The sequence below is a fragment of the Aliirhizobium wenxiniae genome (assembly GCF_019511445.1).
In the GTDB taxonomy this organism is placed as follows: Bacteria; Pseudomonadota; Alphaproteobacteria; order Rhizobiales; family Rhizobiaceae; genus Neorhizobium; species Neorhizobium wenxiniae_A.
Window position 1 is genome coordinate 1 of the sequence record NZ_JAEUAN010000020.1, and the last position, 53,749, is coordinate 53,749.

Annotated in this window: 64 protein-coding genes (1 of these 64 cut by a window edge); 27 read left to right on the plus strand and 37 right to left on the minus strand. The window is 59.4% G+C overall.

The window, feature by feature from the left end:
• The 3 genes from JNB91_RS21875 to JNB91_RS21885 all read right to left on the minus strand — a co-directional run.
• On the minus strand, positions 1-455 hold a 455-nt coding region (locus JNB91_RS21875; RefSeq protein WP_220327603.1), incomplete at its 3' end, for a heavy-metal-associated domain-containing protein.
• A 155-nt stretch (positions 456-610) separates the two neighbouring features.
• Complete coding sequence (locus JNB91_RS21880; RefSeq protein ID WP_220327604.1) at positions 611-1,720, minus strand: helix-turn-helix transcriptional regulator; 1,110 nt, start codon at positions 1,718-1,720, stop codon at positions 611-613.
• A 157-nt stretch (positions 1,721-1,877) separates the two neighbouring features.
• Positions 1,878-2,339 carry a YcgN family cysteine cluster protein gene (locus JNB91_RS21885; protein ID WP_220327605.1) on the minus strand — a complete coding sequence of 154 codons (462 nt, stop codon included), beginning with the start codon at positions 2,337-2,339 and terminating at the stop codon, positions 1,878-1,880.
• Between the two features lie 192 nt (positions 2,340-2,531).
• Here JNB91_RS21885 and JNB91_RS21890 point away from each other — a divergent pair, with 192 nt between their 5' ends.
• Positions 2,532-4,787 (plus strand): transglycosylase domain-containing protein, encoded by a 2,256-nt coding sequence (locus tag JNB91_RS21890; RefSeq protein WP_220327606.1) that lies wholly within the window; start codon positions 2,532-2,534, stop codon positions 4,785-4,787.
• Between the two features lie 201 nt (positions 4,788-4,988).
• Here the strand turns inward: JNB91_RS21890 and JNB91_RS21895 are convergent, their stop codons facing one another.
• Positions 4,989-5,345, minus strand: a complete 357-nt coding sequence (locus JNB91_RS21895; protein WP_220327607.1) for an endonuclease domain-containing protein — start codon at positions 5,343-5,345, stop codon at positions 4,989-4,991.
• Positions 5,346-5,654: 309 nt separating this feature from the next.
• On the opposite strand from JNB91_RS21895, the gene JNB91_RS21900 reads away from it, so the two are divergent.
• Together JNB91_RS21900 and JNB91_RS21905 are read left to right on the plus strand one after the other, a co-directional pair.
• Entirely contained in the window at positions 5,655-6,242 is a 588-nt protein-coding gene (locus tag JNB91_RS21900; protein ID WP_220327608.1) for a DUF1214 domain-containing protein, read from the plus strand.
• Positions 6,235-6,840, plus strand: a complete 606-nt coding sequence (locus JNB91_RS21905; RefSeq protein ID WP_220327609.1) for a DUF1254 domain-containing protein — start codon at positions 6,235-6,237, stop codon at positions 6,838-6,840. The genes JNB91_RS21900 and JNB91_RS21905 overlap by 8 nt, the downstream gene beginning before the upstream one ends.
• 66 nt (positions 6,841-6,906) lie before the next feature.
• On the opposite strand, the gene JNB91_RS21910 is transcribed toward JNB91_RS21905, so the two are convergent.
• Positions 6,907-7,095, minus strand: coding sequence for a hypothetical protein (locus JNB91_RS21910; protein ID WP_220327610.1), 189 nt, complete (start codon positions 7,093-7,095; stop codon positions 6,907-6,909).
• Between the two features lie 634 nt (positions 7,096-7,729).
• On the opposite strand from JNB91_RS21910, the gene JNB91_RS21915 reads away from it, so the two are divergent.
• A complete protein-coding gene (locus JNB91_RS21915; RefSeq protein WP_220327611.1) occupies positions 7,730-8,788 on the plus strand; it encodes a DUF2336 domain-containing protein in 1,059 nt (352 codons plus the stop codon).
• Between the two features lie 3 nt (positions 8,789-8,791).
• Here JNB91_RS21915 and JNB91_RS21920 read toward each other — a convergent pair whose 3' ends face one another.
• Positions 8,792-9,139: a DUF1491 family protein gene (locus tag JNB91_RS21920; RefSeq protein ID WP_220327612.1), complete on the minus strand. Its 348-nt coding sequence runs from the start codon at positions 9,137-9,139 to the stop codon at positions 8,792-8,794.
• Between the two features lie 625 nt (positions 9,140-9,764).
• Here JNB91_RS21920 and JNB91_RS21925 point away from each other — a divergent pair.
• On the plus strand, positions 9,765-10,301 hold the full coding sequence (locus tag JNB91_RS21925) for a hypothetical protein (protein ID WP_220327613.1): 537 nt from the start codon (positions 9,765-9,767) through the stop codon (positions 10,299-10,301).
• Positions 10,302-10,372: 71 nt separating this feature from the next.
• Here the strand turns inward: JNB91_RS21925 and JNB91_RS21930 are convergent, their stop codons facing one another.
• Together JNB91_RS21930 and JNB91_RS21935 are read right to left on the minus strand one after the other, a co-directional pair.
• The gene (locus JNB91_RS21930; RefSeq protein ID WP_220327614.1) at positions 10,373-11,605 is read right to left on the minus strand and encodes a peptidoglycan-binding domain-containing protein; all 1,233 of its coding nucleotides are present in this window, start codon (positions 11,603-11,605) and stop codon (positions 10,373-10,375) included.
• On the minus strand, positions 11,577-13,157 hold the full coding sequence (locus JNB91_RS21935; protein WP_346269380.1) for a sensor histidine kinase: 1,581 nt from the start codon (positions 13,155-13,157) through the stop codon (positions 11,577-11,579). The genes JNB91_RS21930 and JNB91_RS21935 overlap by 29 nt, the downstream gene beginning before the upstream one ends.
• A 469-nt stretch (positions 13,158-13,626) precedes the next feature.
• On the opposite strand from JNB91_RS21935, the gene JNB91_RS21940 reads away from it, so the two are divergent.
• Positions 13,627-14,076, plus strand: coding sequence for a DUF5330 domain-containing protein (locus JNB91_RS21940; RefSeq protein WP_220327615.1), 450 nt, complete (start codon positions 13,627-13,629; stop codon positions 14,074-14,076).
• A 446-nt stretch (positions 14,077-14,522) separates the two neighbouring features.
• Complete coding sequence (locus JNB91_RS21945) at positions 14,523-15,395, plus strand: LysR family transcriptional regulator (RefSeq protein ID WP_220327616.1); 873 nt, start codon at positions 14,523-14,525, stop codon at positions 15,393-15,395.
• Positions 15,396-15,521: 126 nt separating this feature from the next.
• Here JNB91_RS21945 and nhaA read toward each other — a convergent pair whose 3' ends face one another.
• A complete protein-coding gene (gene nhaA, locus JNB91_RS21950) occupies positions 15,522-16,727 on the minus strand; it encodes a Na+/H+ antiporter NhaA (protein WP_220327730.1) in 1,206 nt (401 codons plus the stop codon).
• A gap of 280 nt (positions 16,728-17,007) precedes the next feature.
• Here nhaA and JNB91_RS21955 point away from each other — a divergent pair, with 280 nt between their 5' ends.
• Complete coding sequence (locus JNB91_RS21955) at positions 17,008-17,430, plus strand: SufE family protein (RefSeq protein WP_220327617.1); 423 nt, start codon at positions 17,008-17,010, stop codon at positions 17,428-17,430.
• Here JNB91_RS21955 and JNB91_RS21960 read toward each other — a convergent pair.
• The 4 genes from JNB91_RS21960 to JNB91_RS21975 all read right to left on the minus strand — a co-directional run bounded on the left by JNB91_RS21960 (position 17,427) and on the right by JNB91_RS21975 (position 20,416).
• On the minus strand, positions 17,427-18,320 hold the full coding sequence (locus JNB91_RS21960) for a DUF6456 domain-containing protein (RefSeq protein WP_220327618.1): 894 nt from the start codon (positions 18,318-18,320) through the stop codon (positions 17,427-17,429). The genes JNB91_RS21955 and JNB91_RS21960 overlap by 4 nt on opposite strands.
• Positions 18,317-18,775, minus strand: coding sequence for a helix-turn-helix domain-containing protein (locus JNB91_RS21965; protein WP_346269381.1), 459 nt, complete (start codon positions 18,773-18,775; stop codon positions 18,317-18,319). Before JNB91_RS21965 ends, JNB91_RS21960 begins: the two co-directional genes overlap by 4 nt.
• A 477-nt stretch (positions 18,776-19,252) precedes the next feature.
• Entirely contained in the window at positions 19,253-19,684 is a 432-nt protein-coding gene (locus JNB91_RS21970) for a Ros/MucR family transcriptional regulator (protein WP_220327619.1), read from the minus strand.
• 402 nt (positions 19,685-20,086) lie between these two features.
• A complete protein-coding gene (locus JNB91_RS21975) occupies positions 20,087-20,416 on the minus strand; it encodes a hypothetical protein (RefSeq protein ID WP_220327620.1) in 330 nt (109 codons plus the stop codon).
• Between the two features lie 110 nt (positions 20,417-20,526).
• On the opposite strand from JNB91_RS21975, the gene msrB reads away from it, so the two are divergent.
• Positions 20,527-20,937, plus strand: a complete 411-nt coding sequence (gene msrB / locus JNB91_RS21980; protein ID WP_220327621.1) for a peptide-methionine (R)-S-oxide reductase MsrB — start codon at positions 20,527-20,529, stop codon at positions 20,935-20,937.
• An 81-nt stretch (positions 20,938-21,018) separates the two neighbouring features.
• Here msrB and JNB91_RS21985 read toward each other — a convergent pair whose 3' ends face one another.
• The 4 genes from JNB91_RS21985 to JNB91_RS22000 all read right to left on the minus strand — a co-directional run bounded on the left by JNB91_RS21985 (position 21,019) and on the right by JNB91_RS22000 (position 24,972).
• Entirely contained in the window at positions 21,019-21,918 is a 900-nt protein-coding gene (locus JNB91_RS21985) for a bestrophin family protein (protein ID WP_220327622.1), read from the minus strand.
• Between the two features lie 170 nt (positions 21,919-22,088).
• Positions 22,089-22,808: a carbonic anhydrase gene (locus tag JNB91_RS21990; RefSeq protein WP_220327623.1), complete on the minus strand. Its 720-nt coding sequence runs from the start codon at positions 22,806-22,808 to the stop codon at positions 22,089-22,091.
• Positions 22,809-23,079: 271 nt separating this feature from the next.
• Complete coding sequence (locus tag JNB91_RS21995; protein ID WP_220327624.1) at positions 23,080-23,952, minus strand: aldose 1-epimerase family protein; 873 nt, start codon at positions 23,950-23,952, stop codon at positions 23,080-23,082.
• Positions 23,953-24,141: 189 nt separating this feature from the next.
• The gene (locus JNB91_RS22000) at positions 24,142-24,972 is read right to left on the minus strand and encodes an SDR family oxidoreductase (protein ID WP_220327625.1); all 831 of its coding nucleotides are present in this window, start codon (positions 24,970-24,972) and stop codon (positions 24,142-24,144) included.
• Between the two features lie 124 nt (positions 24,973-25,096).
• Between JNB91_RS22000 and JNB91_RS22005 the strand changes: the two genes are divergently transcribed.
• Positions 25,097-26,035: a LysR family transcriptional regulator gene (locus JNB91_RS22005; RefSeq protein WP_220327626.1), complete on the plus strand. Its 939-nt coding sequence runs from the start codon at positions 25,097-25,099 to the stop codon at positions 26,033-26,035.
• Here JNB91_RS22005 and JNB91_RS22010 read toward each other — a convergent pair.
• From JNB91_RS22010 to JNB91_RS22040, 7 genes are all read right to left on the minus strand, one after another.
• Complete coding sequence (locus tag JNB91_RS22010; protein ID WP_220327627.1) at positions 25,995-26,405, minus strand: (R)-mandelonitrile lyase; 411 nt, start codon at positions 26,403-26,405, stop codon at positions 25,995-25,997. The genes JNB91_RS22005 and JNB91_RS22010 overlap by 41 nt on opposite strands.
• A gap of 73 nt (positions 26,406-26,478) precedes the next feature.
• On the minus strand, positions 26,479-26,784 hold the full coding sequence (locus JNB91_RS22015; protein WP_220327628.1) for a type II toxin-antitoxin system RelE/ParE family toxin: 306 nt from the start codon (positions 26,782-26,784) through the stop codon (positions 26,479-26,481).
• On the minus strand, positions 26,781-27,056 hold the full coding sequence (locus JNB91_RS22020) for a type II toxin-antitoxin system ParD family antitoxin (RefSeq protein ID WP_220327629.1): 276 nt from the start codon (positions 27,054-27,056) through the stop codon (positions 26,781-26,783). The genes JNB91_RS22015 and JNB91_RS22020 overlap by 4 nt, the downstream gene beginning before the upstream one ends.
• Before the next feature lie 61 nt (positions 27,057-27,117).
• Positions 27,118-27,627, minus strand: a complete 510-nt coding sequence (locus JNB91_RS22025; RefSeq protein WP_220327630.1) for a GNAT family N-acetyltransferase — start codon at positions 27,625-27,627, stop codon at positions 27,118-27,120.
• An 84-nt stretch (positions 27,628-27,711) separates the two neighbouring features.
• On the minus strand, positions 27,712-28,383 hold the full coding sequence (gene trhA / locus JNB91_RS22030; protein ID WP_220327631.1) for a PAQR family membrane homeostasis protein TrhA: 672 nt from the start codon (positions 28,381-28,383) through the stop codon (positions 27,712-27,714).
• Positions 28,384-28,477: 94 nt separating this feature from the next.
• Positions 28,478-29,041, minus strand: a complete 564-nt coding sequence (locus tag JNB91_RS22035; protein WP_220327632.1) for a hypothetical protein — start codon at positions 29,039-29,041, stop codon at positions 28,478-28,480.
• Between the two features lie 84 nt (positions 29,042-29,125).
• On the minus strand, positions 29,126-29,536 hold the full coding sequence (locus tag JNB91_RS22040) for a universal stress protein (RefSeq protein WP_220327633.1): 411 nt from the start codon (positions 29,534-29,536) through the stop codon (positions 29,126-29,128).
• Positions 29,537-29,740: 204 nt separating this feature from the next.
• Here JNB91_RS22040 and JNB91_RS22045 point away from each other — a divergent pair, with 204 nt between their 5' ends.
• On the plus strand, positions 29,741-30,607 hold the full coding sequence (locus JNB91_RS22045; protein WP_220327634.1) for a VOC family protein: 867 nt from the start codon (positions 29,741-29,743) through the stop codon (positions 30,605-30,607).
• Between the two features lie 104 nt (positions 30,608-30,711).
• A complete protein-coding gene (locus JNB91_RS22050; protein WP_220327635.1) occupies positions 30,712-31,878 on the plus strand; it encodes an AI-2E family transporter in 1,167 nt (388 codons plus the stop codon).
• Positions 31,879-31,902: 24 nt separating this feature from the next.
• Here JNB91_RS22050 and JNB91_RS22055 read toward each other — a convergent pair whose 3' ends face one another.
• Positions 31,903-32,289, minus strand: a complete 387-nt coding sequence (locus JNB91_RS22055) for a DUF930 domain-containing protein (RefSeq protein ID WP_220327636.1) — start codon at positions 32,287-32,289, stop codon at positions 31,903-31,905.
• Between the two features lie 121 nt (positions 32,290-32,410).
• Here JNB91_RS22055 and JNB91_RS22060 point away from each other — a divergent pair, with 121 nt between their 5' ends.
• The 4 genes from JNB91_RS22060 (at position 32,411) to JNB91_RS22070 (ending at position 35,579) form a co-directional block, all read left to right on the plus strand.
• Positions 32,411-32,656, plus strand: a complete 246-nt coding sequence (locus tag JNB91_RS22060; RefSeq protein ID WP_220327637.1) for a hypothetical protein — start codon at positions 32,411-32,413, stop codon at positions 32,654-32,656.
• The gene (locus JNB91_RS31220) at positions 32,653-32,781 is read left to right on the plus strand and encodes a hypothetical protein (RefSeq protein ID WP_262928022.1); all 129 of its coding nucleotides are present in this window, start codon (positions 32,653-32,655) and stop codon (positions 32,779-32,781) included. Before JNB91_RS22060 ends, JNB91_RS31220 begins: the two co-directional genes overlap by 4 nt.
• A 96-nt stretch (positions 32,782-32,877) precedes the next feature.
• Entirely contained in the window at positions 32,878-34,986 is a 2,109-nt protein-coding gene (locus JNB91_RS22065) for a S9 family peptidase (protein ID WP_220327638.1), read from the plus strand.
• Positions 34,987-35,315: 329 nt separating this feature from the next.
• Positions 35,316-35,579, plus strand: a complete 264-nt coding sequence (locus JNB91_RS22070; RefSeq protein WP_220327639.1) for a hypothetical protein — start codon at positions 35,316-35,318, stop codon at positions 35,577-35,579.
• 103 nt (positions 35,580-35,682) lie between these two features.
• On the opposite strand, the gene dmeF is transcribed toward JNB91_RS22070, so the two are convergent.
• Both dmeF and dmeR read right to left on the minus strand, forming a co-directional pair.
• Complete coding sequence (dmeF, locus tag JNB91_RS22075) at positions 35,683-36,669, minus strand: CDF family Co(II)/Ni(II) efflux transporter DmeF (RefSeq protein WP_220327640.1); 987 nt, start codon at positions 36,667-36,669, stop codon at positions 35,683-35,685.
• 63 nt (positions 36,670-36,732) lie between these two features.
• Complete coding sequence (dmeR, locus tag JNB91_RS22080; protein WP_220327641.1) at positions 36,733-37,005, minus strand: Ni(II)/Co(II)-sensing transcriptional repressor DmeR; 273 nt, start codon at positions 37,003-37,005, stop codon at positions 36,733-36,735.
• 151 nt (positions 37,006-37,156) lie between these two features.
• On the opposite strand from dmeR, the gene JNB91_RS22085 reads away from it, so the two are divergent.
• The 5 genes from JNB91_RS22085 (at position 37,157) to JNB91_RS22105 (ending at position 40,534) form a co-directional block, all read left to right on the plus strand.
• On the plus strand, positions 37,157-37,684 hold the full coding sequence (locus JNB91_RS22085; RefSeq protein ID WP_220327642.1) for a hypothetical protein: 528 nt from the start codon (positions 37,157-37,159) through the stop codon (positions 37,682-37,684).
• 105 nt (positions 37,685-37,789) lie between these two features.
• Positions 37,790-38,206, plus strand: coding sequence for a MerR family transcriptional regulator (locus JNB91_RS22090; RefSeq protein WP_220327643.1), 417 nt, complete (start codon positions 37,790-37,792; stop codon positions 38,204-38,206).
• 54 nt (positions 38,207-38,260) lie between these two features.
• Positions 38,261-39,235: a prolyl aminopeptidase gene (gene pip / locus JNB91_RS22095; protein ID WP_220327644.1), complete on the plus strand. Its 975-nt coding sequence runs from the start codon at positions 38,261-38,263 to the stop codon at positions 39,233-39,235.
• Positions 39,236-39,342: 107 nt separating this feature from the next.
• A complete protein-coding gene (locus JNB91_RS22100; protein WP_220327645.1) occupies positions 39,343-39,921 on the plus strand; it encodes a GNAT family N-acetyltransferase in 579 nt (192 codons plus the stop codon).
• A 43-nt stretch (positions 39,922-39,964) separates the two neighbouring features.
• Entirely contained in the window at positions 39,965-40,534 is a 570-nt protein-coding gene (locus tag JNB91_RS22105) for a DJ-1/PfpI family protein (protein ID WP_220327646.1), read from the plus strand.
• Between the two features lie 10 nt (positions 40,535-40,544).
• Here the strand turns inward: JNB91_RS22105 and JNB91_RS22110 are convergent, their stop codons facing one another.
• From JNB91_RS22110 to JNB91_RS22120, 3 genes are all read right to left on the minus strand, one after another.
• Positions 40,545-41,456, minus strand: coding sequence for a cytochrome c (locus JNB91_RS22110; RefSeq protein WP_220327647.1), 912 nt, complete (start codon positions 41,454-41,456; stop codon positions 40,545-40,547).
• Positions 41,457-41,539: 83 nt separating this feature from the next.
• Entirely contained in the window at positions 41,540-41,980 is a 441-nt protein-coding gene (locus JNB91_RS22115; RefSeq protein WP_220327648.1) for a c-type cytochrome, read from the minus strand.
• Positions 41,981-42,149: 169 nt separating this feature from the next.
• Positions 42,150-42,782 (minus strand): LysE family translocator, encoded by a 633-nt coding sequence (locus tag JNB91_RS22120; protein ID WP_220327649.1) that lies wholly within the window; start codon positions 42,780-42,782, stop codon positions 42,150-42,152.
• A gap of 131 nt (positions 42,783-42,913) precedes the next feature.
• Here JNB91_RS22120 and JNB91_RS22125 point away from each other — a divergent pair, with 131 nt between their 5' ends.
• Positions 42,914-43,603 carry a helix-turn-helix transcriptional regulator gene (locus tag JNB91_RS22125; protein ID WP_220327650.1) on the plus strand — a complete coding sequence of 230 codons (690 nt, stop codon included), beginning with the start codon at positions 42,914-42,916 and terminating at the stop codon, positions 43,601-43,603.
• 58 nt (positions 43,604-43,661) lie between these two features.
• Here the strand turns inward: JNB91_RS22125 and JNB91_RS22130 are convergent, their stop codons facing one another.
• From JNB91_RS22130 to JNB91_RS22145, 4 genes are all read right to left on the minus strand, one after another.
• Positions 43,662-44,252 carry a cytochrome b gene (locus tag JNB91_RS22130; protein WP_220327651.1) on the minus strand — a complete coding sequence of 197 codons (591 nt, stop codon included), beginning with the start codon at positions 44,250-44,252 and terminating at the stop codon, positions 43,662-43,664.
• A gap of 260 nt (positions 44,253-44,512) precedes the next feature.
• Complete coding sequence (locus JNB91_RS22135; protein ID WP_220327652.1) at positions 44,513-45,355, minus strand: metallophosphoesterase; 843 nt, start codon at positions 45,353-45,355, stop codon at positions 44,513-44,515.
• A gap of 50 nt (positions 45,356-45,405) precedes the next feature.
• Positions 45,406-45,852: a type II toxin-antitoxin system VapC family toxin gene (locus JNB91_RS22140; protein WP_220327653.1), complete on the minus strand. Its 447-nt coding sequence runs from the start codon at positions 45,850-45,852 to the stop codon at positions 45,406-45,408.
• Positions 45,849-46,112 (minus strand): type II toxin-antitoxin system Phd/YefM family antitoxin, encoded by a 264-nt coding sequence (locus tag JNB91_RS22145; RefSeq protein ID WP_220327654.1) that lies wholly within the window; start codon positions 46,110-46,112, stop codon positions 45,849-45,851. Before JNB91_RS22145 ends, JNB91_RS22140 begins: the two co-directional genes overlap by 4 nt.
• Before the next feature lie 317 nt (positions 46,113-46,429).
• On the opposite strand from JNB91_RS22145, the gene JNB91_RS22150 reads away from it, so the two are divergent.
• The gene (locus JNB91_RS22150) at positions 46,430-47,017 is read left to right on the plus strand and encodes a L,D-transpeptidase (protein WP_220327732.1); all 588 of its coding nucleotides are present in this window, start codon (positions 46,430-46,432) and stop codon (positions 47,015-47,017) included.
• Between the two features lie 129 nt (positions 47,018-47,146).
• Here the strand turns inward: JNB91_RS22150 and JNB91_RS22155 are convergent, their stop codons facing one another.
• On the minus strand, positions 47,147-47,749 hold the full coding sequence (locus tag JNB91_RS22155) for a superoxide dismutase (RefSeq protein ID WP_220327655.1): 603 nt from the start codon (positions 47,747-47,749) through the stop codon (positions 47,147-47,149).
• A gap of 252 nt (positions 47,750-48,001) precedes the next feature.
• Here JNB91_RS22155 and JNB91_RS22160 point away from each other — a divergent pair, with 252 nt between their 5' ends.
• From JNB91_RS22160 to JNB91_RS22175, 4 genes are all read left to right on the plus strand, one after another.
• The gene (locus JNB91_RS22160) at positions 48,002-48,325 is read left to right on the plus strand and encodes a hypothetical protein (protein ID WP_220327656.1); all 324 of its coding nucleotides are present in this window, start codon (positions 48,002-48,004) and stop codon (positions 48,323-48,325) included.
• Between the two features lie 97 nt (positions 48,326-48,422).
• Positions 48,423-48,980 (plus strand): hypothetical protein, encoded by a 558-nt coding sequence (locus JNB91_RS22165; RefSeq protein WP_220327657.1) that lies wholly within the window; start codon positions 48,423-48,425, stop codon positions 48,978-48,980.
• A gap of 142 nt (positions 48,981-49,122) precedes the next feature.
• Positions 49,123-50,871 (plus strand): putative bifunctional diguanylate cyclase/phosphodiesterase, encoded by a 1,749-nt coding sequence (locus JNB91_RS22170; RefSeq protein ID WP_220327658.1) that lies wholly within the window; start codon positions 49,123-49,125, stop codon positions 50,869-50,871.
• A 179-nt stretch (positions 50,872-51,050) separates the two neighbouring features.
• Positions 51,051-51,668, plus strand: coding sequence for an alpha/beta hydrolase (locus JNB91_RS22175; protein ID WP_220327659.1), 618 nt, complete (start codon positions 51,051-51,053; stop codon positions 51,666-51,668).
• A 12-nt stretch (positions 51,669-51,680) separates the two neighbouring features.
• On the opposite strand, the gene JNB91_RS22180 is transcribed toward JNB91_RS22175, so the two are convergent.
• Complete coding sequence (locus JNB91_RS22180; protein ID WP_220327660.1) at positions 51,681-52,664, minus strand: phytanoyl-CoA dioxygenase family protein; 984 nt, start codon at positions 52,662-52,664, stop codon at positions 51,681-51,683.
• A gap of 351 nt (positions 52,665-53,015) precedes the next feature.
• A protein-coding gene (locus JNB91_RS22185; protein WP_220327661.1) for a branched-chain amino acid aminotransferase crosses the window boundary here: on the minus strand, positions 53,016-53,749 show its 3' portion. Its footprint extends 154 nt past the window's final position; 734 of the gene's 888 nt are visible here — the last part of the coding sequence; its start codon lies beyond the right edge, outside the window — the gene reads right to left on this strand; its stop codon occupies positions 53,016-53,018.

The following is a 53,749-nucleotide window of genomic DNA, read 5'->3' on the forward strand; positions in this document are numbered from 1 at the left end:
TCCCCACCCTCCCCACGAGGGGGAGGGCTTAACCCAGCCGATCCGCTTTGCCCCAAGTGAGGCAGGCGATCGCCGCGACTGTTCTCCCCCCTTGTGGGGGAGATGGCCGGCAGGCCAGAGGGGGCGTTTCTGCTCGGAGCGCTTTCCGCTCCAAGTCCATCCACCACCATCCCCGCCTCACGCAGTGCATGGTCCATCGCACCCGCCGGCACTTCAAATCCGAGCTTGTGGATCGCCTTTTCCAGCGCCTGCGGATCGAACCCCTCGCCCGTCTCGACGGTGAGTTTCTTCGTCGCGAAATTGACGGCGCTCGTCTTGACGCCCGGCAGCCTGGCGGCGCCGGTTTCGACCCGCCGCACGCAGGAGGCACAGGTCATGCCCTCGACAGGAATGGTCAATGGACCGGCTGCGCCGGAAATGGTGTGTAAAGGGTGCTGGTTCGTAGATGCTGGCATGGAGATGCGATCCTTTCGCATCCGCATGTAAGGCTTCCCATCATGGGAAGGTCAAGGACAGGATGAAATTATTCCCAGCGACGAAAACGCACGGCCTCCGGAGCACTTGCCGACGCAACGTCGGTTCGCGTCTTTGATGGACTTGATCAGAAAGTCTACCGACCGCCCGGACCGAAGCCCGGCGGGCTGAGGCCCGAGAGCAGCAAAACAAGTTCGGGCTGCCGGGTCGTACCGGTTTTCTGCATGATCCGCTTCAGGTGTGAGCGTGCCGTCTCAAGCGAGATATTCAGCGAGGCCGCAACCATTTCCGGCGTATGAGCCATGGCGATGCCGCGCGCCACCTTGGCTTCGGCGGGGGTCAGGTCGAAGAGGCCGCAAAGAACCCGCATATCCGGCGGCCCCACCTGCCCGACCTGGGTGACGCACAGGACGGCCATGGAACGGGAGAAGATGTCGCGTGCAGCGCGGCGAACCGGCATGAGATGCAGGATCAGCGGCGGCGTTCCATCCCGCAGGGACACCATGGGCACCGACTGGACGGTCGGCACGGCTTGCGACTTGTAGCGTTCGATCGCTTCGTCAAACAGGGCACGAGCGCCAGCGCTTTCGAGAACGATCCTGTCATTGGCGCCGGTGCGAATGCGCGGCGACAGTGCTTCAAGCTCGGGATTGGCCGCAAGCATCTGGCCGGCATCGCCGATGACGGCAGCAGGCAGGCCGAGCATGGAGAGCGTCTCGGTCATCGAACGCGCCTCGTTGAAGGCGAGCCTTGAGGCCATATAGGCGGCGCGGGCGAGATCCGGTTTCAGGTCGTTCAGCTTATTGATCTGCGCATGGGAGAAATTATCGAGCCCGGTTTTGCGCATCAGGGTGATGACGATCACATGGCCGGTCGGCTCCTGAAAGGCCCAGCCGGCCTCCCAGTCGATGCCATGCGGCTTTAAGAATTCGCGGGCAATGACATCGCCCTGCATCTCTTCCGGCGTCAGGATGTCGGAGGTGCGAACGAAGGAAAAAGGCGAGACCTGCATGGCGCGCGCCGGGCGCGGGTTCTGCAGTCTCAGATCGCTTGCAACGAATTTGGCGAAGAGGTCGGCGATGTTGGGCGTGGTGACGTAACGATGATTGCCGCTCGCATCGACAGTGAAGATCGAGGCTGTCGATGACCCCGCCTCCGCCGCCAGCCGTTCGCAAGTCTCCGTCCAGAGTTCGGGGACAAGGGCTGCCTCATAAAGGCGATCTGCGAGAGTGCTTTGAGCATTCATCGAGTGAAATCACGATTTTCGACAGTTGCAACGATACATATCAGTGCCTCAATAGACAATATATGCGTCAAACAACATAGAAGAATGCGATTTATTCGCAGAAAATGCTTTGTACGGTTTCGTACACCCGCGCTCGAAACCTGTGCTTTAACTTCGTTTAACGTTCACCACCGACCTTCAGCGGCCAGTCGACAACATAGTCTTCAAAGTCATCTACATCGACGTCAGCCTCGCTGACAGTGCGTCCGCGCGCCGAGATTCCGGCCTGATGCACCGTCTCCGGATCGCCGGACACGAGCGGATGCCACCAATACAAATCCTCGCCATCGCGCACGAGGCGATAACCGCAGGTCGGCGGCAGCCAGTGGATGTCACGCACTTCCTGCGGTGTCAGCTGGATGCAGTCGGGCACGGTTTTCTGACGGTTGGGATAGTCGCTGCAGCGACAGGTCGTGCCGTCGAGCAGCCGACAGGCAACCGAGGTGAAGACCACGTCGCCCGTGTCCCAGTCCTCCAGCTTGTTGAGACAACAGAGACCACAGCCATCACACAGGCTTTCCCATTCGCCCTGGGTCAGTTCGTCGAGGGACTTCAGTTTCCAGAAAGGTACGTCGTTCATCATCACATTTGCGGCAATCGGATACAAATCGTGTCGGCCGCCCTTTTCACCTTGCGATTTTGCAATCGCGCATCAACCAATTGTCAGCTAATGCTGATTAACCGTGGCCAGCTTATGCTCTTGATCGCTGTCAGGGGCCACGTCAAGCCAAACGCGAAAGCTGATTAAGCCTTTGCGGACGGGGAGGATAGAGTGCAGGACGAACGCCAGCCAGACGAGGAACGGCCACGCAAGAAGCGCCATATCCTGCTGCGTATCGATTCCTGGATCGATTCGACCGTCTGGAATCTCGGCTTCAAGCTGGCTGAGGCCTGGGAAGAGATCACCATATTCTTCCGCCGTTTTCGCGTTCGCGGCTGGAAAAAGCTGGCCTTCGAGGCTGCCGGTGAGGCGATGACGCTCGGTACCGCCGGTTCGGTCGTGCTGCTTGCGCTGGCGCTTCCCGCATTCGAAGAAACCAAGGAAGACTGGAAAAACCGCGGCGATTTCGCCGTCACATTCCTCGACCGCTACGGCAATGTGGTCGGCCATCGCGGCATCATCCATGAGGATTCCGTGCCGATCGACGAGTTGCCGGATCATCTGATCAAGGCGGTTCTGGCAACCGAAGACCGTCGCTTCTTCGATCATTACGGCATCGATTTCATCGGGCTTGGCCGTGCGCTTTCCGAAAACGCCAAGGCGGGCGGCGTCGTGCAGGGCGGCTCGACGCTGACCCAGCAGCTGGCGAAGAACCTGTTTCTTACCAACGAGCGATCGCTGGAGCGCAAGATCAAGGAAGCGTTTCTCGCCGTATGGCTGGAAGTGAACCTTTCAAAGAAAGAGATCCTGTCGCTCTATCTCGACCGCGCCTATATGGGCGGCGGCACGTTCGGGGCGGCAGCCGCTTCGCAGTTCTATTTCGGCAAGAAGATCACCGATGTCAGTCTGGCGGAAAGCGCCATGCTGGCCGGCCTGTTCAAGGCGCCGGCGAAATACGCCCCGCATGTCAACCTACCGGCGGCGCGCGCCCGCGCCAACGACGTTCTGTCCAATCTGGTGCAAAGCGGGATGATGTCCGAAGGTCAGGTGATCGGCGCACGCCGCAATCCGGCGACCGCAATCGACCGCGCCGATGTGAAATCGCCCGACTATTTCCTCGACTGGGCCTTCGACGAAGTGCAGCGACTGGCCAAGGAAGGCAAGATCAAGGATCACTCGCTGGTGGTTCGCACCACCGTCGATATGGGTCTGCAGCAAGCTGCGGATGCTGCAATGGAATCCAGCCTGCGCGAGTTCGGCGAAGGCTACAAGGTCAAACAGGGTGCGATGGCGATGATCGAGAACGGCGGTGCCGTTCGCGCCATGGTCGGCGGCCGGGATTATGGCGAAAGCCAGTTCAACCGCGCAGCCAAGGCGCTGCGCCAGCCGGGTTCATCCTTCAAGCTGTTCACCTATTCGGCCGCCATGGAACACGGCATGACGCCGGAAACGATGATTTCCGACGCGCCGATCACCTGGCGCGGATGGTCCCCGCAGAACTATGCACGCTCCTACAAGGGCCGCGTCTCGCTTTTGACCGCCATGTCGCAATCGCTCAATACCGTGCCGGTGCGGCTTGCCAAGGATGTGCTCGGCACCAAGGTTATCGTCGAGACCGCCAAGGCGATGGGCGTCGAGACGCCGCTGCGCATGGACAAGACGATCCCGCTCGGCACGTCGGAAGTGACCGTTCTCGACCAGGCGACGGCCTATGCCGTGATGCCGGCCGGCGGCATGCAGTCACGCCGCCACGGCATCGAGCAGGTTCTTGGTTATGGCGGCGAGGTTCTCTACGACTTCAACCGCGATGAGGCGCCCGCCACCCGCGTGCTTTCCGAAAAAGCAACGTCATCGATGAACCGCATCCTGACGCAGATCCCGGTGATCGGTACGGCGCGGCGTGCAGCGCTTGACGGCGGGATCGTGACGGGCGGCAAGACGGGGACGTCGCAGAGCTATCGCGATGCCTGGTTCATCGGCTTTACCGGCAATTACACGACCGCCGTCTGGTTCGGGAACGACGACTTTACCTCGATGAACAACATGACCGGCGGCGCACTGCCGGCCATGACGTTCAAGAAGCTGATGGATTACGCGCATCAGGGCATCGAGTTGCGCGCCATCCCCGGCATCGACAATCCGCTTCCGACCGGAAACCACAAACAAGGCAGCGATGCAGTGGCGGAGAAGAAGGCCGAAGATCCGGCGCTGATGGCGCTGACACGGCCACGCTCGCTCTCGGGCGAGACCACCCGCGTGCTGAAGCAGCTGGCGCAATCGCTGAAAAGCGCTCCGCCGCTGGTGGCCGGTGTGGAAAAGGTCGCCGAAGCGACAAGGCCGGCAGCGGGCTTGAGGCAGGGATCGGGTGACGGCTTGCGCAAGGGGACGGCGGTGGTGAGCCCGGTGGTGACGAATTCGGTGCCTTGAGGGGAACCTGCCGGAAGGCCTGTCCCCTCACTTGCGATTTCTAACACTTAGCCTTCGGCTAAGATGTTGAAATCGCTTTCTCTCCCACAGGGGGAGAGATACCGGTGCGGCACTCTCGACGCTTTACCTCTCCCCCTGTGGGAGAGGTTACAAAATCAAGATCTTAGCGAAGCTAAGTCTTAGATTTTGTTGGTGAGGGGATCACTCGCCCGGATTTCTCAACTCATCTCTTATCGTGAGAATGACACCATCGAGGCCCCTCACCACGTCATCATTCCAGAACCGCAGGATGCGAAAGCCCTGTGATCGGAAAAATGCATCACGGACAGCATCCGACCTGCTTTGCGCATGCTGTCCGCCATCGACTTCGATAATGAGTTTCGCATCGAAACAGACGAAATCGAGAATGTAGTTCTGCAACGGCATCTGGCGGCGGTATTTGAACCCTTCCAACCTGCGATCGCGGATTTCCTGCCAAAGCATGTTCTCGGCCTTTGTCGAATCTATCCGCATATCGCGAGCGCGACGGCGATTGATCGGCGGAGGCTCGTGGCGCATGATCTTTTCCCGAAAACATGAGAAGGATAGCAGCAGCGGAGCGTTTGGATAAGCTGCAAATCCCCTCACTTGCGATTTCTGAAACTTAGCCTTTGGCTAAGATTTCGAAATCGCTTTCTCTCCCACAAGGGGAGAGATACCGGTGCGGCAAACTCGGCGCCCTACCTCTCCCCTTGTGGGAGAGGTTACAAAATCAAGATCTTAGCCAAAGGCTAAGTCTTAGATTTTGTTGGTGAGGGGATACCTTCCCCCCCACCAGAATCAATGCTAATCCTGCCCGCACCGTCTTGCCGAGGACCAAGCCAGCCCGTGTTCCGTGTTCCCTTTCTCGTCGCAATCGCGCTTGCAATCGCCTTTTCGGGCGGGATCTGGTCGACCCGGGTGGCGCTCGATGCCACGATCGGTTTTGGCGCGATCAAGCTCGGCGCATGGGAAGCCTTTCCGGAGGCGCAGACGGAAAATGCCGATCCTTACGCAAAGTCGCACCGCGCCAATGCCGGAAAGCTGCTCTATGCCACGGCAGAGGGTTTGAGCTTTACCGCTGCGACCGACGACAGCGGTGCGCGGCTTTCGGGAAACTGCGCCTATCAACTGACCGGCCAGACGCCGAGCGCGCGATATTGGACGCTGTTTGCGACCGGACCGGACGGGCGGCCGCCGGCAGCCGACGCGGACCTGCCCTCCTCTCTCAACTCCCGGATGGTGGGGCGTGAGCCGGACGGTTCGCTCAACATCACGATCGCTTCGCGGGCGCATTCCGGTAACTGGCTGGCGATCCCGGCGCAGGGGCAGTTTCGCCTGACGCTGACCCTGCTCGATACGCCGGCTGCTGGAAGTTCCGGCCTGATCGACCTTGCCATGCCGGCCATTCGCAGGATCGGATGCGGCAATGTCTAGGCTCTTCGGCTTCCTTTCGCTGCGCCGCGATTTCCTGTGGCTGAAGATCCTGTTTGCGATCCTCACAGGGCTTGTGGGGGCAGCACTTCTGCACCTGATCATCGTCTTTTCGCTGCCGCAATTCTCGCAGCGCGACGCCTATACGCGCATCATCGCGGAAGGAGAGAGCCACCGCTTCTACAGGCTCGGCGAACAGCCGGACCGGGCGGGCCTTTCCAAGGAAGACCCGATGATGGAGGTTTCAGCCTGCTCCTTCGATATCAGCGAATTGCCCGTCAGGCTGACGGCGCCGAATGGCGGCGTACCCTTCTGGTCGCTCGGAGTCTTCGATGCTTCATCGAACGAGACATTCTCGATCAACGACCGCACCTCGGCGGATCATGTTCTGGATGTGGTGGTCGGCACGCCGGCGCAGCTTGCAGCGCTTCGCAAGAGCCTGCCGAGAGGGTTTGCCCAGACCGTGCTGGTCGAGACGCAGCAGACGGAAGGTTATGCCGTGCTGAGGAGTTTCGTGACGCATAAAAGCGTCATTCCGGTCGTGTCGAAATTTCTCGATCAGGCAACCTGCGCTCCGTTCCAGTGGCGGACCAGAGGCTAGAGCCTTTCCTGGCATGCGCAATTGCGGACGCAAAACCGGCTTCCACTTTTGCTGGAATTGCTTGGTTCAGTTCTGCTCGATACGAATAGCGTGATTTTCCGCCTTGCGATCCATGCGATCGTCGAAACGTTCGTAACGGACGCCGGTGAACATCACGATCTCGCCCGCAAGAGCAAGGTTTGAGGCATCGGTCGGTGTCGAGACCTTCCGGCCTTTCCGATCTCGCCAGACATTCATTGCCACTATCTCTGCCATGCTCGTCTCCATTCAAGGGATCGAGACGGATGAAGACGGTTCGATTTCACCCTGCCCTTTCGGGCCGACGCATCCGTGGATATTACCGCAAGTCACCCACGAACATTCACGCCGTTCTCGTCAAAGCGCCTTTCTTTCACCAGGCACAGCGACATCTCATCTACCGGGTCCGCCTGAACCGGCAGGTAGCAGCGACACCCGGCCGACTGCCTTTTTCCGGCTTGATGGCCGGTCATGACCTCGAGTGAAGCCACAACGCGGTTAACAAGAGGTTAACGCTAAAACAGCGACCGCTGGAAATGCGCTCTTTACACCCGCTCCATAACGCGGTGTTGCAGATTTGGTTCAGTGCGGCCGCCCGGAAACTGCGACCTGCCTTTAGAAACCGGAGATCTTGCCTGTCCCGCCTGTGGACGATGTGTGCCGAAACGCGTCGTCTTCACCGGATATTAACCCTGTTAGGCATAGCATTACCTCACCTAGGCAAGCATCGAAACCGGCTGAAAAGCCGGCCGAGACGGCAAGCCCACCGGGAGTTTCCAAGGTAAGGTAGATGACGTGTCGGCTGCCCTGCGGCGGCCAAACGCATTTGTCGGCACCTCTGTTCTTGTATTGCGTTTCAAAGAGTTTGCCCGTGACGAGTGAGTTTCGAGATCTGGAGAGACCGCAGGCGCTGCGCAGGAAGGACGTTGTGCTGATGGCAACGGTGACGAGCTTTGAAGAGCTCTCCCATCCGACACGTTCGGAACTGCGGCAATTCGCCGAACTCTTCATGCCGATCTTTTCCGCCTCATCCGACGAGGCCCGCCGACAGGCGGTTGCAGCCCTTGCGCAGTCTTCCAACGTTCCTCCCGCCGTCGCCTTCTTTCTCGGCAGCCAGCCGATCGCCGTGGCAGCCCCGTTTCTGATCGCATCGACCTGCCTTTCCGACGAGGCGCTGATCACGATCGCCCGCTGCCAGGGCGCAGATCACGCGCGCACCATCGTGCGCCGCGCAGCCCTTTCGCCGACCGTCATCGACGCGCTTGTGGGCCTGCGGCCGGAAGAGGCACGACAGTCTAAGGCTGCCATCGAGGCAACAGAGACCCGCCCCGAGCCCGCCGGGATGCCGATGAGCAACCCGGTGGCCGATACGGGTCGGCTGGCGCGCGAGGAAGATCTGCGCCGCCGGATCAAGCTGCTTGCAGGCCATGTGGAGCGGGCGGAAGACGACCGTCTGGGGTTGCGCAGCCTGTCAGACGTGCAGCAGGCGCTTCTGGCGCGCTTTGCACGCAACCGCGAAGCCATTTTTCTCGTCACCGCGCTTGCGGATATTCTGACGACCAGCCGCTGGCTTGCCGAGCGCATCCTGCTCGATCTCTCCGGCCGCCAGCTTGCCACCGTGTTGAAAAGCCTCGGCATGCGGCTCGCCGACGCGACCTATATCCTGACCCGCCTCTACGGCCATCTGGCCGAAGCGACCGATGGCGTGTCCGAGGCCGAAAGCCTGTGGCAATCGCTGAACGAGGACGAGTGCCATGCGCGGGTAGAAGCGTGGCGCAGGGCCGACCGCTATACCTATGGCGCGGATCAGGCGGCTTCCGGCATGTTTTCCGGCGCAGATACGGATGGCGCCACCGGCTTTGTCGATGACCGCCCCTTGCGCACCTCGGCCACGGTGCGCCGCAGCGCTTCCGGTTTCCGCATCCGCTAAAGCTTACCGATCCGGCTTTACGACCGGAAACAGATCGCCAAGATCGTCGATCTCCAGTTCCACCAGCCACAGATCGGGATCGAAACGGATTTCTCTGTCGAGCGCCTCGCGCATGACATCCGGCTCGGCGCGCTCAAGCCGCGTCTCGAACTTGCGGCTGCCGTCATCCTCGCTGGCAAAGAAGTTTTGGGGTGCCGGCGCATAGAGGCTTTCCAGCCCATCGCGAAACCGCTGCCGGATAAAGATCGCCCCCGCCTCCTCCGCCCCCTTATGCTCAACCGCCGCAAAGCCGCCGAGACCGAAGACGCGGCGAATGAGAGCGGAGACATAGATATCGGAACGGAGACGCATGAGGGAGTGAATAGGATGGATTTGGGGCGGAGGCAAATGGGGGAAGAAGGCGCGAAACTGTCTTTAGCCCACTCGGCTATTGTGTGATAGTCGAGAGACTACCCAATATCTAGCAAGACAGAGCGCTCCCATTTCAATGCACAATGATCCCACTTGCCATTGCCGCGTCTGTGGATTGCGACAACCGTACCCTCAGTACGGAGAAGACGGAAATTGCCCCACTTACGAAATATGCCCCTGTTGTGGGGTCGAGTTCGGTTATGAGGATGAGACGGTCCAGAGTGCTCAGGCATTTCGCAAGACATGGATCAACAGTGGTTCGAAATGGGTCTATGTTCAGGAAACACCTGAAAACTGGTCACCAGAACAGCAGATGGCCGGTATACCGGAAACATTCAAATGAATGGCCCTAACCCATATGGCGCCATGAAAGCTTTGATTAACCTACTCAATGGCAGGAGGAGAGTTCGATAGCTACTGGCCCGATGACCCAACCGATTTTTGTATCGGCATGGATGTAATCTGCTGCCCCGGTAAATCCGGCAGCGCTCTTCCGTATGCCCCTCCCCGCGCAAGAATGGGCCCGGCAAGAATTTGATAACATCTCTTCTCCAAGAACATGGAGATGACGAATACAAATCATTCACGCCCGCGTCGGCATCTCTTGCGCGTGATCGCAGGTGGCCTTTGGGCCTTATCCCTGAATATCCAGACAGCCATTGCGGCACCGGTCGATATGACGGCCGGCAAGCTGTTCGATATCTGTGCGGCAGCGAGCGTGCAGGTTGCGGGCGAAAGAGGCGACGCGCTTGGTTGGCAAAAGCTGTCCGATGCGGAAACCGAAGAGTGGCGCAATACGTTCATCGGTCATGATGCCGGTTCTGTGGACATGGTGGGCTGGCAGCGCAAGGCGGCAGGCCGGCCTGAATTCCTGTCATTCTGGACAAACGTTCGACTGCCTGGCCTCAAGACCTGTTCCTATTCGACCCCAAACGCGGCGGGGCTTCTCGACGGCATGGCGGAACGGCTGGGGCCTGCCGATAATCTCGACAGGGACGATGCGGCAAAGAGCGTCACGGCCTTGTGGCTGCGTGATGGCGTCGAATATTCCTTCGTCCAGGTCCGTTCTTCAGCGATCGTGACGATCAGCCCGCAACGCTGAAGCACCGGTCGCAAGCAATCCTGCCACGACATCAGCTCGCCTTCTGAATGATGCGGTCAGCGATATCGCGTCTAAAGCGCGCCGATCGCCTTCAGTTTTTGCAGCACGACCGCGTCGGGTTCGCCGGTTTCGGGCAGGCGGTAGTGTTTCTGGAAGCGGCGGATGGCGGCTTTGGTCTGGGTGCCGGCGACGCCGTCGATCTCGACATCGGTATAGGCGATGTTCGACAGGCCTTTCTGGATCTGCAGCACCATCTGCGAGGCGGGGACGGGATCGGTTCGCTTGACCGCTTGGGTCGGCGCCGCGGCTATACGGCGTGCGCCCGAAATCTCTGCCGGGGGCGTCATCGCCGGCTGGCGCTCGGAGGAGCGGATGGCGGCGGTGATCGGGTCTTCGTTGCGGGCAGACGCCTTGACCTGCTGGACGACGGGCTGAGCCGTCGGGCGGGTTGCGGTTCTTTGCGCTTCCGCTCTGGGGGCTGCGGTTCGGGTGGCCTCCGCTCTTGGAGCCTGGCGCGGGATCGGGAGCGGTGCTGCCGTGACCTGAGTTTGCGGCTGTGCCTGAGGCAGACCTGCAGCCTGCCCCTGGTTTCTCGACTGTGACTGCAGGACGGCCAGCAGTTCTGGCGTGGCGACACCGCGCTGCGGCAGGCCGGAGGCCTCCTCGAAGAACAGGATGGCGCTTTCCGTGCGCGGTCCCATCAGGCCGTCATCGGTGCCCTGATAGATGCCGCGGCGGGCAAGTTCGCGCTGGATGCCGGCCACGAGTGCGGGATCCGTGGTTGCGGAAGCCGGTTGGCTGCTCTGTGCCTGGCCGGCGATGATCGAGCGAATGTCGTCCGCAGGTGCTGCGGCGGGTGCCGGTGCGGGCTGGGCCGTGGGCGAAGCGACGGTCTGACCGGGCGACGGCTGGCGGGGCGCTGCTTGCACCGGTGCCGTCTGCCCTCCAGCCGGGGCACGTTCGATGCGGAACGTGGTCACATCGGCCGGATTTGCTTCACGAAACTGGCGATAGCCGGCAATCGCATTCGGGTCGCTTGCATCCCGGGTCGCCAGGAAAGGCGACGGATGGCCGCCCGGCTGATACCAGAGCGCATTGGCGGCGACGAAGGAGAAGGCGACGATGAAGGTCGTGGCGTAGAGGGTGGCCTTGGGATTGCGGACAATCGCGCCGCCGATGCCGCGCGCAGAACTTCCCGCACCATAAAGGACGGCAGACCCCGCACCCGCAAGCATGCGGGTCGGAAGGCTTTGCTCCTTCACTGCCCGTCGCCCCTTAGGCGATTTTCGCTTCCGCGTGGTCATTTGCACATCCCAGATTAGTCGAGGTGATCTCCCCGCCGGACCGCTCCATCGCGGCCCCTTGCATCATGGCCTTTTCATCCACATTCTTCAACTGCACGGCATTCAGGCGCGGTGGGAACTCCACCGTTTCCGCCATCGTCTCATCATCGCCCGCCGCTTCGGGGCCGTCGAGCGGCAGCGAGATCGTCACGACGGTGCCCTCGCCCGGACGGCTGGAAATGGCAAACGTGCCGCGGTGGAGCGCAACAAGACCCTTTGTCAGCGCGAGGCCCAGACCGGTGCCTTCGTAATTGCGGCTGTAGCCGGCTTCCACCTGGGTGAAGGGCTGGCCGAGCGTGCCCAGCTTCTCCGGCGCAATGCCGATGCCGGTATCGCTGACGGTGACGATGAGATCGCGGCCACGCACGGCTGCATCCATCGACACGACGCCGCCGCGATCGGTGAATTTTATGGCGTTGCCGGCAAGGTTGATGAGGATCTGCTGCAGGGCGCGGCGATCGGCCTGGACTTCCGGCAGGCTACGCGAGACGCGTGCGGTCAGCGTGACGCCCTTGTCGCGGGCCTGCAGGTCCAGCATGGCGCGGCAGGTCTCGACCGCTTCGAAGGCCGCAAAGGGTTCGATCAGCAGCTCGTAACGGCCAGCCTCGATCTTCGACATGTCGAGCATGGTGTTGACGACCGACAGAAGATGGCCGCCCGACTGGCGGATGAGGCCGACATATTCGCGCTGCCGATCATTTGCCAGCTTGCCGAAATATTCGCCGGCCAGCACATCGGAAAAGCCAAGGATGGCGTTGAGCGGCGTGCGCAGCTCGTGGCTGACGGCGGCAAGAAAGCGCGATTTCGTTTCGTGCGCGGTGCGCGCCTCTTCCTGACGGTGCTCGGCCTCCTGGCGCAGCACCTCGTATTCGGAGACGTCGCGTGCCTGGGCGATCACCTGGACAAGGCTTCCCTCGCCATTGCGGATGGCGGTGAAATCGAAACGGACGAGAACGAACTGGCGGCCGTCTGCAGGCGAAAAGGTCTTTTGAACCCGCACATCGGTCTCGGCCCGCGATGCGCCCTGGCGCAGCATGTCGAAGGCCTGGAGAAGTGCGATCTGGTCCGACACATGCACGCGTTCGGCAAGGGTCACGCCCTGGCATTCGCGAATGGCGGAGGGGAATGCATGGGCATCACGGCCGCCGACTTTCAGCACCTGGCCCTGCGCGTCGAGCGACAGCATCAGGCCTGGGCAGGCATCGAAGCTCAGGTCTTCGCTGACGGCCGGCTGCGGCAGCGGACGGGCCCGCGAAAATGCGGCGGCTGCAACGATGAGGAAAGCGGAGGAGACGACGGCTGCACCGACAGGCAGAGCCAGAACAGGGCGCAGAAACGCTGTGAGACCGACCGGAATGGTGACGAGGGCGGCTCCTGCTGTCAGCACCATGCGGCGTAACAGCGTGATGTCGGTTCCCCGCACCACGTCGCCGCCAAGGCGCGCCAGCCAGCGTTCCGCGGTCTTGTCGACCACGTTCACGGCCTTCTCGCCAATGTTACCCAATACGCGCACTCAATACCCTGACACGAACTCGTTTTACGCGGTCACATTAGGCTTCCGCGGCTTAAGGAAAGGATAAAGTGTGTGATTCCCGACTTCTCCAAAAGCCCGCATTTCCGGCTTTGGCACAGAATGGGCCGCACTTCTCCAATCGTGGTTAACGGTCGGTAAGCGACGGATTTATCTCGATTTTTCCGTTGATGTTAACGATTGTGGCAAAGCGGCCGCGCCAAAACGCCTTGCCTTTCAGACCAGCGCTGCCTTTATGCTTAACGCGGATCGTTAAACTTTGAGACAAATGCCGCTCAGGATGATTCAAAACTGGATCCTGTGCCGGTTTAGTTCAAATTTTAGATAAATCCGAGCGGTCGCATCAAAGGGATATTTGCTTGCCGCCGGTACGTTGGTGTTCAGAAGCGGCACAGACCGCAACCCGGCAGAGATGCTCTGCTGTGGAAAAGAATGAGCGCAGGACAGGGCAATGTGGTTTCTGATCAAGGGAAGTGTCTTCTTTGCAGCCGTGCTGGTGGTGCTTTCATACTTCAGCAACAGGCCGCTTGACGTAAACGAGGGAGCCGGCGCCGTGCAGATGGGCGACGCGATCTCGGCTGCGACGGGCGCTTACAGCTATATTGCCGGGCTCTGCGCCGAAAAGCCGGATGTCTGTGAAAAAGGCGCCGAAACGCTTTCCGTGCTCGGTATCAGAGCCGCAGAGGGCGCGCATGTCGCCTTCGAACTGCTCGACAGCCATTTCAACAGCAAGCCTGACGATGCCGAGGCTGCCGATCTGGCGATGAAGCAGGATCCCGATCCGACCCCTTACCCGGCCGATGCGGTAAAAACCCAGTCGATCGCTTCGTCTGCCCCGATCCATACGGGTTCCGTGCCGCCCGCCTCCGTGCCGCTGCCGCAGAAACGCCCGGTGCAATAACCCGGCTTCACTCCGAATTTTACGACTTGCGCCGGGTGCCTGTGCCAACGGTTCCCGACGCCTGACTGCCCTCGAATTCAGCAATTGCTGGCGCCGCAAGGAGAAATCCTTGCGGCGATTTTTTTGGCTGAGGGGTGAGAGCAAGAAGGTATCGAGAGGCATTACCTCTCTAAACATCCTTCATCCGGATCATGGCCATCCCTGGATTTCTCGGCAGGCATTCGACCGAAAATGCCAAGGAGACCGACCAAAGCGCCGCCAGTCAGTTTTTGCAAGACGTGTAAACGAGAGCATCCGAGCGCGTAGAATTCCTCCTCAGTCATGTTCACCTGAGGGAGCGGGCGAATAATCGGCATCATGATCGTTTCCCGGCGTTTTCATTTCCGATATATTACCGGGATAAGATCGGCCCATCTGCGCCGATTTTCGCAGAGGGCATTTCATTTATGAAAGATGCGAACTGGGAAGATCTTCATTTATTCTACCATGTCGCCAAGGCTGGCGGATTGAATTCGGCGGTGGAAGAGAGTGGCGTCAGCGCGCCAACCCTGGGACGGCGCATGCTCGCACTTGAGCAGCAAACCGGCCTGAGCCTGTTCATCCGATCGCATAGCGGATACGTGCTGAGCCCGGAAGGCCGCACGCTATTTCAGAAAGTCAGGGCAATGAAGGCAGCGTCTCTGCCGGTGCAAGATATGTTATCGCACCAGGCAGATACACCTCTCATCCGCATCTCCGCAGGAACGGCGACAGCATCGTTTCTGGTCGACAAATTCAATCTTCTAAGCCGCCCGACAGACGGTTTTCGCCTGAACTTCGTCACAACCGAAGCCGTTCTCGATATAGCTCATCGCGAGATCGATATCGGCATCCGCAATCGTCCGCCGGAGGCGGGCAACCTTGCTTCTCGCAAACTCGCAGTTCTGCGGTTCGCGCCCTATCGCAGCTGGAATGCAGCCAACCCGGAACTGCTGGAATGGATTGCCGTGGATGCCACAAGCGCGCGTCACCCGGCAGCTCTGTGGCTTCATCGGCAGGGCTTGCCGATACGCGCTGCGGCAGGCTCCGTGGCAACGGTACACGCACTCGTCAAAGCCGGGGCCGGTATCGGCATCATGCCCTGCATGTATGCGGATTGCGACCCGACCCTGGCGCGCGCCGGACCGATCATAGAGGAGCTGACCGAAACGCAGTATCTTGTCACTCACGCCGACGATCGATCCCGGCCGCCGATCCGCAAACTGTGCGAGCGCATCGTTGCAATTTACCGCGACAATGCGGAATTGCTGGCCGGGGCGAAGCCGCTTCGCCCTGAATAATCAGCGAGACTCGCGATGTCGTTATGCCAACCGAAATATTTGATCGCCGGAAGCAAATTTCATCGTGTCCGGGCGGAATACTGAGGAGGCGTCGAACCGTCCTCAGCAATTGCAAGTCTCCTTCGGTCAGACCGCGCTGACACTTTTCGCCCCTCCCCGACGGCCAAAGACCGTCAGGAAAAGCGAGCCAATGATGCCTGCCACAACAGATCCTATCAAGATTCCGATCTTGGCGCTGTCCTGCATGGCCGGATCGTCGAAGGCCAGAAGCGCTATGAAGAGCGACATCGTGAAGCCGATGCCGCAAAGAAAGGCCACGCCTACCATCTGGCCCCAGCTTGCATGGGCCGGAAGGTCTGCGAGCCGCAGCTTGACGAGAACGGCCGTCGTTCCAAGCACGCCGACCAGTTTGCCGAAAACCAGGCCGCTGGCGACGCCGAGGGTGAGTGGCTCGACTAGCACCGACAGCGATACGCCGGCGAAGGAGACGCCCGCATTGGCAAAGCCAAAAATCGGCACGATCATGAATGCGACGGGCTTCTGCAGAGCATGCTCGAGCTTGTGGAGCGGCGATTCTTCATGGCTCGCCTCCGGTGCGGCAGGCGTGGCTTTCAGCGGAATGGTGAGCGCCAATATGACGCCGGCGAGCGTCGCATGGATCCCGGATGCGAAGACGAGAACCCAGAGAACCGCGCCGAGAGCCAGATAGGGCCACAATTGCCTGACGCCCGAGCGGTTGAAGATGATGAGATTGCCGATGACGATGGCGGCGGCGGCAAGGGCGAGCAGGTTCAGTTCATCCGTATAGAAGAGCGCGATGACGATGACCGCGCCGAGATCGTCGATGATCGCCAATGCCGCGAGAAAGATTTTCAGCGAGGCGGGAACGCGGCTTCCGAAGAGGGAAAGCACGCCGAGGGCAAAGGCGATATCGGTTGCGGTCGGGATCGCCCAGCCGCGAATGGCGGCCGGATCTGCACCGTTGAAATAGACATAGAACAGCGCCGGAAAGATCATTCCACCGGCGGCAGCGACGCCCGGCAGGATGCGTCGGCTCCAGCTCGACAGCTGGCCATCCAGCATCTCGCGCTTGATCTCCAGCCCGACGAGCAGGAAGAAGACCGCCATCAGGGCGTCGTTGATCCAGTGCTGGATGCTGAGCGGCCCGAGATAGATGTGCAGGACGTGAAAATAGGTTTCCGCCAACGGGGAATTCGCCGTCACGATGGCGAGTGCAGCAACGACCATCAGGATGATGCCGCCGGAAGCCTCGCTATCCAGAAACTGGCGAAGGGTGGATTGAATGCGGCCCTTGGGCGTTTTCGAAGACATTCTCGAAGACATGGGTTCGCGCTCCTTGTGAGAGGTTGATCGAAGTCTCCGTGGATTTCGGGGGAACCCGCAGCACCGCAGCACGCGCTTTGACCGAGCAATAATGGAATTTTATGTCAAATTTCCAGCAAAATCGGCTCTGGACAATAGATTGTGAGCGTGCCGGCTCGATTTCGGCGATGCCGCGAAGAGCAAGCTGCGGGAAAATGCGGCGATTTATTCTGTCATCGGCAGGCAAAACTCCTATATGGAGGGGAACAGACATTTACCGGACGACACCATGGCAGAGCTTTCCCAGATCATCGACGACTTCGCATTCCTGGACGAATGGGAAGATCGCTACCGCTATGTGATCGAACTCGGCAAGGCGTTGCCGGATCTCGCCGAGGCGCAAAAAACCTCCGAGAACAAGGTGCAGGGTTGCGCCAGCCAGGTATGGCTGGTCAGCCATGTGACGGATCAGAGCGCCGATCCGGTCATGACCTTCGAGGGCGATTCCGACGCGCATATCGTGCGCGGTCTCGTCGCCATCGTGCTTGCCACCTATTCCGGAAAACATGCCTCGGAAATTGTTGCCACCGATGCGATCGACATCTTCAACCAGATCGGCCTCGTGGAACATCTCTCCTCGCAGCGCGCCAACGGATTGCGCTCGATGGTCAAGCGCATCCGCGAAGAGGCACGCCTGAAGGCTGTGGCTTAAGAGGTCGGTCGAATACCGCCGCTGCCATAAGCCTCGGTGGTCGGGCGAAAATCCTGCGTCCCCCAGTGATGCCGCTTGCCGCGCTCGGACTGGCGCGGGGGCGGCGCGTAGTGGCGGGCCAGCGCCAGAAGTGCCGTACGCAACATCAGTTTGGCGGAGCGTGCCGGCCATTGCCGCTCGCGTTCCACCAGTTCCAGTCCCTTGCCGAAACAGCAGACATCAGCGGCAACGCCTGAAAGTTCCGGCCCCATCGCCTCCATCGCAGCGGAAAAACGCCGACGGGCTTCGATGGCGCTTGCGGCGATATCGGCAAGTCCGCCCCGTTCTCCCTTTCCGCGCGAGGAAAGCCGCGGCTCCCAGGACGAGGTGATGCGCGGCTGCAGCTGGGCGCGGGTAAAATCATCAAGCAGCTTTTCGCCGGCATCGATCGCATCTGCAGGAAAGAAAAGCGCGCCGGCCTTGTCTTTCAGGCGTTTCAGGCTCGATAGCGGGGTGTCGTCGAGATTGCGGCTAACCGCCTGGCGAGAGCCATCCATCTCCATCGTGGTTTTGACGATTTCACCGTGCTGACCGGCAAATCGATCCTCACCCTCGATGCCCGCCGCCACCAGGCTGCGGCGCAGAAAACTACGGGCTTCGGCTGTCGCTTCGACGCGGTTTTCCGACCGGCGGACGAGGCCAAGCGATACGGCCTGCCGCAACACGGCCTCGGAATAGGACCGCCGCTCCGTCCCGAGAAGGATGCTACTCGAAACGCCACTTTCGATCGTAAGCCCCCTGCCTGCGTTACCGACCACCTGCCGCACCAGCCTGACGAGACTTTTCGACGTGGCTGCGTGTGGCGATGCCTGGCCCACCTTCCCTTTCGACGTCTTCGAACCCTCACTCATAAGCGCCCCTCATGACCCGAGATATCGGCCGACTGGAAGACGGCGGTTGCCATGCGCTCGATTGCCGAGACGAACTCGTCGAAGGCAGCGTCATCACGCCGGTCCTCGACCACATGGCAGGCATGTCCGACAGTGGTGCGGTCCCGGCCGAAAGCGGCACCTATATCGCCAAACGGCATCCGGAGCGCCACATGGCAGACATACATGGCGATCTGCCGGACATGACAGGACGGCCTGCGCCGCTCGTGGCGCACGATAATCCGGTCGCTCAGGAGCGAGATGGTTTCGGCGGTGATCTGGCTGACGATACGGCAGACGATACGGGCCGGAAGGCTTGCGGGATAGATGGGGCTTGCATCGGCAACCAGCGGAACCGCGCCGATATTATAGGCGAGCGTGCCGATCCGCCCCTTGCCCGTCGGCGCCCCCCGTTTGTTCGAGATCTCAAAAGGCATGACAACTCCTTTTTGAATAGGAATTAATTCATACACCTTGAGGACGATTGGGGAATGTCTATCGAGGGTGCTTTTTATGCCACCATTGAAATGGTTGTTCTTTTTCTGTTCTCAGCAACAACAAATAGGATTTTTTTCTCCTCTCTGTCCCCGCATTTTCCACGAAGGATATGGTGGACACCGTGTCGTTAGACCATTTCCGCTTTTCTTCGAAACGCGAAACCGGTTCCCACTTTCGGGAGACATGCTGCAGGAAAAAAGCGCATATGCAAAAGCCGGGCAGTGCCCGGCTTTTCGGTGCGCAGTCAGGGCGCAAATATCTTCCAAGCAACGCCGACGACAGCAGATCGCCTTGCTTGCTTCAAGCCTGGACCTTTGAGCAATTCCAGCAGTTAAGCGGCCGATCACTTTCGCGACACGCCGCCTTATCAAGGGAATTGCTTTTTGGCCGGACCAAGCCCGGCCAATATCGGCAGATCAGTTGCGTGCGCGCTTGCGACGCTGGCCGAGACCCATTTCCTTGGCAAGACGCGAGCGGGCTTCAGCATAGGCCGGAGCAACCATCGGATAATCTGCAGGAAGGCCCCACTTCTCGCGGTATTCATCCGGCGTCATGTTGTAATGGGTCATCAGGTGGCGCTTCAGCGACTTGAACTTCTGACCATCTTCGAGGCAGATCAGATAATCTTCCTCGATCGACTTCTTGATCGGCACCGGCGGCTTCGGCTTTTCAGCCGCGACAACGACCGGCGTCGGGGAGGATGTGCCGCTCAATGCGGTATGCACGTCTGCGATCAGATTGGAGAGATCGCCAACGGGAACTACGTGGTTGCTCACATAGGCAGCCACGATATCTGCGGTGAGTTCCACCAGCAACTCGGGACCCTTGCCCAGTGCCATATCTGTCATTTCCGGTCTCCTGTTCGACTTATATACGGTGCCAGCCGCGACCTCCGCGGCATCTTCCGTAGTCGAGCGATGGCGACGAGATCCCAACCTTCGCGCAGCGTCCAAGGACAGAAGCCTACCCCTAAGCTTCCTGCGGGAAAAACGGATCGTCACCAGATGCTGCATGTAGCCTCCGTAAACCGCTATTCGTCCAGTTCATCCGAAACGGCCTTATCAAGACCGATCTAATTCAGATAAATACGCGGTAAAACCGTAGTCTACAACAGCATCATTGCTCTACTTCTATTCAATTATCACTACAATCTGGAAAGTCCAATTGCGAAATCTAGTAATGCCGAGTGATTTATCGACGAATATCGCATATTTCTGACATTTATTGCTGGAAAAAAGGCGATTTTACAATCAGTGCGCGCTTACAAATACCGTGTGGAAAAAATTATTCATTATTGACGCGCGTCGTTTCGTTGCAAAGAGACTGATTCGCGATGGAATAACCAGCCTCAAACGCTCAATCGCCGGAAAACGCGCCATATAGGGGCAATACGCCGGCCTGAAGAACCGGACCGCAGCTTTCACGAAGATCACTACGCCGCCCCGACGAAGACTATCGACGAGCAAAAAAGTCAGATTACGTCCGTTTCCGCATCGAGCGCCCCATGCATCCTTGGGTAGGCACAGGGCAATCAGGTGAGACGGATTGCCGCAACACCACGCCAGGATGGCGGCAAGCATGGAAGCCTCCCGAAGTTAAGCGGTCGGGTGCCTCAAGCACAACCGGATACGATACATCTTTATTCGCAGCGTCAGCACGCTTATCTAGAGGACAAATGAAAGGAACCGTCATGTCCTCGATCAACCCCCCCAAGACATCGAAGAGCGACGCCGAATGGCGCGAAGAACTGACGCCTGAACAATATTACATACTTCGCCAGGCAGGCACGGAGCGCGCCTTTACCGGCCCATACTGGAATTCAAAGGAAAAAGGCATCTATAGCTGCGCCGGATGCGGTGAAGACCTGTTCGTCTCCGACACGAAATTCGATTCCGGCTGCGGCTGGCCGAGCTATTTCGAGGCGGTGAAGCCGGATGTGATCACCGAAATCCGCGATACGTCGCATGGCATGGTGCGCACCGAAGTGCGCTGCGCCAATTGCGGCGGCCATCTTGGCCACGTTTTTCCCGACGGCCCGCCGCCGACCGGCCTGCGCTATTGCATCAACGGCCATGCGATGAATTTCACGCCGGTGGAGTGACCCGCTCCCCAGGAAAAATCGGACACAACAACCAATGGCGGCTCTTACGGGCCGCCATTGCGTTTCAGCCGCAGGGCATCGTCACCACAGGACGTTCTCCACTGGCTGGAGCGGCTTTGCCGGTTTCGCAGCGCCGATCATCTGTTCAAGATCGATCTGGATCGTGCGGCAGATGGAGGTGACCGGGACATCATGGGCACGGTTTTCGAACGGGTCCTGCAGATCCGCGCCAATACGGTCCATGGCGAGAAGCATGAAGCCGACGACCGAGGACGCAAGCGGCGTGTAGATGGTCAGCGTATCGACCAGCCCGATCGGCAGAAGAATGCAGAAGAAATGGACGAAGAGCGTCGGAAAGTAACCGTATTCGCGCGGCAGTGGCGTGTTCTTGATCCGCTCCATTCCACCTTGAGCATTGCTCATGTCGACCAGCAGGGTTTCGATCTGCACCCGCCTGAACGTATCGACCCATCCTTCTTTCTGGGCTTCAGAAAGAAGTTCGGCGGTCCGGTTCAGGATGGCATTGGGGACGTTCGAGACATTCTCCAGCTTGCGGATCTCGTCATCGGGCAGGAAGTTTTCGATATGCTCGAATGGAGGCTGGCGGCGCAGATGGCAGCGTAGGGCATTGACATAGGCGATCTGGCGCACGACGAGATCATATCTGAGCTTGTCGCTTTCGGGAGTGCTGTCGATGAGATTATAGACTTCCCGACCGTAGGAGCGGGACGAATTGACCATCGCACCCCAGAGCGTGCGGGCTTCCCACCATCGCGCATAGGCGCTGTTGTTTCTGAAGCCGAGAAACAGGACGAGTGCGGAGCCGAGCAGGCTCATCGGCAAAACCGGGAGTTCCAGCCCCGGATGGGGTATATAGACATAGGCGACGGTGACGGCGATATCCCAGATGAAAAGCAGGGCAAGCGGCCATCCGATATAACCAAGCATGCGGTGAAGGCGGGCAGACTGCGGTAGGACCATACTGAATTCTCAACCTTATCATTTCTTGTCCCGGCAGGCAGGCGGCATCGATCGGCCGACGCGCCGGCATGAAACCGGTCGCCGGACAATTGCCTCGGGATTATGGTTGGGGACCTCACGGCCGAAGCCGTGAGAAAGTTCAGCGGGAAAAAGCGACGGCCCTGATGGCGTCAGGAATGTGCGGCCGATCTGGCCGTATCCGCATCCACACGGAACGGAAGAACCTGCGGCACTTCGCGGCCGGTAACCGCAACGGGAAGCGCCTGGCCATCCTCGACTTCGATAAAGCGGCAGGCCGTGCCGTCATAGATCAATACGTTGCCGGTCTCGATATCGAAAAACCAGCCATGCAGCGTGACCTCGCCCTTGGCCAGCTTGGCGGCAACGGAGGGGTGGGTGCGCAGGTGATCGAGCTGGACGACGACGTTTTCCATGGCGACGGCGCGGATCCTCTCCTTCTCGTCCAGCGTCTGTGGATAGGCTTCGCAGACGATCGAGTGGGCCGCATGGCTATGCTTCAGCCAGGCGGCGACATTCGGCATCTGGCTCAACAGTTCGGGATGGCAAAGGCCCTTCATCGCGCCGCAATCGGAATGGCCGCAGACGATGACATCACGCACACCGAGTGCAACGACCGCATATTCGATTGCCGAGGAGACGCCGCCATTCATGGTCTGGAACGGCGGGACGATATTGCCGGCATTGCGGCAGACGAACAATTCGCCCGGCCCGGACTGGGTAATGGTTTCCGGCATGACCCGGCTGTCGGCGCAGGAAATCATCAGCGCCTGCGGGCTCTGCCCTTCTCTTGCGAGCTTTTTGTAGAGCGCCGAATTGTCCGGGAAAACTGCACCGCGAAAACTGGAGATGCCTTTCAGAAGGTCGCCCATGGTCTGTTCCTCATGCTAGCCGGACGTCGGATGTTTTCGAGGGTTTCCTCGGTCCGGCGGGGTTAGGGGAGCGATCATTTCGCACTTGCGAGAAGACCATGGCAATAAGACGCGAATTATGACGCGATGCAGCATGATTTGCGGCAAAGCATAACGTTTTCGCGAGTTTAGCTGAGACCTTATCCGAATAAATCGGTTCAGTTTTTTAGCGCAGAAAGGCAAGGCATCGCCTTACCACACCGACGGGTGGCATCTTGCGATGCGTGCGGCATCAGCCGCCGATGATCTCCACCGAAAACGCAAACTGCGCCTTTTCGCCCACCGGCAGGATGGTCGTATAAGGACGGCTTGCGACTTCCGCCGAACCGCCCGCCTCCGCTGCCGTGCCGTGCCATGGCTCGATGCAGATGAAGGGGGCACCGGGTTTCTGCCAGAGCGCAAGATTGGGCAGGTTTTCGAAGGAGAATTTCAGGCTTGGCCCGCCTTCAGCCGCATAGGTCAGCCCCTTGCCTGCCCCTTCGGTGAAGATCATCGCATCGGCCTCGAACAGTTCATGTGCAAGCGTGAGCCGGCCCTTGATGAAGGGGGACGGCAGCATGTCCTTCGTCACAAGTCCGTCCTGTAGACGTGTCAGCAGCGGCTCGCCGCCATTGTCGAGCGTGACCGTGTGTTTGCGGCCTTCGCTCCCCGGCAGCGGCCAGAGGAAGGCCGGGTGATAACCAAGGCCGAAGGGCATAGGGCGATCGTCGCGGTTTTCGACTTCCGCCGTCACCGTCAGGCGATGGCCCTCCAGCGAGTGGGTGAGCGAGAGCAGGAATTCGAAAGGATAGACCGCTTTTGTGGCGGCTGAGCTTTCAAGCTCGAAACGGCAGGTGGATGTGCTGGCATCGGCCAATTGCCATTCCGCCCTGCGGGCAAAGCCGTGCTGGGCCATTTCGTAGGATTGGCCATCCACGGCGATATGGTTGTCCTGGGCCTTGCCGACGATGGGGAAAAGGATGGGCGAGCGGCCGCCCCAGAAGGCGGCATCGCCGTTCCACAGCCAGTCCCGGCCGTCGGTCGTCTGAAGCGACTGCATCTCGGAGCCCAGCGATGAAATCTCGGCAACGAGTTCATCACTGGTGATGCGAACGATATCGGACATGCTGCTCTTCCTCCGGCACGCTGAAACACGTCGCAATCCTTAAGATTTGCCTGCCGTGTTTCAGCTCTTTGTTTTGCGCATGTCTTCCGAAACCGATGACCAGTTTCGGGAGACATGCTGTGGAATCAGTGCGACATATTTGCCCGACATGCGTTGACGTTCAATGACGCTCAAACCAAAGGGCGCGTTTCAATTGTCGAAATCCATCGCAAGCGTCGTTGCCTTATGGGCTTCCAGTTCGGCCAAGCGACTCTCGAGCGCGGATTTGATCGACGGATAGGTGGAGCCGCCGAGCGCCAGACGCAGCGGCGGGTTTTCGCGGCCGGCATAGTCGATCATCGCGTCCGCCATCCTGTCCGGGTCTCCCTTGATGTCGAAACCACCATTGAAGATTACATGACGAACCTGGCCTGCAGGCGTATCGGCATAAATGTCCATCGGCTCTGCGATCGAGAGGCCCTTGGCGAAATCGGTGCGCGTCGGGCCGGGCTCGACGATGGTAAACCTGATGCCGAAGGGGGCGACCTCCTTTGATACGGCATCGACAAAACCTTCGATGCCCCATTTGGTGGCGTGATAGAGAGAGAAGCTGGGATAGGTGATCTGGCCGCCTTCCGACGAAACCTGCTGGATCAGCCCGCCACCCTGGGCGCGCAGATGCGGCAACGCTGCGCGGATGATCCGGATCGAGCCGATCAGGTTGGTATCGATCTGCCGGCGGATTTCCTCGTCGCTTACCTCCTCGGCTGCACCAAACAGGCCGTATCCGGCATTGTTGACGATGACATCGATCTGGCCGAGTTCGGCAAAGGCGCGGTCAACCGTCGCACGGATGGCATCCTGATCGGTGAGATCGAGGTTGGCGATCCACAGCCGGTCGCCATAGGTTGCGCGCAGATCGTCGAGCGCCTCCATGCGCCGCAGGGTGGCGGCGACGCGATCACCGCGGGCCAGAAGCTTTTCGGTGATGAGGCGGCCGAAACCGGATGAGGTGCCGGTAATGAACCAAGTCTTGGACATGATCTTTCTCCTTTGCCTTCGGCTCGAACCTGTTTTTCAAGCCGGAGTTTCTGTCGGGAGAGATAATCCTCAAACATTCATGCTATAAGCCGTTCAATCCTGCATAACCCGGTGAAAATACCCCATGAATGAGAAGCCGACGCTCAGCGACCTTGCAGCCTTCACGGCGATCATCGCGCATCGCAGTTTTCGAAAGGCGGCAGAGGAACTGGGGCTTTCACCCTCGACGCTCAGCCATATGATGCGCGGGCTGGAGGCACGGATGGGTGTACGCCTGCTCAACCGCACGACACGCAGCGTCTCGCCGACAGAAGCGGGAGAGCGGCTGGCGGCAAAGCTCCGCCCAGCTCTTCGCGAACTCGATGCGGCGCTTGAAGCCGTCGATGATTTTCGCGGCGGGCCGAGCGGAACGATCCGGATCAACACCAGCAATATCGTCATCCGCAGGCTTCTTGAAAAAACCGTTCCCACCTTTCTTTCCCGCTACCCGGATGTGGCGCTGGATCTGGTCAGCGACGGGCGGCTGATCGATATTGTGGCCGACGGCTTCGATGCGGGGATCAGGCTACGCGAGAGCGTGCCGCAGGACATGATTGCCATCGCTTTCGGCGGCCCTGCCCGCTTCATCACCGTCGCCTCGCCGGATTACATCGCCACCCATGGCGAACCTTTGGTGCCGCAGGATCTTCTGCGACATGGCTGCATCCGATTGAGGATGCCGAGCGGCAAGCTCTATCGCTGGGAATTCGAGCGACACGGAGAGGAGACGGTGGTGGATGTATCCGGCCCGCTGACGCTCGACGATACCGAACTGATGGCCGAGGCTGCGGCATCGGGCCTCGGCATCGCCTATGTGCCGCAGCATGTGGCGGAGGATTATCTGCGGCAAGAAAAGCTGGTGACGGTGCTGTCCGACTGGTGTCCGCAGATCGATGGCCTGTGCCTCTATTATCCAGGGCACCGGCATGTGCCGGCCGGATTGCGCGCCTTCATCGACATATTGAGGGAACTGGACGGAAAGCTCAGTCCTTCTGTGCCGGACGCGAATAATCCTCGTCGCTGACCGGCTCCAGCCAGTCGGCGGTGACGCCACCGTCCGCTTCCTGGATTGCGATATGGGTCATGGCCGTCTCTGGGCCAGCGCCGTGCCAGTGTCTTTCCCCCGGTGCAAACCAGACAACATCACCCGGACGCAACTCCCGCACCGGCCCACCTTCGGTCTGGGCGCGGCCGAAACCTGCGGTGACGATGAGCGTCTGGCCGAGCGGATGGGTGTGCCAGTTTGTGCGGGCGCCGGGTTCGAACGTGACGCTTGCGGCACGCACGCGTGCCGGTTCCGGCGCTTCAATCAGCGGATCGAGCCTGACCGTACCGGTGAAATAATCGGTCGGCTGTTTCTTCGAGGCCTGCGAGCCGTTGCGTCTGATGTCCATGTCGGGTGTCCTTCAGTGAGAATACGGCGGAGGATATAGGGCAGTCAGCGAGGAATGAAGCAGGCCTGAATGCTCAGGGTTCGTCCTCGGGAAACAGGATCGCCTCGTGATCCTGTGCTGCGCTGAGAATGTGCAGGATATAGACCGTCTCGTCGATGACGCGATAGAAGATCGCGTAGTTGCGGTAGGGAAGACGGCGAATTCCGGAATATTCGCGCCCTGCGAGGAGTTGGTAACGGAAGGGCATGTCCTTGAGGCGCAAACTTCGTTCAAGCAGCTCATCGACAAACGTTTCGGCTCGCGTTGGATTGTAGCTCGCGATATAATCACCGATACGCGCGAAGTCATTTCTTGCCTCGGGCGTTAGAATGATTTTCATCGCGCAGCTCTGCGCCTCTGCTCCCGGGCCATCGCCCTATATTTCGCCTTCAACTCCGCCGCGACCTCCTCGATCGGCGTGCCAAGTCCGGCTTCCGCCTCGGCAAGCCCGCGGTCGAGCGCGGCATTGAGTTCGGCTAGACGCTTCTCCTTGAATTCGAGAAGCCGGACGGCTTCCTTCATCGCGGCGTCACGATTTTCGTAACGGCCGGATTTTACCAGCGCGTCGATATACGCTTCCGGATCGTTTTTTGGGTCTGCAGTGTCGCTCATGTCGGTTGCTCCAACTGCGTCAACGATATCAGCGGGCACGCGGGTTATCAATCTTGCCGCTTCAGACCTTGGAGAGCTTCAGCTCCATGCAGGTCAGGTCCAGCCAGCGGCCGAATTTCGTGCCGACTTCGGAGAATTTGCCGGCAATACGGAAGCCGAGCGCGGTGTGGAGCGCGATGGAGGCTTCGTTTTCCGCCTCGATTGCGGCGATCATCACATGCACGCCGTTCGAGGCGGCGCGGGCGATCAGCTCTTCCATGAGCTTGCGGCCGAGACCGTGGCCGCGGAAGGCTTTGTGGACGTAAACCGAATGTTCGACCGTGAAGCGATAACCGTCAAAGGCGCGCCAATCGCCATAGGATGCGTAACCGGCCACCTGGCCATCGAGCTGCGCCACGATCACGGGAAAACCCTTTGCCTTGCGGGCGTCGAACCAGGCGCGGCGGTTTTCGATGTCGACCAGCGTCTCGTTCCAGATCGCCGTCGTGTTCAGAACCGCGTCATTGTAGATTTCCATGATGCCGTGCAGATCGGCCTGGGCTGCGTCACGGATGATCGGGGTATTGCTCATCAGATTATCCACTATAATGCATATTCGTCTACCTTAGCAGACGAGATTCGGCTGTCGAGACCTATGGTTCGTGTCGTCTGTGGTTCAGAGATTGCCACCGGCCAAGCTGAAGCAGGTCATCACCGCGCCATAATGGACTGCGGCGGCGCTGACGACAAAGGCGTGCCAGATCGCGTTCTGGAAGCGCAGCTTTTCCCAGATATGGAAGATGACGCCGAGCGAATAGATCAACCCGCCGATGACGATCAGAAGCACGGTCACAGGCGGGAGATATTGGGAAACCTGATCCATTACCATCACACCGCTCCAACCCATTGCCAGGTAAAGGAGGATGGCAAGCCTGTCGTAACGGCCGGGGAAAAGGCATTTCAGCGACACGCCGACGATGGCGGTGATCCAGATGGCGGCCAGCATGGCCGCGATCCAGGGATCGTGCGCCGCACCCCGCTCAAGGAAAGGCGTGTAGGTGGCGGCAATCAGGATGAAGATCGCCGAATGATCGAGCCGGCGCAGGATCCATTTGGTGCGCGAATGCGGCCAGATATTGTAGGTGAAGGAAACGGACAGGCAGAGGATCAGCCCCAGCCCGTAGATCCAGGCGGCGGCGAGTTCACCGTAACTCGACCAGACGGTGGCATAGAATATCAGGGCTGTGGCGCCGACAAGCGCAAAGACGATCCCCACTCCGTGGACAATGCCGTCCGCGATGATCTCATGCAGATCGTAATTCCGCCCGAAATTGAAAAGCTCGCTCATGCCAAAGTCCGTCTCCGTCCGAAGACAGAATGCGGCCTTCAGGGATGGAAGACAAGGCCGCAAATCCATGCGGATCGTTGAGCACCAAGGATGGCTACTCAGCCAGCGAGGGCGGCATTCGCCATCCCTTATCGGCAATCCATTGCGCGAACTCCTGCATGGCATCCGGCGCGATCGCGATCAGGACCGGATAGTTACGCTCCCGCTCAAGGCTGATCCTGATGTCGTTGCGACCATCGGAAAAGACGATGAAATGCCGGGAATAGCCACGCGCCTGCTTCGGATGTCGATAACGGATATCGGCACCGGCGAGGTCGATCCGCTTCGTGTAGATTTCCGACCGGTCACACCCGGTTTCCACGACGACCCGCCCGTCCGTCGCGATGGATGTCAGGCTGGGCGTGGAAATGACGACGAACAGGAAGGCCAGAGCGCAGACAGCAGCCAATGATCCAGCCGACCACCATGCGAGACGGCTGCCGATCCAGGCGGGGGGATAATCGAACTTCGGGCCTGGCGATACCCACCTGTCGAGCGCGACCTTCAATAAATCTAGAGCCAGGGCCGCAAGGCATATGGCGATAATGGCCGAGGGCATGAACACCATGCGTGGACCGCAGGCAAACCCGCTCCACAGGCGGTCCTCCAATAAAACCAACAGGCACCCTCAAGATTGAGTGGATGACGTCGCCGCCATCCACGCGATCAGAACTTCGACAGAAAACTTAGAGCCATTCCGGGACTACCGGTCGATCAGAACCGAGCATTTGGCGTGGCGAACGACACGGTCTGCGGTGGCGCCGATAATGTAGTTGCTGAGATCGGGAACATGCGAGGCGACGATGATGAGGTCAGCCTTCGCATCATCGGCGGCGGCCAGGATTTCGCGCGCCGGTGCGCCCTGGCGGATCTCGATATCGGCCTTCACGCCAGCCTTGTCGCGCAGCTCGGTCAATTCGGTTTCCGCCGTCTTGCGCGCATCGACGAGCATATCGACCGACAGATCCGACACGACATAGGCCGGCAGTTCCTCGACGACGTTGATCATGAGAATGCGGCCGCCGGTGGCGGAAAGCTGGTTTGCCTTCAGCAATATCCGCTCGGCCTTTTCCACCTGGGCAATATCGACCGCCACAAGGATCGTCTTATACATTTCCATCTCCTTTGACCCGCAATCATTTTTTCCCAGATTACACGCGTCGCCTTGATTCGCATCAAGCTTCATTGTCTACTTTTGTCGAACGAAGCTTCTCTCATTTTTCGACTTTCGTGAACGATGAGGATCGGCGATAGTCCGGCATCGCGGCTTTGCCGCCGCAGATGTCTGCGGCCTCCAAATTCGCCCCGGAGATTATCGATGAGCAATTCCTCTGAAGCAGCCTTCGCCCTCACTCGTCCGGCCCATGTGGGCCGCGCACATCTGGTGGTTACCGATCTCGATACGGTTTCGAAATTCTATCAGGAGATCATCGGTCTTTCGGTTATGGACAAAAGCGCCAGCGGCGTCCTGCTCGGTGCCCACGGCCTGCCGTTGCTGCAACTAACCAGCGGCACTGGCGTCACGCGTGCGCCGCGACAGGCGGCCGGCCTGTTCCACACCGCATTTTTAATGCCGAACCGTTCGGAACTTGCCCATTGGCTGGCGAATGCGGCCCATAAGGGCGTGAAGCTCGATGGCGCATCGGACCATCTCGTATCGGAGGCGCTTTATCTTTCCGACCCGGAAGGCAATGGTATCGAGATCTATCGCGACCGCCGGCCGGAGGAATGGACCTATTTCCCCGACGGCACGGTGCAGATGGCAACCGAACGGCTGGATCTGCAGGCGCTTTATGATTCAGCTCCGCAGACGGCCTGGAACGGCATGGCGCCGGGCAGCTCGGTTGGCCATATCCACCTTCAGGTCGGCAATATTCCGGAAGCGGACGCATTCTATCGCGACGTTTTGGGGCTGAAGGTCATGGCGCGTTATCCGGGGGCGAGCTTCTTTGCAACCGGCGGCTATCACCACCATATCGCGGCCAATATCTGGAACAGCCGTGGCGCTGAGGCACGTCAGGACAAGATGACCGGACTTTCCGATTACACGGTTCGTTTCAACGACGGGGAAGCCCTGACCAAGGCGCTTGCGGCGCTGGAAACACAGGAAATCGCGACCACCAGGACGAGCGAGGGTTACGCGTTGAAGGACCCATGGGGCATCGGCCTGACGCTCGCCGCCTGAGCTGATCCGAAAACCTTACCAGAAAGCTAATAAACACTCGGCGTTCCGGAACCGGAGCGCCGTTTTTGCGTTCTGTGGCAGGTTCGGGGCATTCAGGGGAAAATATGACGACGATCAGCGCGCGCGGCAGCAGCAAGACAAAGAAACATCTGGTGGATTTCTCATCGCATCGACGCGAAGCATCGACGCTTGCCGAAGAGGAAGATCTGGACGCGCTTGATAATGCAAGACTGGGCCGCGATGCGCTCAACGTGGCTATGGCCTGGGCCGTGATCGGCATTTTTGCGATCATCTTCTTCGCCATCCTGCATTATATGGCGCTGATCCTTATCCCCGTCACGCTTGCGGTCGTCGTCGGCCTCATCCTCGGGCTTGTGGCCGACAAGCTGGGCCGGGCCGGCGTACCGCGTTTCGGCATCGCCGTCATTCTTTCGACGCTTGTCTTTCTCGTCCTGTTTCTGATCGCCAATGCGCTGGCGGAACCGGTTTCCACGCTTCTTCGGGAGGGGCCGACATTCGTCGAGCGTTCCTATGACCGGCTGATGCCTTTCCTCGAGCGCCAGCACTGGCTGAACATCTCGCCGGCCACATTCCAGACCGGCACGATGTCGATGGACAAGCTGCTTGAGAATTCAACCAATATTCTGGGTGTTGTGACCGCCAGCCTGACGCCTGCGATCATCCAGGGGATGATCTTCTTCGCTGCGCTGCTGCTGTTTCTCTACGGGCGACTGCGGCTTCGCAAGACGGTGATCATGGCGTTTCCGCGCCGCCGCCAGCGACTGATCACGATCCGCGTGCTGAACTCGATCGATCAGGTTCTGGGCTATTATTTCGCCACGGCCAGTGTCGTCTATTTCTGCCTCGGCATCGTGATGACGGTGATCGCCTGGCTTTGCGGGCTGAGCATGCCGGTGCTTTGGGGCATGTTCGCATTCCTGTCGAGCTTCATCCCGTTTCTCGGGATCACGCTGATGACGATCTCGGTGGCGATCGCCGGCATCCTCACCCATGATGCCATCCTGCTCGCGCTTTTGCCGGCCTTCCTGTTCTTCACCGTGCATCTTGTGATGGAGAACCTGATCTTTCCGGCAGTGATGGGCCGTCAGTGGGAGATCAATCCGTTCGTCGTCTTCCTCGCCATCCTGTTCTGGACATGGATGTGGGGGGCGGTCGGCGCCATGCTGGCCCTGCCCCTTTCGCTGATCCTGATGACGGTGCTTGCCGAATTGTTTCCCGAGCGCAAGGCAACGCCGAACCTGCCGGGCTGAGACGATCCAGCCCGACCCGCGAGATCAATCGTAGAGGTAATATTTGTCCCAGAGGTCACGGGCGACCTTTGAGCCGATCGTATAGTCGAAAGACAGAACTTTCAGGCCCGTGTCGGCGGTCTCGCACTTGAATTTCAGACGGTACCAGTCGCCGGCGCTGCGAAAGACAGCGCCTGGCGCCTTCAGCCTGTTTCCGTCCTCGACCGTGTCGGAAAACGTGTAGGCGATGACCTTGTCGGGGCGGAATTCGCCGGTCTTGCGAATCTGGTCCATCGCCTCCATGTCGCAACGCTGCTCGCGGCGTTCATCCGGGTCGAGCGCGTTCAACTGCCTGGTAACGCGCGCATCCAGCGCATGGGCCGCAGACGCGGACAACAGGACAAGAGCCATCACCGACAGCTGTTTCTTCATGTGATCCCTACTCATATCGACTTGGATGGCGCGGAAACTAGGAGAGGTGCATCCGATTGACCACCAACCAAGGCGCGAAATACCATGATGTGAACAGACGAGGTGGTGAGCGGGACGACAGATGGCGGAACAGGTGCTTTCCGATGCGAAGAAGGAGCAGATAAAGCTTCGCGCGACGTTTTTGAACAATATCGGGATAGGGGTTATGTTGATCGGCGTATTCACGCCGATCATCCGCGTCGTCTACGGTGATATAAACCCGCAAATCGGCACGCTATGGCTTGCCGCAGCGCCCACCGGTTGTTTTCTACTGGGTACTGCATTACATTTGTCTGGAGGCTGGATCCTCAGAGGACTGAGCAAATGACGACCGAGCAGATCATAGCACTTGTAATGCCCGTTGTCGGGGTCAGCATGGCGATCGGCGTTGTTTTCTGGCAGAGTTGGCGCGACGGCGTCCTGCCGAACCAGAAGCCTAACGACAAGAAATAACCCGCGCTCCATCGCTTCACGGCGTCATAGCGGCTTGCCTCTTGTGCGCCCGCAACCTATCTCTGGCACTCCTTTCTTTGATACCGGAGTGCTTCCTTGGCCACCTCCCCGAAATCCATTTTCGATAATCTTCCCGCCGCCCCGATCGCGCCCAAGAAGCCGGTTTCCGATACCCGCCACGGCACGACCCGTACCGACGATTATGCCTGGCTGCGCGCAGATAACTGGCAGGCGATGTTCAAGGATCCGTCGATCCTCGATGCGGAAATCCGCAAGCATCTGGAAGCGGAAAACGCCTATATGGAGGCGGCGCTTGGCGACACGGCCGAGCTGCAGAAAACCCTGTTTGCCGAAATGCGCGGTCGCATCAAGGAAGATGATTCATCGGTTCCGATGAAGGACGGGCCTTACGCCTATGGCTCGCTGTTCGTCACCGGCGGCGAGCAGCCGCATTATTTCCGCACTCCGCGCGACGGCGGTGAAAAGCAGACGCTTTTCGACGGTGACAAGGAAGCGGCTGGCAAGGACTATTTCCGGCTTGCCGGCATGGACCACTCCACCGATCACAGCCACGGTATCTGGGGTTACGACGACAAGGGGTCGGAATATTTCACCCTGCGCATCCGTAACCTGGAAACCGGTGAGGATCTCGACGACGTGATCGAGAACACGGCCGGCGATGGGGTGTGGGCGCCCGACGGCAAGAGCTTTTTCTACACGCTGCAGGACGAGAACCATCGTCCATCGAAGGTATTTCACCATGTCATTGGACAGAAACAGTCCGAAGATCGCCTTGTCTTCGAGGAGACGGATCCCGGCTTCTTCATGGGCGTCGGCGGCTCGCTGCTCGACGACTTCATCTATATCGATATCCACGACCACGAGACATCCGAATACCGGCTGATCCCGACCTCCGACCTGATGGCCGAGCCGAAGCTGGTGGCGGAACGCGAGGAAGGCATCGAATATTCGATGACCGAGGGCGGCGACGTCTTCTACATTCTGACCAATGATGGCGAAGCCAAGGATTTCAAAATCGTCGAAGCGCCGGTTTCTGCTCCGGGCAAGGAGAACTGGAAGGACGTCGTGCCGCATGAGCCGGGTCGACTGATCATCTCCCACATGGCCTATACGCATCATCTGATCTGGCTGCAGCGAAAGGACGGCCTGCCGCAGATCGTCATCCGCGACCGCCGGACCGGTGAAGAACATTCGATCGCCTTTGACGAGGAGGCCTATTCGCTCGGTCTGTCGGGCGCGGCCGAATACGATTCAGATACGATCCGCTTCTCCTATTCTTCGATGACGACACCGACGCAGTTGTTCGATTATGACATGGTGACGCGCGAGCGCGTGCTGCTGAAGACACAGGAAGTGCCGTCGGGGCATAATCCGGACGACTACGTCACCCGCCGGGTGATGGCGCCGGCCTATGACGGGGAACTGGTGCCCGTGTCGCTGCTCTATCGCAAGGATGTGGCCCTTGATGGTTCGGCGCCCTGCCTGCTTTACGGTTACGGCGCCTATGGCATCACCATTCCCGCCTCTTTCTCCACCAATGCGCTGTCGCTGGCCGATCGCGGCATGGTCTATGCCATCGCGCATATCCGCGGCGGCAAGGACAAGGGTTTTGCCTGGTACGAAAACGGCAAGATGGAGAACAAGCAGAACACCTTTAAAGACTTCATCGCCGCCGCCGACCATCTGGTCGCCAACGGCTTCACGTCCTACGACCGGATCATTGCCGAAGGCGGTTCTGCCGGCGGCATGCTGATGGGTGCCGTCGCCAATATGGCTCCGGAAAAATTCGGCGGTATCATCGCTGCCGTCCCCTTCGTCGACGTGCTCAACACCATGCTCGACGACACGTTGCCGCTCACCCCGCCGGAATGGCCGGAATGGGGCAATCCGATCTCTTCGGAAGAGGAATATCGCTGGATCGAAGCCTATTCGCCTTACGACAATGTCAGGCCTCAGGCCTATCCGCCGATCCTTGCAATTTCCGGCCTCACCGACCCGCGCGTCACCTATTGGGAACCGACAAAGTGGGTGGCGAAGCTGCGCGAACATACGGTGGGAACAGCACCGATCCTGCTCAAGACCAACATGGCCGCCGGCCATGGCGGCAAGTCGGGACGCTTCCAGCGACTGGAGGAGATCGCCTTCGAATATGCGTTCGCGATCAAGGTTGCGGGGAAGATGTAGGGCACGCGCCAGCGCAGTCCTTTTTCATCGCAATGACAATCGGGCCAGCGCTCAGGCTGGCCCGAATTGGTCGCCGCACGATCACCGGCGATCGCAGCGACATCCACGGCTTCATAAGTTAAAACAGATACAAATTCAGATTTTTCTTAACCCGGCAAAGCTCGCCGACGGGCGTATAAGCTCGCGCTTTTGCAGACTTTTTTCACGGCAACGAATAAGCACATCACCAGCTGTCAAGTCCTGCAAGGTCCTGCAGCAAGACCGACGCAAGCTTCGCACAAGGTTCCCGAATTAACCATTCGTTAACGAACTGGACGTGGACCAAAGCGATGAAGATCGATAGTGGCTCGAATGGCTATCAATATCGTAACCGTACCGTTGGCGTGGAGCGCACCTCCGAGGACGCTCAGCAGACCAATGCCGTTTCGTCATCGGCTCGCTTTGCAGACGCGCTGACCGGCAGCAGCACGCAGCTTTCAAGTTCGCTTGCGAGCGCGCTGTGGAGCATGGGAGCGGAAGAGGCCGGACCGAACCTTGCCGCAGCGGCAGCGCCGCAGGCCTGGGTTCAGAACCTCTACCAGGAATTCGCCTGATCGAATTTTTCAAAACCATCAAGACAAAGACCCGAAAACCGCACAGGCTTTCGGGTCTTTTTTGCGTTGAACCTAGATTTCAGACCCGCAGAACTGCGGCACATCAACCGAGTTCCGTCACCTCCACCGTCACATGCGACAGGCCCGGAATGGCATTGAGCTTTTCCTTATAGGACGCAGGCGCTTTGGGAACCGTCGTCGCAACCGAAACGATAGCTGCATTGTGCCCTGGGCCAAGCTGCCAGACATGCAGATCCATCACCGTGTCATCGGACGTCTCCATGACCTTGCGGATCCGGCCGGCCAGATCGCCGTCATCCGGCTGCGCATCGAGCAGAACGCGCGAGGTCGAGCGGACAAGCCCCCACGACCAGCGGGCAATAACGATACCGCCGACAATGCCCATGATCGGGTCAAGCGCATTCCAGCCGTAAAGACGACCGAGAATAAGCGCTACGATCGCCAGAACCGAGGTCAAGGCATCGGCCAGAACATGCAGATAGGCGGCACGGAGATTGTTGTCGCCAGCGCCCGAATGCGCGTGATCTCCATGATGACCGGCATGGGCATGACCGGTATGGGCGTGGCCGCCATGATGACCATGATGGCCGTGATGACCGCCGTGGTGGTGATCGTGATCATCGCGCAGCAGCCAGGCGCTGATGAGGTTTACCGCAAGACCGATTACGGCGACGAGGATCGCCTGGTCGAAATCGATCGCCACCGGGTTCGCCAGACGGACAAAGCTTTCCCAGGCGATGAAGAGCGCCACCAGCGCCAGCACGACGGCACTGGCGAAACCGGCAAGATCGCCCAGCTTGCCGGTGCCAAACGTGTAAAGCGGGTTCTTCGCGTTGCGCCGCGCATACATATAGGCCAGCGCCGAAATCAGCATGGCGCCGGCATGGGTGGACATGTGCCAGCCATCCGCCGTCAGCGCCATGGAGCCGAAGATCGACCCCGCCACGATTTCCGCCACCATCATCGTTGTGGTGAGCGCGATGACCAGCCAGACCTTGCGCTCATTGCGCTCATGATCCGCTCCGAGAAACATGTGGTCATGTTTCAGGCTATCGATACTGTTTGCCATGACAGGCTCCATTTCAAACCATCAACCGGCCGAAGCCGCTTTTAAAACATCGCGCAATGACCTTCATCGGATATAGGTCCGCAGGACACCCGCGAGCTCGGCGGCCGCCTTTTCCCGCTCGGCATCGTTTTCCGCATGGACGACATGCTCGTGCAGATGCCCCTCGATCACCTCGCCGGTGAGGCCCGCCAGCGCGCCGCGGATAGAGGCAAGCTGCTGCAGCACGTCGCCGCAGGGCGCTTCCGCCTCCAATGCACGCTCGACCGCTTCCATCTGCCCTTTCATGCGGCGCACACGCGCCAGAAGTTTTGCCTTGTCCCGAACGGTGTGAGACACGTCTCGCTCCTCCTTATAGTATAGGGGGGTATACTATAGTTATTTCGCAGCTATGCAACCCTTCCGCTGAGCCCGTCGGCCACAGGCACACTCTAGCTCCGAGCAAGCCTGATTTTCTAACCATGTATCGGAAAAAGATGAGGAGACCGCCATGTTCGTTACTTCGAGTTCGACTTCAAATTCCTACGCCGGCCTGACGGAGAAAACTGCAAACCGCAATACGGAGATGTTCGCACTGGATGAAGACCGCCAGCAGGAAAACAGCAGCGACAGCCGGGGCAATGCCTTGACCAGTGGCGACACGTCATTCAGCGCCAAGCTGGCAGCCATGTTCCTGGTTCCGGAACGCCCGGAGACCGAGACCGGGCAGGACGCGTTGGAAGCCAGCGCCGGCGAGAGCCCCTACAGCCAATACGAACAGGAATTCATGGATCTTGCCGACAAGACACTCGCCGAACGGATCCGCGATCAGTATCTGAAGGATCACGACCTGACTGAGGATGACGTCAACGCGATGTCGCCTGAGGACCGCAAGGCGATAGAAGAAGATATCCGCAATGCAATTCTCGAGGCGATGGGCGTGAACGAGGAGAAGCAGGCGATTGCGGTAACCATCAATGTCCCGAATGCAAACGACTTCGCTGCGAAAAATACCGAAGACGAGACGTCACTGCTGTAACCATCCAAGCCGCGGCTTAACGGCTTCATCTGCATCAGGTGCCGGCTTGAACGACAAGGGATCGCTGATTAGATATCTCCAGAGACTATAGGTTTGGAGCGCATCATGTTGTCGATCGGCGATCTTTCTAAACGAACGGGCGTCAAGGTTCCGACGATCCGCTATTACGAACAGATGGGCCTGCTCACTGCGGCGGAACGTTCGGAAGGCAACCAGCGGCGATACGAGCGGCATGATCTGGAGCGGCTTGCCTTTATCCGTCACGCGCGGGATCTGGGACTGGACATTTCCGCCATCCGCGAATTGATCGCGCTCAGCCAGCATCCGCACCAGCCCTGCGGCAATGTCGATCGGATCGCTAGCGACCACCTGAAAAGCGTGCGCGACAAGATCGAGAAACTGAAGAAACTGGAGCAGGAACTGGAGCGCATCGTCTCCCACTGCGACGGCGACCACGCGATCGAGGACTGCTACGTGATCCGCTCGCTCTCCGACCACGGGCTGTGCGACGGAGAACATTGAACCGAAACAATCCGGCGCTATAGACGGCATGGATTGCCGCACAACGGATTGCCCATGCCCTGCCTTTTTCCCAATCTTGCCCCCTATCACACCGGTTTTCTCGATCGAGGCGACGACAATCGCATCTTCTTTGCGCTATCCGGCAACCCGCTCGGAAAGCCGGCGCTGCTGCTGCATGGCGGGCCGGGTTCGGGAATTTTGGAAAGCGCTCGGCGCCACTTCGATCCTGACCTGTGGCACATCATCCAATTCGACCAGCGCGGATGCGGCAAGAGCACACCGAGCGCTGCGGATTTTGCCAATACGCTGAGCGACAATACGACGGATCATCTGATCGGCGATATCGACGCCTTGCGTTACATGCTCGGCCTCGACCGATGGCTGGTTTTCGGAACATCCTGGGGCGCAACACTGGCACTCGTCTATGCTCAAGCCTTTTCCCATAGCGTTGAGGGTATCGTTCTTGCCGGCATCACCACCACCCGCTGGGAGGAGATCGACTGGCTTTACAACGGCATGCGCCTCTTCCTGCCGGAAGCACATCAGCGCTTCATTGCTGCCATCCCAGCTCATCTGCGCGAACACCATCCGGTTACGGCCTATCATGCCTTGCTCAACGACGGCGATCCGGCCGTACGCCAGAAGGCGGCTTTCGACTGGCACTTCTGGGAGGCTGGGTCGATCTCGGCCAAAAAGCAGGATGGCGGCATGGCAGACTTGCCGGAGCGCTGGCGCGATCCGGTCTTCGTACTGGCCCGCGCCAGGCTTTGTGCCCACTACTTCCACCATCGGGCATGGCTTGCCGATCGGCAGATCATCGACAATGCCTCAAAGCTTTCCGGGATAACCGGTATATTGATCCAAGGGCGGCTGGACCTGCAGGGGCCACCGAAAACAGCCTATGAGCTATTCCGAGAATGGCCGACAAGCGAGTTGGTGATGCTTGACGAAGCCGGACACTCGACCGGCGATCGGGGAATGGCCGCCGCAATCATGGCGGCGATCGATCGCTTCGCGAAGACGGCTTGACAAGTTTTTCGGACAGGCGCATGAGAGTTTCCATGATCGATATGCGCACAACCACCGCCGCAGTATATTTTTGGGCCTACCTGTAAAGGGCGGCTCGACAGATCATCATGTCAACAAGCCGCCGTCAGGCGGCTTTGTTGTTTCAGACGGCACCTGACGGCACCACAAAATCAAAGGATGCCGAAATGCCCAATGCCCTTCTCGAAGACAGCGAAATATCCCTTCCCCGCCCTGCCGTGCTGACCATCCGTCATGCCAAGCGACATGACCTGCCGGAACTCAACGCGATGATCGCAGCGCTTGCAGCACATCATCATGATGCTTCCGCGATGACGCCCGACATTCTTGAACGCGACCTCTTCGGTGACAGGCCGTGGATCACCGTTCTGGTGGCCGATACCGGTTCGGAACTGATCGGCTACGCCATTCTCGTGCCGCTCTACCGCGCCCAGGAAGGTGCACGCGGCATGGACCTGCACCATCTCTTCGTGCGCGACGGACAGCGCGGCCACGGCATCGGCCAGCATCTGGTTTCCCGCGCCCGCGACATCGCCAAGGGCGCCGGTTGCGGTTACCTTTCCGTCAGCGCCACGACCGGCAATTCGGCCGCGCACCGGTTCTACGAACATATGGAATTCAAGCCGCGGCCGGTGACCGGCATGCGCTATACACAGGCGCTCACCTGAGCGCACAATCCGGCCAGTGCCGACCTTTGAGGAGAGCGAAGAAATGACAGCGATCGTGGTAGTGCTCACACCGGAATTCGCCGATTGGGAATGCGCGCTGCTGATGGCGGTGGCGCGCAGCTATCTCGGCGTGACGGTGAAGACTGCGACGGAGGATGGCCGTCCCGTGACCTCGATGGGCGGGCTGAACGTGACGCCCAACCTCTCCTTTGCGCAAGTCAGGCCAGAGGATTTCGACGCGATCGTGGTGCCCGGCGGACTTGCCTGGGAAAAACAGGTGGTGCCCGAAGGATTGCATGCTCTTGTCCGGTCGTTCCGGGAAGAGAAGAAGATGGCGGCCGGGATCTGTGCCGCCGCCAGCATGCTGGCCGGCGCAGGCGTGCTGAATACGGTGAAGCACACGGGCAACCGGCTGGGCTCACACCAGCAGTACCCCGACTATAGCGGTGAAGATTTCTTTATCGATGGACCGAAGGCGGTGCTTTCGGATGGAGTGGTGACAGCCGCGGGCACGGCCCCCTTCACGTTCACGGTCGAAGTGCTGAAAGGTCTTGGACTATGGGATGCGACGGCCGAAGAGGAGCTGCTGCCGTTCTCCGCCGAGCATCGGTAACCGTCTCCCATCACTGCGCCGGCACGGCCTTCAGGTAGGCGGCGATGGCTTCGAGGTCGGCTTTCGGCAGGTGAGCCATGTTCTTCTGGACTTCGACCATGGAGCCACCGGCGGAATCATAGTCCGGGGTGAAGCCGGTTTCGAGATAATTGACGATGTCGCCCTCGCTCCAGGAGCCGATCGGGCCTGACGATGTAATGCCGGGAATGGTGCCCTCGCCTTCCGGATTGGGGCCGCCGGCGAGCCATTTGCCGGCCTGAAAGCCGCCGAGCGCGTTGCGCGGCGTGTGGCATTCGCCGCAATGGCCCGGTCCTTCGACGAGATACTGGCCACGCTTCACCTTTTCATCGGCTGATGCGAGCTCGACGCGTGGCTCTTCGCTGAAATAGAGGAATTTCCAGCCGCCGACCGCCATGCGGATGTTGAACGGGAAGCCCAGTTCATGAGGCGGCGCGACATTGGAGCTTGAAGGTAATGTCTTCAGATAGGCGAAGAGGTCGCCTATGTCCTTTGGTGACATGCGGGCATAGGAACCATAGGGGAAGGACGGATAGAGATGTTCGCCATTCGGGCCGACGCCGCGGGTCATGGCATTACCGAAATCAGCCAGCGTCCAGTTGCCGATGCCGGCATTCGGATCAGGCGAGATGTTGGGGATATGGAAGGTGCCGAAGGGGCTAGGCAGCGCCTTGCCGCCGGACATGAGCTTCAGCGCATCGCCTTCAGCACCGGCTGCTGCGTGACAGCTGGCGCATCCGCCAGCCCAGAAGAGCTGCTCGCCATGGGCCAGATCAGGCGTACCGAGATTGGCCCAGTAGCTTTCCGGATGCGGGTCGGGTTTGGTCAGCGCCCATGCGGTCGCCGCGCCTAAGGCAACTACCGCGACGCCAGCCGTCGCTACTTTCGACCAGATCGAGGCCATGGCTTGTCTCCGGAATTTTATCCTGCAGGGTCATGAGAGGAAGCCGCGCAGATGGCCTGCGCGGCTTCCCCAAACCGTTTTTGTCAGCGCTTCAGGCGGTAGGTCTGGTGGCAGGTGCCGCAATTGGCGCCGAGCGTCTTCATCGCTTCGGCAACGCCGGCCTGATCCGCCGGCATCGCTGCGAGGATCGTGTCGGCATCGCTGCCGAGCTTTAGCGACTTCGCCTTGAAGTCATCCATATTGTCCCAGATCGCCGGGGCGGCTGCGGAATTGACCTCGGAACCTTCGGGGAACTGATCCGGGAAAGCCTTCATGTCGGTGCTGATCGCCGTCAGCGCTGCCTTGACCGCTTCCGCATCATAGGGTTTCTCACCCTTGGCAATCGCGCCGAGGGCGCCCATCGAGGCGCCAACCTGCTTCATCATCTGCTCGCGCTTGGCGACAGGATTGTCCTGAGCGACGGCTGCAGCCGCCAAGCCAAGACAGAGTGCGGCAGTGGCGATGGCGGTCATCCTGATCTTCATAGAGAATTCTCCTCGTTATGCGGCCAGCCCAGCCGGTGATTTACGAGGCGGATATTGGACCGGCGCGCCGATTTGCAAGAAATCACGTTCCCGTCAGGATTGCGGAATACCATAGGCTTCTGCTGAACACAGCGTTCACAAATAAAGCACAGTGACAGACAGATTACGCTTATCGGTGTAACGCCTCCCAGAGTGTGAGTGCTGCAATGGCCAATAACAGCAATCCGCAACAACGGCCGATCCAGATCGTGGCCGAGTGATTGCCGACCAGCATGCCCCTCGCCCGGCTTGCCGCCACGGCGATCACGCCATAGACGGCGAACTGTGTTGCCGCGGTCATTGCCGCCATGATGAGCGCCTGTGGCGCGAGCGGGCCGAATTCGGGCCTTAGAAACTGCGGATAGACTGCCAGCATGAACATATAGGCCTTGGGATTGATAAGGCAGGTAATAGTGCCTCTGCGAAAGGCCTGCCAATTGGTTTTCGTATCGGCACGCCCGACATCATCGACGACGATGGCGCTTCTCATCAGGGTGAACCCGATCCAGGCCATATAGAGCGCGCCGGCCACCATCAGCGGCGTAAACAATACGGGCAGGAGTTTTGCCAGCAGCCCGACACCCAGCGCGCCATAGGCCGAATGGACGAGACCGCCCAGCATCATGCCTGCCGTGGCCGCCAGCCCCGCTGCCCGGCCGCGGGTGAGTGAATTGGCCAGAACGAACATCATGTCCATGCCCGGCAGAATGATAATGCCGAAGAGAAGGGTGAAGAAAAGCCATAGGTTTTCGCCATAAGTCATGTCAGTAGTGCGCCATCCAGTTATTGCTCGGATCGCCGGATTCTCCTGTTTTTCGGGCCGGCAGGTGGCGCTATAAAACAAGCCAGCTGACACCGTTCTGTCAGTTGCGTGTCCGGTGGCGGAGAAATGTCATGCGCAAGGCGTCTCGCCTGTTCGAGATCATCCAGATCCTGAGACTGGCGAGAAAGCCGGTGACGGCAGCGCAGATCGCGGCGCAGCTGGAAGTCACCATGCGCTCGATCTATCGGGATATTGCAGCACTTCAGGCGATGCGGGTACCGATCGAAGGCGAACGCGGCATCGGCTATATCCTGAGGCCGGGCTTTACGCTTCCGCCGCTGATGCTGTCGATCGAGGAGACCGAGGCGATCGTACTGGCACTGGCGCTTCTTGACCGCACCGGCGACCCGGAACTGCGACGCGCAGCCCGGCAGGTTAACCGCAAGATCGCGGCGGCAGTGCCCGAGCCGCTCAGCCAGACATTTTCCACCAATGCGCTGCATGCCTGGGGAACCATCTCGCCCTCCCCGGATGGGGTGGATCTCGCTCTCGTGCGGCGCGCGATCCGTGACGAGCAAAAGCTGCATATCGACTATCGGGATGAATTGGGTAACGCGACCGAACGGTTGATCCGGCCGATTGCACTTATCTATTATTCGCAGACAGCCAACATCGTCGCATGGTGCGAATTGCGCAACGCGATCCGCAATTTTCGTGCGGACCGCGTCGTGCATTGTGAAGCCTGGGAGGACTTCTTTCCGGGGCAAGGCGACCGGTTGCGCCAGGTCTGGATCGACGGATGGCAGCGACCGATCGCCTGATATCCGGATGCGCGGGGCGATTTAACGCCTCTTGCGCATCCGGTGCCGCATTAAAGGCTCAGTCTTTCTTCGGCAGCATGGCCGTCAGTGTTTCGTCCTTGTCGATGAAGTGATGCTTCAGCGCGAAGGCTGCGTGACCGGCAACGACGATGGCCAGCGCCCATGACAGGTAGAAGTGGGCCGAGACGAGATAGGGCGTCAGCTCAGGGTTCTTGCCGCCGAGGCCCGGAATGGTGAAGAGACCCGCGACCGGGATCGGATAACCGGCCGACGAACTGTTCCACCAGCCCGAAAGCGGTACGGCAACCATAAGGAAATAGAGGGCGAAGTGACCGAGATGGGTTGCCAGCTTCATGATGGCGGGCATTTCGGTCAGCTCCGGCGGGCGGTTATAGGCGCGCCAGATGAGACGTCCGACGATCAGGAAAAGCGTCGTTGTAGCAATCGACTTGTGGAGCGTGATGGCCCAGATCTTTTGCGCCGTTTCGCCGTCGCTGACACCGTAATGCAGCATGGCGCCGCCGTAATATCCCACGCCCCAGGCGACCAGGATGATGGCTGCCATAAGCCAGTGGAGCAGCTTGGAGACAGAATTGAAGTTACGCGTCGTGGGCCGCGTGAGAAGTCCCGTGTCTGTCGTGCTGGCCATTGTATGGTCCATCCTTTTTGCCAAATGTCTATGACATTCAAGGAACAGACAGGGAGCTGAAATGCCAAGGGTGCAGAAGGTCGCAGCCACCTAGCAAAAGTTGCGAAACGTCATATTCGCATCCCCTCAAAAAGACTGCGGCATTCCGCCATCATCTATTTGAGAATGCTCAATTTTAACCGATTTAAACGGCAATTATTCGACTTGGACACCAGACAGCGCCGCGGCGCTTTGCCTCACCATAGGTTGCATCCATACATTCAGAGCGCCAAGCGTCTGCTTTCCTCACGCCCATGGCCGATAATCTCGATACGGTCCTTGTAGACCTCGACAACGGCAAAGGTGTTTTCCGCCTCGGTATCGACCATGCCCTTGAAATTGACGTACCAGGTGGAGCCGGTGCGCCCGAGATTGCCGACATGGTTATGGCCGTTCAGATAGGCAAGCACATTGCCCGATCGTTCGAACAGACCGACAAGCCGTTCGCCATTCCAGAGATTGTGCTGGTTTTCCGGATAAAGCGGATAGTGCCCCATGACGATGACCGCCTCGCCGCGTTCGCGCGCGTCGGCCAGGACCTGCTCCAGCCAGGAGAATTGCTCCTCACCGATGCCGCCATTCCACGGCATGGCATTGATGGCACCGGCGGCCTCCAGCGCTGCGAGACGTCTCGATGCCTCGGCATGGCGGGCATGTCCCTGCGGGGTCGAAAACAGGCTTACTTCATTGCCATCGATGACGACGAAGCGGATGCCGCCACGGACGAAATCATGCCAGGGCGCAGGCATGCCGAGGCGGGCATGGACATCCGCCAGCTTCTCCGGAGCGACGGAGAAATCGTGGTTGCCCGGTAGCAGGACATTCTCGTGGCAAAGTCCGTCATAGACGGAAAGAATACGCTCAAAACTCTCCCAGTCGCGGTCGATCAGATCGCCGAGCGTCACGACAAAGGCGAGATCCTCACCGTTTAGCGTCTCGATCGCGTCCGCCAGCTTCTTCGGGCTGTTGCGATAGAACCGGTCGTATTCCAGCCTCGGCTCGACATCGGCATATTGGGGATCGGCGATGACGCCGAAGCGGAGGAGAGGTTTTTCAGATGACATGGCGCGCAGTTAGGCCCGATCTGTGACAGGCGTGTGACGGATCCGGCTTCTCAGCCAGGAAGATCAGCAGGCGACATGAGTGCAATGCCGAACGGCAGGAAATGTCGGGAATTATGTGTGACGACCGTCAGTCCGCGGACGCTGGCCGTGCCGGCGATAATCGCATCCGCAACACCAGGACTGTGACCGGAAGCAATTGCGATTGCTTCGAGCCTGCCGGCCTCACGCGCCGTTTCGGTATCAAGCGGCAGGATCCGATCCCTGAAGCCCGCCAGCAATCCTTCGAGAAACGCGGATATCGCGTCGGCCTTTGCGGTAGCGCCTTTTGAATTCAAAAGATGAATGCCGCGGGCGATTTCCTGCACCGTCATTGCGGAGAGATAAACGGCAGCCGCTGCCTCCTGCTCTTCCAGCCATCTGACGAGCCGCGGATCATGGGCGGCGCGTAGTGGCGAAAGTGACGAAATGACGTTCGTATCAAGCAGGCTGCCGCTCATAGATCGACATCCCTGCCCCTTTCCGGATTTCTGGCAAAGACCTCCTCGTCGAGATCGATGTCGGGAAAGCACTGCAGGTATCGGATGAGGCTCGGCTTTGCCTTATGCAACGCAGCTCTTGCAGCTTCGGCGGCCTCCAGACTGACGACCACAGCTGCCGGCTTACCGTGCCGGGTGATGGTAACGAACTCTCCGGCTGCCGCCTGGTCCACGACACTGGAAAAAGCCGACTTCGCATCCTTCAAACTGACTTCCGTCATTGTCGTCTCGCACAAAGTGGTCACATGTGACTACATATTTGCATTATTGGCGCGAAAGGCAAGACGGTGGCTGAACTGCCGACCGGCTCCGATAAAGCCGACGTGAAGGCAAACGGCCGCATTGTGATCCCAATCAGGCCTACTTGGCGTTAAAGAGATAAAAATATGTGCGCGCGATTCGACCGCGCCGTTTCCATTCTTAATTCCGGAATACCGATTTGCCAGCCATTACCCGCCGAAGCTTTCTGATCGCAACCCCTCTTTTTGCTACAGGATGCGTGACTTCGGTGCCGGAGCCGGTTGCCGTCAAGCCATACATGTCTCCCCATTACACGGCCATGTATGCCGCGATCGAAGGCGAACAGTTCCCGATCAAGGCAGCGGACCTGAAGCGCGTCGATCCCCGATACTACCGGCAGGAAGTCGCCTACCCGACGCAGGAACTGCCTGGAACGATCGTCGTCGATACGAAGAACCGGTTCTTGTATCTCGTGCAGGAGAACGGCCGCGCCATGCGGTACGGCATCGGCGTCGGCAAGGCGGGACTGGAATTCGAGGGCGCGGCTCGGGTCCAGTACAAACGCCAATGGCCGCGCTGGACGCCGACGCAGGACATGATCGCCCGCGAGCCGGAACGGTACGGACCGCTGGCTGCCGGCATGGAGCCGGGCGTGCTCAATCCGCTCGGGCCCCGCGCGCTCTATCTGTTCAAGGATGGCCGCGACACGCTTTACCGAATTCACGGCACGACCGAGGACTGGACGATCGGCAAGGCGGTGTCGAGCGGCTGCATCCGCCTGCTCAACCAGGACATTGTCGATCTTTACGGGCGCGTTCCGGACGGTACCCGCGTCGTCGTGTTGCAGGATGCGCCGACCGACAGCTTCATCCCACAGGCAGTTTGACGCGTTATCGGGCGCTCAGCGTTTCGGCTGCAGAGCGCCGACACATTTACCAAGCCCCTCCCAAGGCAAACAAAAACACCCGGCGCTGCGAGGCACCGGGTGTTTTTTAATGGCTAGAATGCGTGATGCTTACTTGGAAGCGGCTTCGTACATTTCCAGCACGTAATCCCAGTTGATCAGGCTGTCGACGAAGGCTTCGAGATACTTCGGACGAGCATTGCGGTAGTCGATGTAGTAGGAGTGTTCCCATACGTCGACGCCGAGGATCGGGGATGCGCCGTGAACGAGCGGGTTTTCGCCGTTCGGGGTTTTCGAGATGGCGAGCTTGCCGTCCTTGACCGAGAGCCAGGCCCAGCCGGAGCCGAACTGCGTGGTGCCGGCAGCGATGAAATCAGCCTTGAACTTGTCGTAGCCGCCGAGGTCGCTGTCGATCGCAGCCTGCAGCTTGCCGGGCAGCTTGTTGCCGCCGCCGTCCTTCTTCATCCACTTCCAGAAATGGATGTGGTTGTAGTGCTGGGCAGCGTTGTTGAAGAGGCCCTGGTTGGTGCCGAAGGACTTCTTGACGACTTCCTCGACCGACAGGTCAGCCAGGCCGGCTTCGGCTGCAAGCTTGTTGCCGTTGTCGACATAGGCCTTGTGGTGCTTGTCGTGATGGTACTCGAGCGTTTCCTTCGACATGAAGGGAGCAAGAGCTTCGTAATCATAGGGAAGTGCGGGAAGTTCGAAGGCCATTGGTCTACTCCTTTTAGGCAAAACCTTGGGTAATCGTCGTGCGGGAACATAGGAGCGGACCGGGGAAGAGGCAACGCCCCAAAGGCCAAAATTATGGCAAAAATCAAAGATGCAGCGCAGCGGCTTTGCTCGACTGCGCCGTATGGTGGAACATCATTCCAATGCCGCAGCGGGCGCATTGATTGATCACCGACGTCACAGGGCTGCCGCTAATCCGTGACAGGAGGAATTTCCCAAGGAGGATTTGATTCGATGAAAATCACGACCACGCTTTTTGCCGCCGTCGGCACTGTTCTGATCGCCGGCAGCGCCGCTCACGCATCCTCGGACGACGCCTGGGCAGCATTCCAGAGCGATGTTTCCAAAGCCTGCGTCAAGGCGGCAAAGGGACTTATCGAGAAGGGCAAGACGGTGGTCGACCCCTATGGCAGCGAGCATTACGGCATGGCCGTGGTGACCGGAAAGGCGGTTGGCGCCAAAGCCCGCATCAGCACCATCTGCGTCTATGACAAGCAGAAGAAGACGGCCGAAATCGGCGGCGAGATCAGCGCCAAGCAACTGGCCGTGACGCCATAGGGCCTCACCGACCAAAATACGATCATCAATCAGCTTCGCGCATGATTGCCCATCTATCATCGGTCATTGTCTGCATTTCCATTTGCCATTTTGACATTTGACCGATGAGAGCAATGTGATCACCAACGATATTCCAGCAGTGCCGCAATTCCTGATGCGGGAGACAGACCATCATGTCCTTCAGGCCATGGCGGCTGATACAGCAGACAAGCAGGATGCCGATCCTGCCGGTCAAAACGGCGAAGACGAAACAGCAGTTCCTTCTCCTGCCGTGGACCTGAGCGCCTCGGGGTCATCAACGGGCGGCTATTCCATCGAAGACCTTGTGCTTTTCCGCAAGCTCACCGGATACAGGCTCGATACCCGCAGCCCGATATGGCGAGCCGTGGACGACGACGGGAACCGCGTCTCGACCGCCGACCGGCTTTTCACCACACTGGCGGAAGAAGCCTTCCGTTTTGCCGACAGGCAGCGGCGTCTTGGCGGAGATGCCCGACGGGACCTGACGATCGACGATCTTGTCCTGGCGCTTCCGTCGATCAGGCGTGCTGCGAACTCGATCGGGTCCAAGGGGCTGATTGCCTTCGAGCGGCTCGAAGCGGCGATCTTGGCCATGAAGGAACAGTTCGAGGCCGAAGCATTCATCACGCCCTGAACAATCCGGACGATGGGCGGGCCACGACATAAATTGCTGCTGGAAAACGGCACATCGTCTGCTTTGCATGATTTGATATATTTAGATTATCTAATATTTAAGTCGTAAGGCCTAAAAATTCTCGGGATCACGGGAGCAAGGCATGACGACGGCAAACACGCGCAGATTTGCGAATGACGAGGCGATGCTGCAGGCGGTGATGGCGGCGATGGACAATCTTCCCGTCGCGGTCGGATTGTTCAACCTCGAAGGCAGGCCGCTCTACGCCAACCGATCTTTCCAGGAATTGCACGACCTCGACAGGCGATGGCTGAATGAGGACGAGACCTTTGCCGAGGTTGCGGCCGATGGCAGGATGGACGACTGGAAAGAGGACCCGATGGCCTATTTCCAGCGCCTCATGCGCAAGCTCATGGAAGAGGGCTTTTCCGAAACGCAGGTGGAAATCGGTGACAAGATCATCGACGTGCAGGATGTACTGCTTGACGGGAAATACCTGCTCAGCACCCAGCAGGACATCACGGCACGGGTGAAGGCGGAGCAGCGCGTCTCCTATCTTGCGCATCACGATCCGCTGACCGACCTGCCCAACCGGATGCGGTTTGCCGCGGAACTGGCCAACCTCATTGCCGAACGCCGGGTGCTTAGACAGCAATTCGGGGTGATGAGTTTCGATGTCGACCGGTTCAAGGACATCAACGACCTGTTTGGCCATGCAGCCGGCGATATCGTGCTGGCTGAACTGGCGAGACGGTTGAAGAACGTGCTCAATGACGATGATATCGCAGCACGCCTCGGCGGCGACGAGTTTACCGTGATCAGTGCCGGCGAAGACCAGCCGGAAACGGTGACACGGCTTGCCGAACGGCTGACCCGCGCGATGGAAGAGGATTTCGACGTGGAGGGCCGCTCGCTTCGGGTCAGCCTTTCGATCGGCATTGCGATGTTTCCGCAGGACGGCGCGGATGCGGCAACGCTGCTCGCCAATTCGGATGCCGCACTCTACCGCGCCAAGGCTGACGGGCGCGGTCGCTTCTGCGCGTTCAACGCCAACATGGACCGCCGGATGCATGACCGGCGCGTGCTGCAACAGGACCTGCGCCATGCGATCAAGCGCGGCGAGCTGATGCTGCACTACCAGCCCCAGGCCTCGGTGACCGGCGAGATTTTCGGCTTCGAGGCCCTGCTGCGCTGGCATCATCCCAGCCGCGGACTGATTACGCCTGACGAATTCGTGCCGCTGGCGGAAGAAAGCGGCCAGATCGTCGAGATCGGCCGCTGGGTGCTGAACGAGGCCGGCCGCGAGGCCGCGAGCTGGCCGAACCGGTTGAAGATCGCCATCAACATTTCCCCCATCCAGTTTCGCCAGGACAGTCTTGTCAGCGACGTGCATATGATGCTTCTTGAGACGGGACTTGCCGCCGACCGGCTGGAGCTTGAAGTGACCGAAGGGGTGCTGGTGCATGATTTTGCGCGGGCACTGCAGATCCTGCGCGGGCTCAAAGGCCTTGGCCTCAGGATCGCCATGGACGATTTCGGCACCGGATATTCCTCGCTTTCCTATCTCCAGTCCTTTCCGTTCGACACGATCAAGATCGACAAGTCCTTCACCTCCAAGCTGGTATCCGATAGCAGCGCCGACGAGATCGTGCGCGCGGTGATCGGGCTCGGCCGGGGGCTGAATATTCCGATCGTGGCGGAAGGGGTGGAAACGGAAGAACAGCGCGCCTTTCTGGAAGAGGCGCAGTGCCAGCATCTGCAAGGCCATCTGATCGGTCGAGCAGGCCCGATCGCACAGTATTCCGGCTTGACGGGGGCGGAAGAAATCCCGTCTGTTCCGCAGATCGATACGGATGGATTTCACACGAAGCAAACCCTGCGGCGGCGTTGAAGCCCCGCCTTTTCGGGATCGGGCACAGCGCAAGATCGATCGGATCGTCCAATCGGTACGAACCTGTCATCATATAGCAACGTTATCGGTGAACGGTGCGGTCATCGACCGCGATCTAGCCCCTTGCCGGCTGCTGTCGTAGACGGATGGTCGGCCTCCATTGCGCATAAGGTATTGCCATGACCAGCTTGCAAAACTCCCTTCTCGTCATCCTGCTTCACGGTGTCGGCGCCAATGGGGCCGATCTCGCCCCGCTCGGTGAAAGCTGGAAAGCCCGCCTGCCGGATGCCGTCTTCGTTTCGCCGAATGCGCCGGAACGCTCGAATTTCGGTCCCGGCTATCAGTGGTTCAGCGTCGCCGGCGTGACGGAAGAAAAGCGCCCTGCCCGCATTACCGCCGCGCGTCCGGCCTTCGACACGGTGATTTCCGATATTATCGAGGAAAACGGCTTTAACGGCCGGCTGGACAGGGTCGTATTCGTCGGATTCTCGCAAGGTACGATCATGTCGCTCGATGCGATTGCCAGTGGCCGCTGGCCGGTTGCAGCCGTTGTCGGCTTTTCCGGCCGGCTTGCCACCGAACATCCGCTGACGCCTTCGCTCGAGACCAAAGTGCTTTTGGTGCACGGCACTTCGGACCCTGTCATTCCGTCATGGGAAACGGAAAAGGCGGAGACGGAATTGAAGGCCGCGGGCCTATCCGTCGAAACCGTCATCGAACCGGGTCTCGGACACACGATCTCCATCGGCGGCGCAGATCGCGCGGCGGATTTTCTAGAGGGGATCGCCCGGAACTGATGTTTCGAGCCACTACCGCCGGATGACCGGCTCGCCGTGGAACCGACGGCGGGACGGTTTTGAGACGCCGAAGCCGACTTCCATCATCAGCCGTGGCTTTGTGACAGGCACCGTGCCCATGTGGAAGCCGAAGGGATCCTCGACGAAACCGGAGCCTGCCGGGCCGGTCAGCGTGACAGCCTGATCGGCACCGTAATAATCCAGCACTTCATCCGCCGGATGGCCGACCATGAGCGTATATTGGTGCTTGACCTTGCGCCTGTTGTGGCTGCCCTTGACGAAGACATGGGGGCCGGTGCCCTCATCGACATCGACGAGATTGAAGAAGAATTTCAGCATCCGCCAATCGTCGAGATCGAAATGGAACTTGTCGAGCGAGGCGAGGCTGCGATCGGCTTCCGTCGAGGCTTTGGTCGGAAAGCTCCACCAGATACGCGTGGTGATAAGCCGGGCGCTTGCACCGAGATAATGTTTTGCAACATCCTTCAACAGCGGGTCGGACTGAATGGCGCGGACACCGGCACTTCGCAGCGAACGCTCGAAGAAATGGCCGCTCAGCAGCGAGCGTTCAAATTTCTGTTCCGCTTCCCCATGCCGAGGAGCGACGAATTCGAGAGCGCGGTCGAAATTGCCGAAACAGGGCGTAATCCGGGCAAAATTGTAGATCTCCTGCTGGATCTGCGCCGGCATGCGCAGACCGGTGAAGATCCCGTCACTGCGCAAAGCATCCGCCACCGCCTGCGCGTCCAGCTTGCCGAACAGCGATGACTGCTGCTGTCCCGAAGGTGCGTATTTGTCAGACAGGGCCCAATGAATACGACGTCCGGGCATGGTGCGGGCAAGCACGAACATCGGCAGCCAGGCGGGATTTTCCTTCAAGTCGGCAAGATAGGTCGGGATCCGTACCGCCATGCGGCGCAAACGACTTCCACTGCGCGCCACAGCCTCAAGATTGTCCGGCTGCGATGCAGTCGATGGGGATGCGTCTACTGACATTGCCACTCCTTTTCCGGTCGGGGTTCCCAGGGAGAGAGGGATGCAGATAGGATCTGTAACCGATCACATTCTTTCGCCACTTTACGACGAAAATGGGCCGGTCGAAACATATACTTCCGCGAACGGAAAGCAATTAATCAAATTTTATGAATAAAATCAAACAATGCTTTACTGGTAGAAAGCATCACCCAAAAGAATGATGGAAATATACAAACATCTTCTTCCGAGCACTCTCGGTATTTGGAGCAGGCCTGACGATCGTTGAATTGCCAGACCTGCCCTAGCTCTTTGGGTTTACGCGATTGCGGACGCGAAGCAGCTTCCTACCTTCGCTGGAATTGCTTCATCAAATCAGGCGTCGTTGCGGCCGCCGGATCGAGCCCAGTCCATGTAGAGTTCGAGAGCCTTGCGGGCGACGGGACCTTCCTGCAGAGAGCGCTCCTCGAACTTCGTCACCGGGGCAATCTTGGAATAGTTGCCGGAGGTGAAGATCTCGTCGGCCTCGGCAAAATCCTTGACCGTCAGCGTCACTTCGCGAACCTCGAAACCGGCTTCGCGCAACAGACCGATGATGCGGGCGCGGGTGATGCCGGCAAGGAAAGTGCCGTTGGCGATCGGCGTCATGACCACGCCGTCCTTGACCATGAAGATGTTGGAGGATGCGGTCTCGGCGACATTGCCGTTCATGTCGAGAGCCAGCGCATTGTCGAAGCCGCGCGAATGGGCTTCGATGATCATACGGCCGCTATTGGGATAAAGGCAGCCGGCCTTGGCCATGGTCATGGCGACTTCCGGGCTCGGGCGGCGGTAAGGCGAAACCGTGAGCGAGGACGGCTTCGCCGTGCCCATCGGCGCTTCGAACAGGCAAAGGGCGAAGCGGGTCGATTCTCCATCGGGCGCGACAACGCTGTAGGAGGTCCCATGCTCGGCCCAGTACATAGGCTTGATGTAGATCGCCGTCTTGCCGTCGAACTTCTTGACGCCTTCGAGCGCCAGTGCTTCGATCTCTTCCGGCTTCATCGTCGGCTTCATGCCCATGTTGATCGCCGAACGGTTGACGCGCTGGCAATGCAGGTCGAGATCCG

Coding starts and splice junctions, on each gene's coding strand:
- pip (WP_220327644.1), top strand. CDS start 38,261: ATGCCCTGCCTTTTTCCCAATCTTGCCCCCTATCACACCGGTTTTCTC.
- JNB91_RS22090 (WP_220327643.1), top strand. CDS start 37,790: ATGTTGTCGATCGGCGATCTTTCTAAACGAACGGGCGTCAAGGTTCCG.
- JNB91_RS22010 (WP_220327627.1), bottom strand. CDS start 26,405: ATGGACATCAGACGCAACGGCTCGCAGGCCTCGAAGAAACAGCCGACC.
- JNB91_RS21925 (WP_220327613.1), top strand. CDS start 9,765: ATGACGAATACAAATCATTCACGCCCGCGTCGGCATCTCTTGCGCGTG.
- JNB91_RS22170 (WP_220327658.1), top strand. CDS start 49,123: ATGACGACGGCAAACACGCGCAGATTTGCGAATGACGAGGCGATGCTG.
- JNB91_RS22130 (WP_220327651.1), bottom strand. CDS start 44,252: ATGGCCAGCACGACAGACACGGGACTTCTCACGCGGCCCACGACGCGT.
- JNB91_RS21990 (WP_220327623.1), bottom strand. CDS start 22,808: ATGGGCGACCTTCTGAAAGGCATCTCCAGTTTTCGCGGTGCAGTTTTC.
- JNB91_RS22115 (WP_220327648.1), bottom strand. CDS start 41,980: ATGAAGATCAGGATGACCGCCATCGCCACTGCCGCACTCTGTCTTGGC.
- JNB91_RS22055 (WP_220327636.1), bottom strand. CDS start 32,289: ATGAAGAAACAGCTGTCGGTGATGGCTCTTGTCCTGTTGTCCGCGTCT.
- JNB91_RS22155 (WP_220327655.1), bottom strand. CDS start 47,749: ATGGCCTTCGAACTTCCCGCACTTCCCTATGATTACGAAGCTCTTGCT.
- JNB91_RS21930 (WP_220327614.1), bottom strand. CDS start 11,605: ATGACCACGCGGAAGCGAAAATCGCCTAAGGGGCGACGGGCAGTGAAG.
- JNB91_RS22040 (WP_220327633.1), bottom strand. CDS start 29,536: ATGTATAAGACGATCCTTGTGGCGGTCGATATTGCCCAGGTGGAAAAG.
- JNB91_RS21960 (WP_220327618.1), bottom strand. CDS start 18,320: ATGAGTGAGGGTTCGAAGACGTCGAAAGGGAAGGTGGGCCAGGCATCG.
- JNB91_RS22135 (WP_220327652.1), bottom strand. CDS start 45,355: ATGTCATCTGAAAAACCTCTCCTCCGCTTCGGCGTCATCGCCGATCCC.
- JNB91_RS22060 (WP_220327637.1), top strand. CDS start 32,411: ATGGCGGAACAGGTGCTTTCCGATGCGAAGAAGGAGCAGATAAAGCTT.
- dmeF (WP_220327640.1), bottom strand. CDS start 36,669: ATGGCAAACAGTATCGATAGCCTGAAACATGACCACATGTTTCTCGGA.
- JNB91_RS22175 (WP_220327659.1), top strand. CDS start 51,051: ATGACCAGCTTGCAAAACTCCCTTCTCGTCATCCTGCTTCACGGTGTC.
- JNB91_RS21940 (WP_220327615.1), top strand. CDS start 13,627: ATGTGGTTTCTGATCAAGGGAAGTGTCTTCTTTGCAGCCGTGCTGGTG.
- JNB91_RS21885 (WP_220327605.1), bottom strand. CDS start 2,339: ATGAACGACGTACCTTTCTGGAAACTGAAGTCCCTCGACGAACTGACC.
- JNB91_RS22100 (WP_220327645.1), top strand. CDS start 39,343: ATGTCAACAAGCCGCCGTCAGGCGGCTTTGTTGTTTCAGACGGCACCT.
- JNB91_RS22125 (WP_220327650.1), top strand. CDS start 42,914: ATGCGCAAGGCGTCTCGCCTGTTCGAGATCATCCAGATCCTGAGACTG.
- JNB91_RS21895 (WP_220327607.1), bottom strand. CDS start 5,345: ATGCGCCACGAGCCTCCGCCGATCAATCGCCGTCGCGCTCGCGATATG.
- JNB91_RS22085 (WP_220327642.1), top strand. CDS start 37,157: ATGTTCGTTACTTCGAGTTCGACTTCAAATTCCTACGCCGGCCTGACG.
- JNB91_RS22180 (WP_220327660.1), bottom strand. CDS start 52,664: ATGTCAGTAGACGCATCCCCATCGACTGCATCGCAGCCGGACAATCTT.
- JNB91_RS21965 (WP_346269381.1), bottom strand. CDS start 18,775: ATGCCTTTTGAGATCTCGAACAAACGGGGGGCGCCGACGGGCAAGGGG.
- JNB91_RS22110 (WP_220327647.1), bottom strand. CDS start 41,456: ATGGCCTCGATCTGGTCGAAAGTAGCGACGGCTGGCGTCGCGGTAGTT.
- JNB91_RS21920 (WP_220327612.1), bottom strand. CDS start 9,139: ATGCGTCTCCGTTCCGATATCTATGTCTCCGCTCTCATTCGCCGCGTC.
- JNB91_RS22140 (WP_220327653.1), bottom strand. CDS start 45,852: ATGAGCGGCAGCCTGCTTGATACGAACGTCATTTCGTCACTTTCGCCA.
- JNB91_RS21945 (WP_220327616.1), top strand. CDS start 14,523: ATGAAAGATGCGAACTGGGAAGATCTTCATTTATTCTACCATGTCGCC.
- JNB91_RS22070 (WP_220327639.1), top strand. CDS start 35,316: ATGAAGATCGATAGTGGCTCGAATGGCTATCAATATCGTAACCGTACC.
- JNB91_RS21995 (WP_220327624.1), bottom strand. CDS start 23,952: ATGTCCGATATCGTTCGCATCACCAGTGATGAACTCGTTGCCGAGATT.
- JNB91_RS21905 (WP_220327609.1), top strand. CDS start 6,235: ATGTCTAGGCTCTTCGGCTTCCTTTCGCTGCGCCGCGATTTCCTGTGG.
- JNB91_RS21955 (WP_220327617.1), top strand. CDS start 17,008: ATGGCAGAGCTTTCCCAGATCATCGACGACTTCGCATTCCTGGACGAA.
- trhA (WP_220327631.1), bottom strand. CDS start 28,383: ATGAGCGAGCTTTTCAATTTCGGGCGGAATTACGATCTGCATGAGATC.
- JNB91_RS22050 (WP_220327635.1), top strand. CDS start 30,712: ATGACGACGATCAGCGCGCGCGGCAGCAGCAAGACAAAGAAACATCTG.
- JNB91_RS22000 (WP_220327625.1), bottom strand. CDS start 24,972: ATGTCCAAGACTTGGTTCATTACCGGCACCTCATCCGGTTTCGGCCGC.
- JNB91_RS31220 (WP_262928022.1), top strand. CDS start 32,653: ATGACGACCGAGCAGATCATAGCACTTGTAATGCCCGTTGTCGGGGTC.
- JNB91_RS22145 (WP_220327654.1), bottom strand. CDS start 46,112: ATGACGGAAGTCAGTTTGAAGGATGCGAAGTCGGCTTTTTCCAGTGTC.
- JNB91_RS22005 (WP_220327626.1), top strand. CDS start 25,097: ATGAATGAGAAGCCGACGCTCAGCGACCTTGCAGCCTTCACGGCGATC.
- JNB91_RS22015 (WP_220327628.1), bottom strand. CDS start 26,784: ATGAAAATCATTCTAACGCCCGAGGCAAGAAATGACTTCGCGCGTATC.
- JNB91_RS21880 (WP_220327604.1), bottom strand. CDS start 1,720: ATGAATGCTCAAAGCACTCTCGCAGATCGCCTTTATGAGGCAGCCCTT.
- JNB91_RS22020 (WP_220327629.1), bottom strand. CDS start 27,056: ATGAGCGACACTGCAGACCCAAAAAACGATCCGGAAGCGTATATCGAC.
- msrB (WP_220327621.1), top strand. CDS start 20,527: ATGTCCTCGATCAACCCCCCCAAGACATCGAAGAGCGACGCCGAATGG.
- JNB91_RS21910 (WP_220327610.1), bottom strand. CDS start 7,095: ATGGCAGAGATAGTGGCAATGAATGTCTGGCGAGATCGGAAAGGCCGG.
- JNB91_RS22160 (WP_220327656.1), top strand. CDS start 48,002: ATGAAAATCACGACCACGCTTTTTGCCGCCGTCGGCACTGTTCTGATC.
- JNB91_RS21985 (WP_220327622.1), bottom strand. CDS start 21,918: ATGGTCCTACCGCAGTCTGCCCGCCTTCACCGCATGCTTGGTTATATC.
- JNB91_RS21970 (WP_220327619.1), bottom strand. CDS start 19,684: ATGACAGATATGGCACTGGGCAAGGGTCCCGAGTTGCTGGTGGAACTC.
- JNB91_RS22025 (WP_220327630.1), bottom strand. CDS start 27,627: ATGAGCAATACCCCGATCATCCGTGACGCAGCCCAGGCCGATCTGCAC.
- JNB91_RS22150 (WP_220327732.1), top strand. CDS start 46,430: ATGTCTCCCCATTACACGGCCATGTATGCCGCGATCGAAGGCGAACAG.
- JNB91_RS22045 (WP_220327634.1), top strand. CDS start 29,741: ATGAGCAATTCCTCTGAAGCAGCCTTCGCCCTCACTCGTCCGGCCCAT.
- nhaA (WP_220327730.1), bottom strand. CDS start 16,727: ATGTCTTCGAAAACGCCCAAGGGCCGCATTCAATCCACCCTTCGCCAG.
- JNB91_RS21975 (WP_220327620.1), bottom strand. CDS start 20,416: ATGCTTGCCGCCATCCTGGCGTGGTGTTGCGGCAATCCGTCTCACCTG.
- JNB91_RS22120 (WP_220327649.1), bottom strand. CDS start 42,782: ATGACTTATGGCGAAAACCTATGGCTTTTCTTCACCCTTCTCTTCGGC.
- JNB91_RS22105 (WP_220327646.1), top strand. CDS start 39,965: ATGACAGCGATCGTGGTAGTGCTCACACCGGAATTCGCCGATTGGGAA.